The organism is Faecalispora sporosphaeroides DSM 1294 (genome assembly GCA_000383295.1).
GTDB classification, from domain to species: domain Bacteria; phylum Bacillota; class Clostridia; order Oscillospirales; family Acutalibacteraceae; genus Faecalispora; species Faecalispora sporosphaeroides.
On record KB911067.1, the window covers coordinates 346,028 to 402,799 of the forward strand.

Below are 56,772 nucleotides of genomic sequence, written 5' to 3' on the forward strand. Positions count from 1 at the left end.
GCAGCCCGGAAAGCGAACTCCTTCCGGGAATGATTTGTACCCTATCATAGTATAAAAACGCCGGTTCGTCAATCACCGTTACCGCATGGCCAAATAAATATACTGGCCGTACAGCTTGTTCAGATTCAGCATCACACCGCCCGCCTCAGGGGCGGTTTTGCTCTGCCTGAAGGACACTTTATTCCCGCTGATAGACACCCCCTGTGTGTTGCCCCACTGTGTGCCGATCCCGCTGTTCACCACGGTATAGCCGCCGGAAGCGCTGTAATCGACCAGCGGCTTTTCCTTTGAAAACACAAACACGAGCTTTGGTTCAAAATCGAGCGTAATAGAGGCCTCCTCGACTCCCGTGCCCGCGCGGCTGCCCGCCACCAGGCCGTCGCTGAGCTTCAGCCGGTCGGCCTCGGTCAAATGCAGCACCATATCGGCCACATGCCCGCTGATCACCGTATCCAGAATCGCATTGTCCTGTACAAAATCCTCCCGCCGGGGCTTATCGGTGTCTACCCAGCTATTTAGCCCCAGCCGGGGCGTTTTATTCGTGGACGGCATTTCCTTTCCCTCCCAGTTGTTCTCATCATTCCAGCTCCCGAATCTGCTCCCAGGTGTACCCGGGCTCTTCAAGCTGCTGAAATGTTTTTTCCGTTTCCCGCAGATAGGCCCACGTCACTTTTCCAAAATCAAAAATAATTTCCAGATGGGCGGGCAGAAAGCGCAGCGCGGCCTGCTTTAACCAGTACCGCGTCACCTTCTGATCCAGCACCTCATAGCAGATGACATACAGCTTCTGCTCGCGGGGCGCCTCCCAGAGTTCCGTGCGCAGCCCTATGGAAAGCAGCGCACGCTCCACGCTCCCCTTGGTGTTGTCGTTCACCGTCACCGCGCCGCGGTACAGGAGCATTTCGCGCCGCAGCTCCAGCGGCAGCTCCGCGCGCTCCGAGCCGAAGGTGAGCTCCCGCATCGAAAGGCCCCACCCCTCGGCTGTTTCAACAAACGCCTCCCGCGTCAGGCCTTCGAGCGCCTCATACACCAGGTCAAGCCCCTCGGCCGCGGCGGAAAGCTCCGCCTCCACCCGGCTTTCGCCGTCCATTCGGTACAGCCGGAGCGGCAGGAGCTTTTCCCGCATGGAATCCATCGCCCTCATGCTATACCACGCTCCCCATCTGCTGCACATACACCGGGTCGGGTACCGCCAGCTGTGAAATCTCCATCTTTTTATCCTTGGTCAGGGTTTCGTCAAAATGGTAATTGCGGATCAGCCCGGTGTCGATCAGCCGCCTGCCGAGCTGCGCCAGAATGACGGATTCCCCCACGGAAAGCTGATCGAAATACGACCGGATTACCTCGAGGGTCTCGTGGGTGGCCGCCGCAAGGGTGCACCCCGGCGCGGGATCAATATATATGGAGATCGGGAACCCTACCAGCTCCGGCGGGTGCACCGTCACCTCCACGTTCACCTCGCGCAGACGGTTCAGCTCCGACTGTATTTTCTCCAGCAAAGCCTGCGGCGGGGCCGCGCCCCGGCCCGCAGCGTAAATGGCGACGGTTCCGCTGCCGTCGGCTCGGGGCAGAACGCTTGCGGACTGAATTCCGTCGTACTGCACCGCATAGCTGCGGTAAAACTCGGCGTTGGTGCCGTTTGGCAGCACCTCATAGCTTTTCAGCAGGCGCTTGCGCAGCTCCTCGTCGGTCTCCTCGTCGGCGCCGCCGGTAAAGGCCTGCGGATTCGACACGGTCTCCACACCCGCCGGGGGCGTGAGCAAAAGCGTCACGGTTCCCGCCGCCGCGTTGGATTCTTTGCCCCCCTGCTGCGACACCGCCGGCCCCTGCGCCGTCTGCGCGCCGGCCGGGAGCGTGATGTCCTGCGTTGTTTCAAAACGTAGGCCAGCCGCGCCCGAAACGGCGCAGACCGTGCCCTTCGGGATCAGCACATCATACGGCAGGGTGCCGGTGCGCCCGAATACCAGCACTCCGGAGGAAAACACCGCGCTTTTGCGGGAAAGCCCGCGCTGCGCGGCGTGCATCCTCAGGTATTCTCCCTGCGCCGTCTGTGGGAACATCTGACTTTTCAGCCATTCCACCCCGTTCAGCAGGGAATAAACCTCCCCTGCCAGTACCTTGAGCCGGATTCCCAGATCCGACGCGTCGTCCGCAGAAAAGCCCGCCAGTTCCTGAAAGCTTTGCTGCATCCGCTCCAAAACAGAGCCGTAACTTTCCACCGCATTATCCCTCCTGTCCTGTCAGTTCCAGCGAAACAACGCCCGGGCCAAAGGAGGTGGAAAGCTCCGCCGCAAGGCGCGCGCGGCCCCCGCCGAGCGGCGTACAGGCAACCTGCTCCACCGAAACCCCCGGCATCGCCGCGAGCGCTTCCTCCACAAGCTCTCGCGCCCGCGCGCTCAAATCCGCGCCGGACAGCACCAGCGTGTGCAGCCTGCCGCCGAGCTCCGGGTCGTACGAAAAACTGCCGCGCGGCACCGTAAGGCGAATCAAAGCCCGCTGCAACAGCTCTTCCCTTCCGCCGACAGACCCCGGCAGGCCGTTTGCCCCAACCGCGAAGTCGCCCCCGTCAAGCCTGGTATCCATCACGATTCCCCCTCGGCGGCAAAGGTCTGGCCGTTGATGACCACCTCGCCGGAATTTTTCAGGCAGATGCGCGCCCCTCCGGCGGAAAAGAGCAGAAGCTCGCCGGGCTCAAGCCCTCCCGTCTCCACAATGGTACCGGCGCACACCGGGTTTTCCGCTCCGCCGAAAATCACCGCCCTTGCCCCCGCCGGGGGCAGATACGCGATTCCCCAGGGAGCTGCCAGCGCAAGGCGGCGGTATTCGGTTTCACCCTGCGCGGCGATGCGGGCGTCCCGCCCGCCCGTCACCTCACCGGAAGCCACCGTGCTCCCCGCAGCGCGAGAAGCGGCCATTTTCTCCGAAATCCACATCCTGTTTCCTCCTTTACTCCGCGGCCCGCCGCAGCGCGACGGTACAGAGCATCCCGCCGGCATCCAGTCCATACTCCACGCTCCACACCCTGAGTCCCGCCGCCCTGCCAAGCAATCTGTCACCGATCTCCGCGTTTCTTCCCGGCTGCACATCGGGCCAGCCGGGCAAGACCAGCGTATATTCCAGCGACTTCTGCCGCGCGTTTGCAAGAACCTGCCTCGCGCCGGCCGCCGGGGAAGCACTCAGGCAGCGCCTGCGGCGAATGCCGTCGCGCAGCGCCTGTTCGTCCGTGAGTGAAACGGTATAGCGCCCATCCCTGGCCGAGCGAGCCAGAAGCTCGCTGATTCTCTCATATTCCCTGCACGTTCTGGTCAGGGAAAGATACGTCAGCCCCCGCACGGAATCTCCAAACCAAAGTATTCCACTCTCTTCCGCTCCGCCGACCGTCAACTCGCCCCCAGTCTGCAAAGCGGGGGATGTACTCCACGCACGGCGGCAAAAGCTTTCGAGCACCTGCCATTCGCTCATGCCCTTTGTCACCGTAAACTCCCCGATTTTTTCCGCTCCGCCCGGCACCCGGTATCGCATAAATCCGTACGGCGCGGCATGGCGGGCAAACACGGCAGAAAAAGGCGGAGAGTAATACGTCTGCGGCAGCGCCTCATTGTCGAGCAGCAGCGCCGCAAGGCTCCGTCCCTCCACGCGCAAAAAGGCTCCTTTGGGTGAAATCTTCTCCTGCAGAACATCCACGGGGCCAAAAAACACAAGCCTATCCCCGTCCAACACCCGCAGACGGTACAGCGGGGGCAAAGCGCTCCATGGGAATTCCCCCACCAGCTCGTCCGCGGGAGCGCCCGCGCCCCGGCTGATGTGAACAGACAGCGGCACGCCGAGGGAATATACCGTTCCCTGCGCCGTGATTCCCTCAAACTTCACGGGATCATCACCTTTTCACCCTCACGCAGGTAGTTCGGCCAGCGGATTGCCGGATTTTTCTCCAGCAGCTGCTGCACGGTAACCGAATACAGCGCGGCGATCCGCCACAGATCGTCGCCCTCGCGGCATTCGTATACCTGCCCGGAGAGCAGGTTCCCGGCAGCTTCCGCCGCGCCGTCCTCCCAGAACACAAAACGGTAGCGTACAAGGTCCGGCTCGGGGCTGCCGATCAGCTCGAGCGTGACAAAGCGCGCGGGGAACGGCGGAACATTCGGCAGGGTCAGCACGGCCCGTTCCGTTTTTTCCAGCTCTCCATACAGCTTTTGGAACTGCCCGATGCAGTCCCCGCCGTAGAATTCGCCCTCGCCCTCCACCACGCGCTTCTGCACGCCGTAATCCTGCAAAATGCTCCCGGCAAACGGCGCCTGCAGCTCCCGCACCGCTCTGCGGCAGCTCACCGTCAAACGCTCAGGGTTATGCGGCCAGACGTAATTGCCGTATTTCATTGGCTGCAGCTTCATACCGGCTCCTCCTCCGCAATCGGGCGGGGATAGCGCCGGTAATCCCGCTCCAGCGCGCGGCTGATCCGTTCGGCCTGCTCTTTTTCCTGTACAGCGGAAATACTCCCGGCAACGCCTTCGATTTCGTTCATACCGGCTCCTCCTCTCTGCTTCTCTTCCGCGCGGTCATCACAGCATGCTCCGCCAAAAAGCCGTCTCCGGCGTCCGCCCGCTCCGTCAGCTCCTGCCACTCGCAGCCGCTGTATACGGTGCGTACGCCGTCCTGCACGGTGACAAGGCGAAAGTCGCTCATCTCCCAAAGGGACGAGCGGCCGATCTGCCCCGGCACACTCAGCTGAGAAAGCTCCAGGCGATACGAGGGGGAGCGCTCCAGCCAGGCCACCGCCTCCACCTCGCCAAACGCGCGGATTGCCCTGCGCTCTTTGACGCACACACATTTTACAGCGCTTGCGCAAGCAACCCTCTCGCCGTTCAGCTCAATGGATACGCTCTGACGCTTCGGCACCAAAAGCTCCATGTTATCCCCCGCTTTCCCGGCAGTATGCCGTCATGCCCACCTCGGCGCTCATCCGGAACGCTTCGGCGGCTTCGGAATACTCCACCTTCCCGCACGAGATGGTCTGCAGGCACAGCCCGTTTTCCCCGAACAGCAGCGCGTCACTGATGCGCGAAAAAGCGTCCACACACGCGGCGCCGCCCATCGCCCGCGGGGCGGAAATCCAGATGCCGACGGTCAGCTCCGCCCGGCGCAGCGATTCATCCAGCGAGGCCGGGACAAACCGCACCGGCAGGATTTTCAACACGGCGCTGACACCGTCCGACTTTCCCCGCCTGTTTTCCCACGCCGCCGAAAACCGGATATCCCGAAGGGATTCCTTTTCCTGCAGCTGGAGCAGCAGCTCCCGCTCCAGCAAATCAAATTCCGCCATCTGCTTCCTCCCCCGGCAGCTCCCGCAGAACCGCCCATACATATAAAGCCCGGTTGCCCGCCACAAAGTTTTGCGCGCGGATAACCTGGTATTCCCTTCCCGCGCAGCGCAGCACCGCGCCGCTCATCTGGTCCAGCCGACAGTCGGGCGGGCCGATATAAAAGAAATGGGAATTGTCAAAGTACCCCTCCGGCATCCACGCGTCGTCGGGGTAAACCTTGTTTTTATAGTTCATCGCCTGAATCATCGCCCGCACGGTCACGGGGCTTTCTCCCGGAACCGTCACTATTGTATCGCTGCCATACCGCTCCAGCATCCGCCGGAGGAACCCCGCCCGGGTCATGAGCGCACCTGCCTGAAATAAAATTCCTCGTCGCGCAGGTAAGGGGCGGCGGCGCGGCGCGCCTCCAGCCAAAACCGGCGGGCCGCTTCCATTCCGGCGGCGCTTTTCGTCACGCGAACATCCCCGGCGGCAAAATTGCTCTCCGGCGTGCTGGACTGCGCCGTGCAGAAGCGGTAAAAGGCCAGGGCGGCGGCAGCGGCGTTCAGCAGCGCCGTCCCGCCCTCCGCTCCGGTGAGCACACGGGCGCTCAATTCCTGCATGGCCTCCTCACACAGCCCCTGCCAGGGCTGCGCTTCCTCCGGGGAAAGCCCCGAAAGGCAAAGAAATCGTTCCAGAATCGCCTGCGGATTCATCGGCTTTCCCTCCCTTTCTTTTATTCTCCGGTATAGCTGACAGCGCGGCACGCGCCGGCAAAGATCTTCGCGAACCCGGCGATCACGCTGATGGAGGCGCGCTCGAGCTGGCGGTCGATCAGCTTGTCGGAATCGGTCAGCACATCGCCGGCCTGCACCATTTCCAGCGCGCAGTTCTTGTCGAGGCCGATCAGGCGGCTGCCGGAAAGCGACGGCACATGCAGCAGCTTTGCACCGAGCGGTGTGGCCAGCCTGCCGGTACCCTGAAAATCGAGCCCCGCCGCGGAATCCTGAAACTCCTTCAGGTTCAGAATATCCTCCACCGCCGGGGTAGAGGCCAGAATGGTGTTCAGCTCGTAGGGCTGCAGTGCGCTCCACAGGCTGACCATGTTTTGATACGAAAGTGCGCCGGTCACATCCGTTGCCGGGGCGGGGTTGTCGTTTCCGTCGCCGTCAAGCAGTACGTTCACCGCGTCGTCGAGCTGCGCGCGGGCGATATATGCACCGATCTGCCGCAGCGTAACGGTAAACAGGTCCAGCTTCTGAAAGCGCAGCGCTTCATACGACGCCACAAGCATGCGCCCGCGCTTGTGCAGGCGCACCAGATTTTCCTGTGTTTTGACCACCGTGCGGGGAATCTCCGCACCCTCCGCCACCGGCAGAAGCTCCTTGTCCTGCGGCAGGGGATCGGAGGTGATCGTGCGGTAATCCATCGAGTTGATTTTCGTCACCGTCGCCACAATGCCGGGCAGCAAATCGGCCCGCTCTATTCCCTGACGCACCGCGCGCGAAACATATTCGGGGAACAGTGCCGCGCTGTCGCTGGTCTGAAAGAATTTTTCCACCGGGTCGGAGCCGGTGCCGCCCACGCGGATGTCAAAGCGCTTGAGCTGGCGCTGGTAGGCGTCCAGCCCCGCCAGCGGAGTGCCCTCGTAATTCGCGGAGGGATCCAGCTCCTCCAGCGTCCGGGTAAAACCTTTTCCCGCCGTGTACATACCCTTTTCCAGTTTAAGCGTGTCATAAAAAGCCATGAGTTCTCCTCCTTCTTCGTTACAGAATCACGCCGCATACTGCGGCGGAAGCGTCCACGTCCACAACCAGAACCGATCTTCCGGCCGCGTCCGCCTTGATCTTGCCCGCGCCGTCGCCCGCCAGCGTCTGGTAGCCGACCACCGGGGTCGTGCCCGTGTAGGGCAGCCGCACATACCCGGCCAGCTGCACGGCGGCAAATCCGTCACGCACATTCACTGCGGCGCCGCAGAATGCCTTTCCCGCGGCGCAGGGCGCCACCGTTCCGTTCGCGCTCATCATCACCGGCATTCCGGCCAGAACGCCTTCCGCCGTCTCAAAGGTAACGAGCTTTTCCCCATACCCGCCAAATGCTACTTTCATGCTCTTTCCTCCCATTTTTATAGATTTCCTCTCTTCCATCAAACCGGGAATCGCTATCCCTAAATCCGGAACACGTCGTTCCCACTGTCCGCCGCCGGATGCTCCGGCATGAGCTGTGGGCGAAGCGGCAGGATGCCCTCCGCCTGCTGGTTGAGCGCTTTTTCCAGCGCGAGCAAATCCTCCAGCGGCATACTCTGCGCCGCGCGGCCCATCACCTCCGCCGGGATTCCCGCTTTGCCGAGCGCGCACAGCCGCACCACGTTTTTGCTCACGCTTTCGCGGTACTGCCTGCCGCTCTCCGCCAAGGCCTCCAGCCGCTCCAGCTGTTTTTCAAGCTCCTCAGCCTGTGCGGCGGTCAGCATTACCGGCTCCCCAGCGCGCAGCGACTTCCTGATTTCCACCATGGCTTCCTTTTCCTCCTTCTTGGGCCCAAAGGCCTTGATCACCCCGGCCGCCCGTTGGGCGGGCACCGCCACAAACGACCATTCGTAGGCGTCCGCCGGCTCGTCGAGCACGGTGCAGCAGATTTTCTTCTGCCCCGCGCCGCCATAGCCGCGCCCCTTCACATGCCCGCACGCCTGCTTTATTTTGTCCGCTCCGCAGACGGAGCAGGTGGACTTGCCCACCGCGCAGCCCACGCTGACCTCCTTTTTGATTCCCGATTCCAGTTCCAGAATCAAATCGGCGTTCTTCTCCGATTTCGGCAGATAGGCTCTTGCCACCAGCCGGGTGTACGGCTCGCCCGCCTGTGTCGTTTTCTGCGGATCGGTTTCCACATGGGTCGAAAAAATCCGGGCGGTCTGGTCGCCGCTTTTCATACTGTGGTCAAACAGCCCGGTTTTGCCGAGGAACAGCTCCCCCAGCCGGTGCAGCGCCGGGATTGTGAAACGCTCAAAATCGCGGTCGATCTCGTTGTCGCACAGCACCACCGAAAATACATACAGCTCTTCGGGTGAAAATTCCCGCCGGGTGTAGCGGCCGATCTGCCGAAGCTCCTCCGGTGAAGCCGCGCTCTGCGCGCTTTTGATCACATAGCCCTCTCTCATGCTCTCCCCTCCTTTTCCTTCTGAACCTCCCATTCCAGCTTGGCCGCCTGCGCGTTTTTGAGCCGGGCTCCCGACAAATCCACCGTATCCTGCAAACTGATGTCCTCCCAAACAATCTCCATCCGCTCGGAGTATCCGTTCAGCAAAAGCCATATTCTGCAGATTTTCTCAATCACCGGCTCCAGCATGCGGCGATAGCTTTCCAGCTCGCTGGTGAGCAGGTCGGCCTGCTGGGATGACATCCGCTCGGTCGACGACCACGAAAGCCCCAGCAAAAACGGCGGCACCCCCAGCTTCGCCACAATCTGCTCCAAAAGCTGGCGCACGGGGATATCACTGTCCAGAATCTGATTGTCCGCGCCGATCACCCGAATGCTCACGTCGCCCACGGCGACAAAATCGCTCACCCCGGCCCCCGACTGCATCGCGCGGCTCCACTGATCGGCAATCTGCCGGGCGCGCTCGGCGCCGTAGGCCCGATCCCCGTCGCCGGAGGGCTTGTAGGTCACCGCAAAACGGGTATTCCCCACACGGTCCCAGTTGACGCCGATCGTATGGTAAATTTTCATCAGAACCTCCCCTAAAAAGGGGAGCCCACGCAGAATCGATACGCCGCGCACCTCCCCCGGCTCGGGATTCAGCGCGGACAGCAGCACCAGATTGGGGTGTTTCACCGGCACGGCTTCTCCCGACGGCCCGCGCACGCACAGCTGCACCTCCAGCGGATTTTCTCCCCGGCGCAGTTCCAGGTGCTCCAGCCGGGCATTGTAAAGCCCCGCGATCCCGTCGGCGTCGGCGCTCAGGAGGATCTCCCCGACAGCGGTGCCGTACATCAGCAGCTGGTCGAGGTAGGTGCACAAAAAGCTCTGGATTCCCGCCTGCGCCGCCCCCACCGGCACACGCCTCAAAAATTCCGCCAAACCCCGCCGCGCGGCGGCGTCCGGGCATTCCACCTGAAAAGCGCCGATCAGCCGCACCGTCTTTTCCAGCGCGGCGGAAATGATCGGCACCGACTCCCGCAGCGCGCCGTACAGCCGTTGCTCTCCGCCCGCGAGCGGCGCGCTGCGGTTCCATTCCCAGCCCGCCTGCCACCCGGAGCGCGGGCCTGTCTGCATGGCGGAAACAGCAGGCGGGCCTTTCTTCGTTTTAAACCAACCCATCATACTCTCCTGTCCGGCGCGGCGCGGCCACCGCAAAGCAGCCACCCGCGTCCTGCTGTAATATGGTCGCGGTAAAATACCGGATGTCGTCCATCGCGTGGTCGTTTTCCTTGATCGGCGCGTCGCGTGCGGAATCGGAGCTCCACCGGTACAGCGCGAATTCCCGTATCGCGTCGTCGCAGGTGTCGCAGATGCGAAGCTGTCCGGCCTTAAGTGCTGCCGCCACCTGGCGGATTCCATCCAGCACATCGTTTTTGGCCGGGATCACCCGAAACTCCCCGTGGCGGCGGATCACCGCCATAAAGCTCGCGGCGGAGGGGTCGGCCACCACGCACTCAATTTTTCTGCCTCCCGCTAGCCGGCACAGCCCCGCGTAGTGTTCCTCGTCCGTGCGCTGCATTCCCTCCCGGCGAGAATCGTAGTAATATTCCGCAATCCGGTACCAGCAGCTGTTCTGCCTGCCCCACAGCCCGAAGGAGGAGGGGTTGACCGTGCCATAATCGCACGAAATCACATGGCGTTCCAGCGCTCCCTGCGGCACGGGGCAAAACTGCTCCCGCGTCATAAAGGGGTATACCAGCCCCTCGGCGGCCACCCACTCCCCCAGCACAAAGCGCCGGTAAAACACACCGGAATACAGCCCCCGGTAGCGCTCGAGCATCGCCTGAGACAGCGACGGATTGTCCTGCATTTGAAAATGCAGGTACAGCGCGTTCTTCTTCTCGGCGTTCTGAATCCACTCGCGGTAAAACCAGTGCTGGGGGTGCTCCGGGTTGCAGTCGAACCAAAAGGTCGAGCCCTCCACCGAGCAGCGGGCCAGCGCCTGCTCCACAAACGAGCGGGGCATCAGGGCCACCTCGTCGAACAGCACGCCTGCAAGCGTCATGCCCTGAATCAGCGCGGAGGAGGATTCATCCTTGCCGCCGAACAGGTAAAATCGGTTTTCGCGCCTGCCTGCCGAGATGGTCAGCAGATTTTCCGAAAGCTTCAGGGTACATTCAAAGCCGTTTTCCCGCAGCACCGGCAGCAAGGGAACCACCAGATTCCGCCGCAGGGAGCGAATGGTTTTTCCGCACAGCGCAAACGACTGGCCGTCAAACCGGTAAAACGCCCACGCAATAAAGGAAATGCCGAGGCAAAGCGTCTTGCCGCTGCGCACCGCGCCGTCGCAGATCACCGCGCTGTAATCCTCAAACGGGCTGCCCCTGCACCACCAGCTCAGCGCCTGAAGCTGCTTTTTTGAAAAAGGGTGAAATTCCAAGCTCAGTCCCCCTCCGGCGAATCCGGCTCAAAGCTGCGCACGCTCTGTTCAAGCGCACGGTAAAAGCCGCCCGGGCCCTCCCCGCGCTCCTCATTCATCTGCTCCAAGCATTGCAGCGCCTTAATGCGGTCAAAAAACTTGATTTCCATCCCGCCGCCCTTCGGGCGCTTGATTTCCGCCACGTTGAACAAATCCATCCCGCGAATCTCCAGCTGATCCGGGTTGTCGCAGAACATCAGCCGCACGGCGTCCGCAACCCCGCCAAACGCCAGCTTATCGTAGCCGCGCATGATTTTTCGCTTTGCCTTATTTGGGTCCGTCATACGCCCTCCTTCCCCAATTACAGTCCGATCGGTCTGCTTTGCAGCATCGTTTCCCACCGTTCTTCCCAGCCGGTCTCCTTTTCGCCGTTCTTTGCGGCGTCCAACAAATCCGTTTCGATTTTTGTCGGGATCAGCAGGTTCTGACTCTCCGGGACAAAAGAAAAAAACTTTCTCCCGAAAGAGAAAGCCCTTAAAAATATTTTCTGTTTTTCTGCAAAACAGGGAAAAAAGGGACGAAAAATGTAAAAATAAGTGCAATATATACTTTACGTATAACTCGGTTCGCTTTCCTAGAAAAAACACTTGACTTTTTCACACAATCGCGTCATACTGTGTATATAGTATATATACAGTATTCAGAAAGGAGAGCGCCGTGGATATTTTCATCAGCAACTCAGACAGCAGGCCAATCTACGAACAGATCACCCGCCAAATCAAGAATCAGATCATCAGCGGCAAGCTGAAAGAGGGCGACGCTCTGCCGTCGATGCGCGTGCTGGCCAGGGAACTGCAGATCAGCGTGATCACCACGAAGCGAGCCTACGAAGACCTGGAGCGCGACGGCTTCCTGATCACCCGGGCGGGCAAAGGCAGTTTTGTCGCGGCACGCAACGTTTCGGCAATTCAGGAGGAGCACCTGCGCCAAATCCGGGAGCTGATCTCGCAGGCTGTGCGGCTGGCACAGGCCGGCTCTATTCCCCTCGAGCAGCTTTCTGAACTTCTCACTCAACTTTATAAAGGAGAATCGATATGAAGAATTTACTGGAAGTACGCGGCCTGACGAAGCGTTTTCCCTCCTTTGCCTTACAGGATATCAGCTTTTCTGTTGCCGGCGGCAGCATCATGGGGCTGGTGGGCGAAAACGGCGCCGGCAAAACCACCACCATTAAACTGATCTTAAACGAGCTCAAGCCCGGCAGCGGCGAAATTTTCGTGTTTGGTCTGAACGCGCAGAAGGAGGAGCGCAAAGTCAAAGAACAAATCGGCGTGGTATTCGACGACTGCTATTTTCCCGGGGAGTTTCATTCTAGGCACATCAGCTCCCTGCTGAGCAGGTTCTTTCCAAACTGGGATGAGCCGCTGTATCAGCGCTATCTGGAGGAATTCAGTCTCCCGCGCGATCAGCTGATCAAGGATTTTTCCAAGGGAATGCGGATGAAGCTGTCGATTGCCGCCGCGCTGGCTCACCACCCCCGCCTTCTGATTCTGGACGAAGCCACCAGCGGGCTCGACCCTGTTATGCGCAGTGAGATTCTCGACCTGCTTCTGGAATTCATTCAGGATGAGGAACATGCCGTGCTCTTCTCGTCGCACATCACCGCCGATCTGGAACGCGTCGCGGATTATATCACCTTCATCCACGAGGGCAAGGTTTTGCTGAGCGGCTCAAAGGACGAAATTCTGGATTCTTACGGCGTGGTCAAATGCGGCGCGGAGGAATTTGCGCACCTGCCGGAGTGCGACTATCTGCGCAGCCGGAAGAATTCCTTTGGCTGCGAAGCGCTGGTCAAAGACCGGCCGGCATTCGCCAAGCGCCACCCCGGGCTGATGGTAGACCCGGCCGGAATCGACGACATTATGGTATTTTACGGAAGGGAGCAAAAACGATGAAAGGCTTATTGATGAAAGACCTCATGATCTCCAAACGAAGCCTGCTGGCTTTCAGCGCGATTCTTCTGCTGCTGTTTTTCATCTCATTGGCAACGCATTCTGATTATTCCCTCCTCGGCAATGGGACGCTGTCCTTCCTGTCCATTTATTTCACAGTATTTCTGTCTATCAGTCTGTTCGCATATGACGAAGCCTGCAAATGGAATCTCTACGCACTTTCCTTACCAGTCAGCAAACGGCTGTTGGTGCTCGGCAGATACGTTTACTTATTGTTGGCAATCCTTGCAGCCACTTGCATTTCTTTCGCATTCTCGGCTGCTGCGGGCAATTTGTTCCATGCGGAAATCATTCTTCAAATTTCAAGTTCCATTGGGATGTCGCTCGTTCTAATCGGCATTCTGGTTCCGCTGATGTACCGCTTTGGCACCCAAACCGCGCGGATCTTGCTGATGGGCGTTTTTTTGCTTGTCTTTCTGCTGATCTATCTTCTGCAAAAATTCCCCTTCACTGTCTCCGGGCCGGGTGATCTGTCTATTGTTTTTCTGGTAACGGCAGCCTGGGGGGCCTCTCTCCTCCTGCTCTTTTTGTCCTATCTCATCTCCTGTAAGATCATGGAGAAAAAAGATATCCAGTAATCTCTCCTGCAAACTCATCGAGACAAGTGACGTCATTTAATCCAAAAATCTTCCTTTTCAGAAACAAATTTTTTCTGTAAAAAAAATCAATTTGCTGATAACCGGCCCGGATCAAAAGCGATTCGGGCCGATTTTTTGTTACATTGCACCTCACTTTTATCCATTGTTGTAAGCCCTTCCAAAAATAAGGGCATTTTTTTGTCGGCCACTTTTCCCGTTCCAGATTGACAGAATTCGGCAAGTCTTATATAATTATTCCAGTCATATTTTGGAAAATAAGAACAATAAATTTCGTTTTTTTGAGACTAATGCCGAATTGATTTGCGGCTGAGATAAAAATTGTTGTTTTGGAGGGCTTCCCATGAAAAATCTATCCATTCCCAAAAAACTGACGGTTAGCTTTGCCTTTGTAGTTGTATTGTTTAGTGTGATGGTGGCCTGTATCATCATGCTCGGCATGAAATCGATTGCAAATTCTCTGAACAGCTTCTATCAGGGACCGTATCAAACCGTGACCGCTGCGGAAGATCTGAATAAAACCCTCAACACGCAGCAGAAATATTTGCTGATGTATTTGACAACCGAGGATAAGAACTCCACTGTCGGGTATCAGTCCGAACTGAGAAGACTGGATCTTGCCATGCAGTCCGACATTGCCATCTTGAGAAACAATCTTACCTTACAGGAGAATCAGGATAAGCTGAATCTGCTGACCGCCAACTCAACCACCCTGAAAAAGCTGAGTGATCAGCTGCAGAACATGTACGCCCGGGGAGAAGTGGAATCCGCAAAAAAGCTGTACTACTCCGATTTTATTACGATTGCCAACGCATCCCAAACTCTCTCTTCCACACTCAGCTCCTCCTCCAAATCCGCAGCGAACCAATTTTATATCAGCGCTTCCAAAACAGAAAAGCAAACCTACCAGATCGTCGCTGTTTTCAGCACAGCCATACTTATTTTTGTCATTCTGATCTGCGTCTATATTGTCCGCATCATTACCAAACCGATCAAACAGATCGAGGCCGCCATGCTCCGCTTCGCTCAGGGCGAGCTGGATATCGACGTTCCCTACACCTCAAAGGATGAGCTGGGAGTTCTGGCGGAGGGGATGCGCACCGTATCCGCAAATCTCAAGGCCTACGTTGACAATATCTCATATGTGCTTGGCGCCATTTCCAAGGGCGACGTGACCGTGACTGTCGATGTCGATTACCAAAACGACTTTGCGCCGATCAAAGAGGCTCTGGTCTCTATTCTGGATTCCCTGAACAGCACCCTTTCGCAGATTCAGGTTGCCGCCGGCCAGGTTTCTACCGGAGCCGAGCAGGTATCCATAGGGGCGCAGACTTTGTCGCAGGGGGCAACGGAGCAGGCCAGCTCAATTGAAGAGCTCGCCGCCACCCTCAGCGAGATCTCCGATAAGGTGAAGGCCAACTCCTCAAACGCGCAGGCCGCCAACACCAATGCGGAGGAAACGACCCGCGTCATTCAGGACGGCGACGCGCTGATGCAGCAGCTGGTGGGGGCGATGTCCGAAATGGAAAAAACTTCTGCCGAAATCAATAAGATCATTAAAACGATTAACGATATTGCCTTCCAGACAAATATTCTGGCCCTGAACGCGGCGGTGGAGGCTGCCCGGGCCGGCTCCGCGGGGAGAGGCTTCTCCGTGGTGGCGGAGGAAGTGCGGAATCTGGCGGGCAAAAGCGCCCAGGCCGCCGACAGCACCACCTCTCTGGTCGAAAACACCCTTTCCGCCATTCAAAACAGTACCAAGCTGGTAGACAAGGTTCGCAAGTCCCTTGACGAGATTGCAAAAAAATCCTCCGACGTCACCGTTCTGATTCAGGATATCGCGGTCTCTTCCCAGGAGCAGACCAGCGCCATCGATCAGGTGAACGAAGGCGTCAACCTGATTTCCGGCGTTGTGCAGACCAACTCCGCCACCGCGGAAGAAAGCGCGGCCGCCAGTGAGGAACTCTCCGGTCAGGCAGAAATCATGCTTGGTCTGGTCAACGTGTTCCGGCTCAGGGGAGGCGCCGCCGGCGAACCCGTGCAGATCTCCGACCTTCCAAAGGCTCCCGGTGGCACCGATTTTCCACTGTTCTCCCATGAACCTGAGCTTTTCCCGGAGGAAGAATCTGCGGAGCTTGCGCCGATGCTGTAAAGCAAAAAGACAAACCGCTCCCATGCATCCTCCTGATGATAACTCATAAAAAGGGAGCGCGCCGGATCGAAACAGTTCGATCCGGCGCGCTCCCTTTTCGGGCTTTTAATACCGGTTTTATTTTACGCTCTGCTGCGTTTCGCCGTTGTCGGCCAGCAGCGTGGCGGTCACTTCAAAGGTCTTGCCCGGCTGGCCGATCGCACCCGGCCGGTAAAGCGTCATTTTCATTTTATCCCCCGGTTTGTGCAGGCCCAGCTTTTGGTACAGCTCCGTCATGGTCGAAATCGGCGTACCGTCCACCTTCGTAATAATGTCGTTCACTTTCGCCTCTGTCCCCTGGAACGCACTCTCGGAATCGATGGAGGCGATGATCACGCCCTGCGGCCAGCCCATCTGCTGCTGTAAGCTGGAGACCTGATTCGCGCCGATGCCCAAACGGGCCCGCCCGGACACATACCCGCTCCGGATCAAATCGTCCACAATGCTTTTGGCGCGAGCAATCGGGATGGAAAAGCCCATTCCCTCGTAGCCCTCCGCCACCAGCTTCGAGGTATTCACACCAACCACCTGTCCATACAGGTTCAGCAGCGCACCGCCGGAAGCCCCGGGGCTGATCGCCGTGTCGGTCTGAATGTACGTCATGTTCGCCTTGTCGCTGTACCCCACCGAACGGTTCAGGCCAGAAACAACGCCGCGGGTCAGCGAACTGGCAAAGGTCATGCCGCCCGGGTTGCCGATCGCCAGCACCCAGTCGCCTACCGCCAGCGAATCCGAGTTCCCAAAAGCGGCCACAGGCAGATTTTTCGCGTCGATTTTCAGTACCGCCAGATCGGTCGTCTTATCAAAGCCGACCACCGCCGCGTTGTACTGGCTGTTGTCGTGCAGAATCACGCGCAGCATCGAATGGCTTTTGGAGTCGTTGATCACATGGGAGTTCGTGATGATATAGCCGTCCGAACGGCAGATGATCCCCGAGCCGGAGCTGGTACCGCTCTGCGTTTCGCAGACCACGCCAATAATGGAGGGCGATACCCGCGCGTAAATCGCCTTCGCGGTGCTCTCCCCGCCCGAGGGCACGGACACAATCGCCAGCCCCGCAAATTTGGAATCGGCCAGCTTACCGGCGGGCGCAGGCTCTGCGTTTTCCGCCCCCTGCGAAGGCTCCGCGGATTCCGGCGGCACCTCGGAAGGCCCTTGCGGCGGCTGCGACGAAGAAGAACCGTTTCTCTCCGGCGAAAGCGCCGTATAGACGCTGAAGCTGAAAAATCCAAGCACAAAGACAGCGGTCAACGTCACGATTGCGCCGAAAAACAGGCGGTAGCCCCTGCTCTTCGGCGGTTTCGGGGTATATTCCGGCTGATAAAACGGCCCGCCGCCCTGCCCGTAAGGCGCATACACCCGTGGTGGCTGATAGCCAAACGGCGTCTGCCGCCCCTGCTGCGAACCGGACGGATTCCCATACGGCGGGTAGGCCGGGTAGCCCGGGTACTGCTGCCACCCGTTTTGCGGATATCCGTACGGCCCCTGCGGCGGCTGGCCCGGCGCGGGGTTCTGCCGCTCTCCGCTCTGCGGGGGGCCATAGGGGTCATACGGCTGTCCCGCCCGCCGCGCGGCGGGATTCTCCTGTTCCTGCGCGGGGTATTCCTGCGGCTGATCCTGAGCTTTGGCTTCGGCGCCCGCAGTCTCCTCCCGCGCATCTTCCGGCGCTCTTTCTGCGGAGGAACTCCCGTTCTCCGGCTGTTCCTGGGGTGGTTTCTCCGCGTTTCGCTCCGGCGTATCCGAACCGGAACCTGCATCCGGCTCTCCGGCAGAACTATCGCCGGGCCCCGGCGAATCTGTCCGCTGCAATTCCGGCATGCCGCCCGGCGGGGGAGCCTTTTGCTCTTCGGCCGCACCTTCGGAGTGCGTCTCCTTTTGCAGGAAGAATTCCTCCAACGTATCCGGCCAGGGCTTTTGGGTTTTCTCCGCCTCGTCGGCTTCTCCCTGCCCATCGGGTCTTTTCCACTGAAAATCGTCCATGCTCATCCCCCCGTAAAATGGGTTACCCCTTCGGCTCCTTTTTCTCTTTTGAAAGCTCCTTAAACGGCGCATCCTCAGCCTCGGCCTTGATCTGCTTTTCCTTGTTTTTCGGCAGCCAGAACTGGAATTCACAGTATTCGTTCTCCACGCTCGAAACCGTGATCTCGCCGCCGTGCAGCCCGATGATGGTGCGCACGATATACAGGCCAAGCCCCATCCCGTTTTTATCGTAGCTTCTCGACTTATCCGTTTTGTAGAAACGCTCGAAAATCATGTCGACCTCATCGGGCGGAATTCCCGCGCCGCTGTTCTTCACGCGCACGACGTCGCGGTCAGCCTTATCCTCCACATGAATCTCGATGTACCCGCCCTCGTTGGTAAACTTTACGGCATTCTCAATCAAATTATACATCACCTGATGAATCATATCCGGGTCGCCGTCCACAAACAGGCTTTCCGCGTCCTCCAGCCCGCGCACCTCCAGGTGCTTGTCCTCGATCGCCTTTTCAAACGAAAGCAGGGCCGAAAGAATGGTATTCGTCAAATCAAAGCGCCCGGGCCGCAGCTTCAGCTCACCGTTGTCAATGCGCGAAAGGTCGAGCATGGTGCGCACCAGCCGCGAAAGGCGTTTGACCTCGGTGGAAACAATCTTCAGGTATTTTTCCTGCTGCTCCGGCGGAATCGTCCCATCCAATATGCCGTCGATGAACCCGGCAATGGTCGTCATCGGCGTTTTCAGCTCGTGCGATACGTTGGCGATAAAATTGCGGCGCACCGTTTCACCGGAGGCCAGCGAAGCCGCCATGTTGTTGAACGCCAGCGCCAGTTGGCCGATTTCGTCGTTGCTCGTCACCGGAACGCGCACCGAAAAATTTCCTTCGCCAAAGCTGTGCGCCGCCAGCGACATTTCATGCAGAGGCCGCACCAGCCGGTACGAAAACAGCCACACCATAATAAACGACAGCATAAACACCGCCGCCGCCGCGATCAGGAACATCCGCAGCGCTTCGGTGCGGTACACCTGCAGGGAATAGATGCTGGAGGCGGTGAACACCGCTCCAATCGTCACGGTGGCGCCGTTGTCGCTCAGCACCTGAATGGGCACACCCACAATGTAGTGGGGCTGCTGGTAAATGCCCTTGAGGGTGCCGGTGCCCATATAGCCGCCGCCGATCACCTGTTTCATGATGTCTGCGCTCACGGCGCCGGCGCCCACCTCTCCGCTGCCGGTATAAGCCGAAAGAAGCCGCGCTCCGTTTTTATCTGTTACAAAAATGTCCGCGTCAATATTCACCGAAAACGCGGAGATAAACGCCTGCATGCGTTTGCCGTCCACCATGTATTGGTCGTTCTGAATCATGATCACGCTTTCCGACGCCACGGCGGCAACGCCCTGGGCATTTTTGCTGAGCAGCTCCCGCTTTTCGTCCTGCCAGTAGCGCGAAATGAAGGTGATCATCACCACCCCCAGAAAGATAAAGCTGACAAAAATAATCATCAGTGTGATGCGCAGATACTTTTTAAACAGAGTTTTTTTCACTCCGCGAGACGCCCCTTCTCCATTTCAATCCATCTTCCCGCACGGGGAGCAAAAGATAGTCTTGCCGCCGGGAAATCCGGTGCCGCTTATTCCTTGACCTCGAATTTATACCCCACGCCCCAAACGGTTTTCAGGGCCCATTTTTCCGAAACACCCTCCAGCTTTTCGCGCAGGCGCTTTACGTGCACGTCTACCGTGCGGGAATCGCCGTAATAGTCGAAGCCCCACACCTCGTCAAGCAGCTGGTCGCGGGTAAACACACGGTTCGGGTTGCTGGCCAGGTGATAAATCAGTTCCATCTCCTTGGGGGGCGTGTCCACCTGAACGCCGTTCACGCGCAGCTCGTAGTTCGTCAGGTTGATCGAAAGCTTATCGAACTTCACTTCCTTAATCAGCTCGTCGCCGTTCTTGCCCACGCGGCGCAGCACCGCCTTAATGCGGGCCACAACCTCCTTGGCCTCAAAGGGCTTTACCACATAGTCGTCCGCCCCCAGCTCCAAGCCGAGCACCTTGTCGAACACCTCACCCTTCGCCGTGAGCATAATGATCGGGCACTGCGATTTCTTGCGGATCTCACGGCAAACCTGCCACCCGTCGAGCTCCGGCAGCATAATGTCCAGAAGGATCAGATCCGGGTTCTCCGCGTCGAACAGATCCACCGCTCTTTTGCCGTCATTGGCGATCGCCACATGAAAGCCTTCCTTTTCCAGATACAGCCGCAGCAGCTCGCAGATGTTCTGGTCATCGTCGACTACCATAATTTTTCCTGCCGCCATAGTATTCTACTCCTTCCGTCCTGTTTGTATGAGCCTTCAAAATCATTACCGCGGCATTTTCATGGCCGTGGGGGGTGCAAAGCGCCGCCGAAAAGCAGCCTCAAAATCGCCGCGCCGCATACCGCGGCTTCATCTCGATTCGCCGCGCATGATCGCCGCAAACACTTTTGCAGTTATTATACCAGATTATTATACTAAAATGGGCGATAAAAAGGATGAATATTTTTTAAAGCTTTCGCCCGGCGGCATGCGCCCTGCGGGCCTTTGCAGCCCTTTTCCGCCCGGGCGCCGCAATTGCCCGCTTTCTTTTCCGTTTCTGCCATGTTACAAATTCATTGATAACTGAAATGGGCAGGGAACCGCCCCTCTTCCCGCCCGCCTTCGTTAAAACGGAAGAACGCCGGCTATTTTCAGGCGGTATATATTATATCAGGAAATATACTTGCAGGATACGCTGTACAATGGTACACTGTAATGTATGGCTCGCAGGAGGGATTCCCAAAATGAATAAACTCACAAAACTGTGGAGATTTCTCACATCGCCGGAGATGCTTTCCTACCTGGTGTTCGGCGTTCTCACAACGCTGATCAACATTTTGCTGGCCGGCCTTTTGTACGACGTTCTGCACTGGAACCTGTACGTGGCCAATACGCTGGCCTGGGTCGCTTCCGTCGCGTTTGCCTTTTTCACCAATAAGCTGTTCGTGTTCCAAAGCAAAAGCATGGCCCCCGCGGTACTGCTGCGGGAAGCAATGTCTTTTCTGGGGGCACGCCTGTTTTCACTGGGGGTAGATACCCTCGGCATGGGGCTTTTGGTGGATTTACTTCACTGGAACTTCTGGGTGGCCAAAATCCTGATGAACGTGATTGTGGTCATTCTGAATTACATTTTCAGCAAGCTGCTGATCTTCAACCAGAAAAAATAAAGGGGCGCAGCCAGCGTCCCGAAATTGGAGGATGAAACATGCTTAAGAACAGCGAAAAAACGATGGACAAAATTGTCAGTCTGTGTAAAAACCGGGGATTTGTCTATTCCGGCTCCGAGATTTACGGCGGACTCTCCAACACCTGGGACTACGGCCCGCTGGGAGTGGAATTTAAAAATAATGTAAAAGCGGCATGGCGGAAAAAGTTCGTGCAGGAGAGCCCCTACAATGTAGGGCTCGATTCCGCGATTCTGATGAACCCGCAGGTATGGGTTGCCTCCGGCCACGTAGGCGGCTTCTCCGACCCGCTGATGGACTGCCGCGACTGCCACACCCGCCACCGCGCGGACAAGCTGATTGAAGAGGCCGGCGGCGACGCAAACGGCATGACCTTCGAGCAGATGGCCGACTATATTCAGGAGCACGGCATCGCCTGCCCCGACTGCGGCTCGAAGAATTTTACCGACATCCGCAAGTTCAACCTGATGTTTAAAACCTTTCAGGGAGTCACCGAGGACGCGAAGAACGAAATCTTCCTGCGCCCCGAAACCGCTCAGGGTATTTTCGTCAACTTTGTGAATATCCAGCGCACCACCCGCCGCAAGATTCCGTTCGGCGTGGCGCAGATCGGCAAATCCTTCCGCAACGAAATCACCCCCGGCAACTTTACGTTCCGCACCCGTGAGTTCGAGCAGATGGAGCTGGAGTTCTTCTGCAAGCCCGACACCGACCTCGACTGGTTCTATTACTGGAAAGACTACTGCAAGAACTGGCTCCTGAACCTTGGCCTGAACGAAGAGAACCTGCGCCTGCGCGACCACGAGAAGGAGGAGCTTTCCTTCTACTCCAAGGCCACAACAGACATCGAGTTCCTGTTCCCGTTCGGCTGGGGCGAGCTGTGGGGAATCGCAGACCGCACCGACTACGATTTAAAGCAGCACCAGAACCATTCCGGCAAGGCACTGGATTACTTTGACCCCGAAAGCAACGAGCGCTATATCCCCTACGTCATTGAGCCGTCCCTCGGCGCGGACCGCGTTGCGCTGGCCTTTTTGTGCGACGCGTACGACGAGGAGGAGCTCGGCGAGAACGACAGCCGCATCGTCATGCACCTGCATCCGGCGCTTGCGCCGTACAAGGCGGCCATCCTGCCCCTCTCCAAAAAACTGAACGAAAAGGCGCAGGAGGTTTACGCAAAGCTCGCCAAACACTTTATGGTCGATTACGACGACGCCGGCTCCATCGGCAAGCGCTACCGCCGTCAAGACGAAATCGGCACCCCGTTCTGCCTGACCTACGATTTCGAGAGCGAAACCGACGGCTGCGTCACCATCCGCGACCGCGACACCATGCAGCAGGAGCGCGTCTCCATCGACAAGCTGATCGAGTATCTCGAAGCAAAGATCGAATTCTGATTTTATTTTTGATCCATTGCAAATAAAACGCTAAAAACAGGCTCCGGCAAGTTCGTTGAGAACAAACCGGAGCCTGTTTTTTCTATCGATCGCCGCTTCAGAGCAGCCCCTTCACATATTCCACCAGGGGAGCAATCGACGCCTCGTCGATAAAGTTCACGGATTTCCCATACGTTTCCAGCATCAGCCGGTCCTCGTCCGTTCGATCTTCCGGTGCTTTTGAATCGACCGACATTTTCTTCATCATGGCCATCATGCCCCGGTGAATCGGCCCCAGCCTGCCGTAATCCATCGCGCCGCGCAGATGGAACACCTTGAGCGTTTCTCTTTGCTCCGGGGAGAAATTCCGGTTCAGAATGTCCGAATAATCCGTGACCTCCGGGTTTGCCAGCCCCACCGTAAATATCACCAGCGCGGGGCAGGGGTGCTTTGCCACCAAGTCCACGCCGGCGATGCCGCCGGCATACAGCCCCCCGCCATACACAACCACATCGTATTTTCGCAGATCTGCCGGCGAAACGGCAGAACGCTCCAGAAGCTCCGCTCCCAGATCCCGGGCAATCCACTGCGCGTACTGCCTGGTCGAACCGTATTTTGACTGATAGATCACCGCAATGCGCTTCACATTTGCTCCTCCATTCTCTGTTATCCAATCACCATGCCGCCGTTCACGCCGAGCACCTGACCGGTGATAAAGTCCGACCGGCTGTCCGCCAGAAAGAGCACGGCCTCCGCAATATCACGGCAGGTGCCGAGCATGCCGAGCGGCGTTTCTTCACAGAGCTGCTCGAGCGTTTCCTCCGAAAGCGCGCCGTTCATCTCGGTGTCGATCACCCCGGGGGCCACGCAGTTCACCTGAATCCCCGACGGCCCGACCTCTTTCGCCAGAGCGCGCGTCATGCCGATCACCGCGGCCTTGGCGGCGGAGTAGTGCACCTCGCACGAGCCGCCGATCTGCCCCCACATGGAAGAAACGTTGATGATCTTCCCGCTGTGGCGGCGGATCATCCCCTGCAGCGCTCGGCGGCTGCAATAGAACGCGCCGTCCACATGCACCGCGAACATCCTGCGCCAGTCCTCGTCCGTCAGGTCGGTAAACAGCTTCTGCTGCGCGATTCCGGCATTGTTCACCAGCACGTCGATTCCGCCGAAGCGAGCTTCTGCCTCGTCGAACATCCGCTCCACCTGCCGCCGGTCGGCAACATCGGCGCGAACAGGCAGAATCCGCTCCCCCGCAGCGATGCCGAGCTGCCGTTCCAGCAATTCCGCCAGCTCCCGCGCCCGCCGTTCACTGGTGTTGTAATTCAGCGCCACCTGGTACCCCGCAAGGGCAAAGCGGCGCGCAATCTCGCTGCCAATGCCCCGCGAAGCCCCGGTGATCAAAACTGTTTTGCGCTGTTCCAAGCTCATTCCTCCCAAACCGCGTCCTGTTCCATATTCCCGGTCAGCAGCATCAGCGCCGAAAGCGCCGCCACCGGGGCTGTTTCCGTGCGAAAAATCCGCGGGCCCAGCGTGGCCACCTGCGCGCCGTTTTCCCGAGCCAGTTCCACCTCATCCTGCGCAAAGCCGCCCTCCGGCCCAATGAACAGAGAAATCCGCTTCTCGTTTTCCAGCCCCAGGCTGCGCAGGCTCTGCCCGCCGCCCTCGTAAAAGAGCAGCAGCCTGCCGCCCTCCGCCGCGGCATACTCCACCGCTTTCGCATACGGCGCAATCTCCGCAACCTCCGGCACGATTCCCCGGCCGGACTGCTTGGCCGCCTCCAGAGCGATCTTCTGCCAGCGCTCCGTCTTTTTCCGCGCCGCTTTTTCGTCCGGGCGGGACACACACCGCGCGCTGAGCACCGGCACCACACGGCAGGCGCCGCACTCTGCCGCCTTCTGCACCACAGAATCCATCTTGTCCGCCTTCGGCAAAGACTGATACACCGTCACAAAAGCAGAGGGCTCGCTGATGCTTTTCGCCTGCTCCAGCACGCGCACCTGCGCGCGGTTTGAATCCGTTTGCAGCAGCACGCAGCGGTAGTCCGTGCCGTGCCCGTCGCACAGGGTCAGCGTCTCTCCCTCCCGCATCCGCAGGGATTTGACGATGTGCGCCCCGTTTTCCCTATCCACCCAGGGCTCATCCCCCGGCGCGCAGGGAAAATCGATAAAAAATCTCGGCATGCAATCTCACTCTTTCCGGCCGGCGGCCTGTTCTCATCATTCGCTTTATTATATTCCAGACAAAAAGGGAAAGTCAATCCTGAGACGGATTGAAAAGCATTCTTCTCTTTTGCGTAGGAAAATGACTCGTTTTAGATTCTAAAAATGAAAAAAGCAGCTTCTTTCCATATCATCAAAACTTGCTCTCTATTTTCCTGCAATCCTTAAGCTTTCTTATCGTTTTACCCCAAAAAGGAATCCCCCGCCGGGCCCGGCGGGGGATTCTGCTTGCACCGCAGGCATAAGCCACGGCAGTTCTTTTATTCTGTTCAACGAAAACGAGATTATTCCTTCGCTCTCGCTTCCAAATCTTCGTAAGCCTTCTTCGCGTCATCCTCGGCTTTCTCGAACAGCTTCTCCGCACGATCGGGGAACGCACGGGTCAGCGAGCTGTAACGAACCTCGCCCAGAATAAAGTCACGGTAGCTGTCTGTGGGAGCCTTGCTGTCCAGCTGGAAGGGATTCTTGCCCTCGTCTGCACGGCGGGGGTCGAAACGGTAGTTGTGCCAGTAACCGGAGGCAACCGCTTTCTTCTCTTCCGCCTGCGCAACGGTCATGCCGCCCTTAATTCCGTGGTTGATGCAGGGAGAATATGCGATGATGAGGGACGGGCCGTTGTAGCTCTCCGCCTCGTGGAAGGCCTTCAGGCACTGGTTGTAATCCGCGCCCATTGCGACATGAGCAACGTATACATAACCGTAGGTCATGGCGATTCCGGCCAGATCCTTCTTCTTGATTGCCTTGCCGGTCGCCGCAAACTGCGCCACAGAGCCGGTAGGAGTCGATTTGGACGCCTGTCCGCCGGTGTTGGAGTACACCTCGGTATCGAACACCAGAATGTTCACGTTCTCGCCGGAAGCGATTACATGATCCAGTCCGCCAAAGCCGATGTCGTACGCCCAGCCGTCGCCGCCGAAGATCCACATGGATTTCTTCGCGAGGTAGTCTCTGTCGTCCAGAATCAGGCCTGCCAGTCTTGCGAGCTCGCCGCCCTGCTGCTGGGCCTTCTCCAGCTCTGCCAGCAGAGCATCCGAAGCCTTCTTGTTTTCACCGCTGCTCGACAGGGTATCGATATATTTCCGGCAAGCTTCCTTCAGCTCTGCAGAAGCCTCATTCAGCGCCAGAATATTCTCAACATAATCGATCAGGCGGTTGCGAACGGCCTTCTGGCCCAGGGCCATGCCAAAGCCGAACTCGGCGTTGTCCTCAAACAGGGAGTTCGCCCATGCGGGGCCGCGGCCATTGCGGTTCACGGTATAGGGAGTCGCAGGTGCGGAACCACCCCAGATGGAGGAGCAGCCGGTTGCATTCGCGATAAACATTCTGTCGCCGAACAGCTGGGTCGCCAGCTTGGCATAAGGAGTTTCGCCGCAACCCGCGCAGGCGCCGGAGAATTCCAGCAGCGGCTGGCGGAACTGGCTGCCCTTTACGGTGGTTTCCTTAAATTTCTCAAGCACTTCCGGCTTTTCGGGGAGGGTTCTGCCGTATTCAAATACTTCCTCGCCGGCCAGTTGTGTGTCAATGGGCTTGAGAACCAGCGCCTTGTTGCCCTTCATGCCCGGGCAAACCTGCGCGCAGGAGCCGCAGCCGGTGCAGTCGAGGGTGGAAACGGCGATGGTGAACTTCAGGCCCGGCAGGCCGTTCAGGTCTTTGGACTTGGTCTGCGCGGGAGCGTTCGCGAGCTCTTCGGGAGTCATAACGATCGGACGAATGACCGCGTGCGGACATACATAGGAGCAGAAGTTGCACTGAATGCAGTTTTCGGGCTGCCACTCGGGAACATCCACGGCGATGCCGCGCTTCTCATAGGCAGAGCTGCCCTGCGGCACGGTGCCGTCCGCATAATCCTTAAAGGTAGAAACCGTCAGCTTGCTGCCGCGGAACGAGTTGACCGGGTCAAGAACATTCTTCACATAGTTGACCAGCTCAGGGCGATCGCCCTTGATTACCTTCTCGGTCTCGGTATCGGGAGCGTTCTTCCAGCTCTCGGGAACCTGAACCTCAACAAAACCGTCCACACCGCGGTCAATCGCCGCATGGTTCATCGCGACAACCTTGTCGCCCTTTTTGCTGTAAGACTTGGTGGCGGCGGCCTTCATAAATTCCACAGCCTGCTCAATCGGAATGATGTTTGCGATCTTGAAGAACGCGGCCTGCAAAATGGTGTTGATGCGTCCGCCAAGGCCCAGCTCTTTGCCGATCTTGATACCGTCAATGGTGTAGAAATGGATGTCGTTCTGCGCGATGTATCTCTTCATCTTGCCGGGCAGACGGCGCTCGAGCTCTTCCAGATCCCACGGGCAGTTCAGCAGGAAGCTGCCGCCTTTTTTCAGATCCTCCACGATGTCGTACTTGTCAATATAGGAGGGGTTGTGGCAGGCGACAAAATCGGCCTGAGAAATATAGTAGGTGGATTTGATCGGCTTGTCGCCAAAACGCAGGTGAGATACGGTCAGGCCGCCGGATTTTTTGGAATCGTAGTCAAAATAGCCCTGCGCGAACATGTCGGTGTGGTCACCGATGATTTTGATGGAGTTCTTGTTTGCGCCAACGGTGCCGTCCGCGCCAAGACCCCAGAATTTGCAGGAGTGAGTTCCCTTGGGAACCGTGTTCACGCGCTCCGTAACGGGCAGGGACAGGTGTGTCAGGTCATCCACAATGCCGATGGTGAAGCGCTTCTTCGGAGCTTCCGCCTGCATGTTGCGGTATACGGCAATCACGTCATCGGGGGTGGTGTCCTTGGAGCCGAGTCCATAGCGGCCGGTGTATACGGGCACATCCGAGAAATCGCTGTCGGCCAGAGCGGCCAGAACATCCAGGAACAAGGGCTCGCCGATGGAGCCGGGCTCCTTGGTTCTGTCGAGAACGGAAATCTTCTTCACGGTCTTCGGCAGCACGTCGAGCAGGTACTTCGCAACAAAGGGGCGGTACAGGTGAACCTTCACCAAACCAACCTTCTCGCCGGCGGCGTTCAGGTAATCGATGACCTCTTCGGTGCAGTCGCAAACGGAGCCCATGGCCACGATCACACGGTCGGCCTCGGGGTGTCCGTAGTAGTTAAAGGGCTTATAGTCTGTACCGATCTTCGCGTTGACCTGATTCATGTAGTCAATCACGATCCCGGGTATGGCGTCATAATAAGGGTTGCTGGCTTCTCTCGCCTGGAAGAAGATATCGCCGTTCTGGGCGCTGCCGCGCAGTACGGGATGCTCCGGGTTCAGCGCGCGGCGGCGGAACGAGGCCACGGCGTCTTTATCGAGCATATCGTCCAGATCCTTGTAATCCCACACAGAAACCTTCTGAACCTCGTGAGAAGTGCGGAAGCCGTCGAAGAAATGGAGGAACGGAACTCTGCCGCGGATGGCGGCCAGATGCGCAACCGCGCCCAAATCCATAACCTCCTGCGGGTTATTGGAACACAACATGGCGAAACCGGTCTGGCGACAGGCATAAATGTCGGAATGATCGCCAAAGATAGAAAGTGCATGAGTTGCAAGAGCACGCGCAGAAACATGAATTACCGCGGGCAGCAGCTCGCCGGCCATCTTGTACATGTTCGGAATCATCAGAAGCAGGCCCTGAGAAGCGGTATAGGTAGTCGTCAGCGCGCCTGCCGCCAAAGAGCCGTGCACCGCACCGGCCGCACCAGCCTCAGACTGCATCTCCGTAACCTGAACCTCTCTGCCGAACAGATTTTTCAGTCCATTTGCGGCATACTTGTCCGTTTCATCCGCCATCACAGAGGAAGGCGTGATCGGATAGATGGCAGCTACGTCTGTAAACGCATAAGATACATGCGCCGCAGCGGTATTGCCGTCTATGGTTTTTGTTTTTCTTGCCATGTAATAATTTCCTCCTTTAAGGATACAGAATTAGGAAGCGAGCGTATCAGTTTGCACAGCCCTATACCTTTCTGTGCCTTTGTTTATTCTAACATTTTTTCAATATAGTGTAAAGGCTGAGGGGTTCAAATTTTGGCTTTTCAGTGTATTTTTCGAAAAAGCAATTAAAGCAACTTTTTGGCTCAAAAAATGCCGGTGCTGCCGGGCCGGAGGCTATTTTACCCCATTTTCGCGGCAATCGAGGCAAAATAGTCGGGCATTGGATTCTATATCGCGCTTGCAAGGGCTCAACTGCGCGCGCCCTGCGCTGCACGGGCGCAGGCGGTTTGACACAGCCCTTCCCAATACGATACAATAGAGATCAACGAATCTGATCGGGCTCTTCGGAATGTCACCGACTTATTTTACAATTTGAAAGGGGAAAAATACATGCCTCCCGAACCTGCGGGCATATTATCCGACGCACCCATGCTGCTCAGCGTGCAAAACGCCGAAACCGTCAATCCAGGCTTTAATCCGTTTGTTTCACTGCTGATTCTGTTTCTTCTGATTCTGGTCAACGCATTTTTTGCGGCCTCCGAGATCGCCATCATCACGCTCAACGACAATAAGATTCGTAAAATGGCGGAGGACGGCGATAAAAAAGCGGAAAAAATTCTGAAGCTGACGGAAAACTCCAGCCGGTTTCTTTCTACCATCCAAATTGGCGTCACGCTTTCCGGATTCCTGACCTCCGCATCGGCTTCTCAAAGCTTTGCGGCGATTCTGGCGGAAAAATTGAGCTTTCTGCCGATTTCCACCTCCCTGCTGCACGGCGTCTCTACCGTACTTATCACCATCATCCTGTCTTACTTCTCGCTTGTTCTGGGTGAACTGGTGCCGAAAAAGATCGCCATGCAAAAGGCCGAAGCGCTCAGCTTTCGCTTTATCGGCATTTTAAGCGCCACGGCTTCGATCTTCAGCGTTTTTATCTCGTTTCTTACCGTTTCCACCAACTTTGTTCTAAAGCTTCTGGGTCTTGACCCGAACACCACGGAAGACACCGTCACGGAGGAAGAGATTCTCATGATGGTCGACGTCGGCGAGGAAAAGGGCCTGATTGTCGGCAGCGCCAAAGACATGATCGAAAACATCTTTGATTTTGCCGATACCACCGTCGAAGAAATCATGACGCACCGCACCGACGTGGGCGCGGTAGAGGACACCAGCGCCATCGGCGACGTCGTGGCTCTGGCCATAGAAGAGGGGTACTCCCGCATTCCGGTATTTCACGAGGACCTGGACACGATCCTTGGCATTATTTATGTGAAGGATTTGCTGAAATATGTGGGCAGCGAGATCAACAGCAATGTAAAAATTACCGATCTGATGCGCCCGGCGTATTTTGTGCCTGAAACAAAGCGCTGTACACAGCTGTTTACCGAAATGACCGAGAAAAAAGTGCAGATCGCCGTGATCGTGGACGAATACGGCGGCACCTCAGGCATCATCACGATGGAAGACCTGCTGGAGGCAATCGTTGGCAATATTCAGGATGAATTCGACGATGAGGAAGAAGAGATCCGCCGCGTCAGCGACAACAGCTACACGGTGGAGGGCAGCACCTCAATCGATGAAATATCCGACCTGGTGGGCGTCGACCTGCCGGAGGGCGATTACGATACCATTGCGGGCCTGGTGGTCGAAAATCTGGGCCGCATTCCAAAGCCCGGCGAGCACCCTACGGTTCGCGTGCAGAATCTGGCGCTGACCGTGCAGGAGGTGGAGGAAAATCGCATTTCCCGCCTGCTGATCGTCAAAGACCTCACACCGCCTCCCCCGGAGCAGGAAAACGGGGGCAAAAACACTTCATCAGTTAAAACAGACTCCTCGAAGGAGCACCACCACCATCACCATCTTTCCTCGTTTATCGACACGGAATCGTAATTCAATCCCAACTGTCAGCCCCGCGCCACACATTCGGCGCGGGGCTTTTTGCGCTTTTATTTCAGATTTCGACGCACCAGTCAACGCCATCGCGTAACGTGCAAAACCAAGCAAATATCTCCGCTTGACACTTCACCTATTATGCATTACAATATAGCCAGTATATTGCATTGCAACATAGCAGCAGGCAGGAGGAAGCACCGCATGATACCGTCACAAATGCTCAAGGGTACGCTGGAGGGCTGCATACTGAAAATCATCAGCAGGCAGAAGACCTACGGCTACGAAATATCGCAGCAGCTGCAGCAGTACGGATTTGCCGACATCTCGGAGGGAACGATCTATCCCCTGCTGCTGCGGCTCGAAAAAAGCGGACTGATTACCGCCGAGTACCGGGAATCGTCGCTGGGGCCCCGGCGAAAATACTTTTCTCTTTCCCCTGAGGGCGAAGCGGAGTTAAGCGAATTTTACGCGAATTGGAAAGAATTGGAGCAGGCGATTAATAACCTGTTTGTTTATGGAGGGAATCACAATGAATCGAAACGCTAAGCTGCTCAACCGCAGCAACAATCAGCTTGATGAGCGCCTGACCGCCGAAAACGGCCGGGTGATGACAGATATGGTCTGCTATCTGCGCGGGTCCGGCCTGTCCGAATACCATCAGGAGCTGGTTCGGCAGGATCTGCTGGAAATGGTGCTCTCCGCACAGGAGCGCGGCGATTCCATCGATACGGTAATCGGCGGCGATTACCAAAGCTTTTGCGACGAAATTATCGCCAGCCTGCCGCCGAAAAGCGCTTTCCAGAAGATATGCGGCATTCTCAGCACTCTTTTTCTGTGCGCCGCGATTCTGTGTGCCATCGGCGTCGTGTTTTCAAACGATACCTTTGAGCTGATCCGTTCGGCCATCGCCGGCCGGCCCCTGAATTTTCACATTTCCGTGCCAGTCAGCAGTCTCGTGTTCTTTTCCCTCATAATTGCTTTTTCCGTTTTTATCGTGCAGTACATCTGCAAAACGGCCTTTCTCACAGGACGGCAGAAGCCAGGTCTTGGGAAAAACGTTCTGATCGGCATGGGGATCATGGCATTCTTTCTGGTAATCGCATGGTTTGGGCGCGCCGTGGCCTTTACCGTCTCCCTTTGGGCCGCCTGCATCGCGATCGTCGTCATGCTCGCATTATACAAGGTTCTGGAACAGTATGAAGGCTGATTCTCCTTCTCTGCCGGGCGGCGATTGGCGATTCGTACTCCGCAATCCTAAGAAAGCTTTCCCGCTTTTCACAGCAGGAGGGCTTTTTTCATCTTGGTCTGAAAGAGTAGCTTTCAGCGGGTGCCCCGCATGGGATTCCGCTTACAGGGGCCGTTCCTCCAACGGATTCCCAAGGTGCCCTTAGGCGAATCTTTGCTTCCTTTCTTTTCGTCAAGAAAGGAAGGGCCCGCCCCGGCCTGAGGTGCAAACAAACGAGAAAAGAATTTTCCCTGCGGTGAAGCCGCACCGGAAAGCTCTCCCTTCAACAAATAAAGAAAAGGAAAGCCTGCCCCTGCCTAATGGGCAAACTGTCAAAAAAATTTTATTTCCAGCAACAAAAAGCCTCATAAAACAGCTTTCCTTTCAGGAAACAAAGAAGCTCTGAACCCTCCTTACAAAAAAAGCACCGGATTTCTAAAAAATCCAGCGCAATTCATTCCCATGTGACAATTTTTCTCATATGCGTATTTTATCTTGCAAAAAGCCCCAAATAATGGTAAGATTGACCTCGTAAGGCACGATTAAAGTGCAAAGCAGGGACGGAGTGTGGCAACACTCCGCCCCCTGCCCACGGAGAAACAGCCTCCATAAGCAACGGCAAAGCCGCACCATGCAGACACAGTATAACTCATTTTTCCCCTTTTGTATAGGGGGGATTGTGGCAAAAATGGGTACCCCACAAAGCGGGAGTTGTGTATTGCACTTGTGATGATACAGGCGCTGTGTTTATGGAAGTATCCCTGTTCGGGGGGATTCCGTAACACGCGCTTTTTTGTTGCCTTACAGGCAAGCTTCGGTACGGGCCGGAGGTCAATTCATGAACATTCCCCCGAATTTCATGCGAAAGCGATGGTGCAGTTCATCGCAGCCCCGGCTCTTCCGCTCTTGTCTGTAAGTGAAACCCTCCCGCACACGCCGCCACGTGCGGGTACCCGGCCCTTCCGGCCGAAAGCGCCGTTCCCCAAAAGGGAACGGCGCTGTTTTTTTATGCGGGCCGAGCCTGCGAACCTATTGGCTCAGCTCGTAAAATAGCTCAGATTGCGGGCGGCTACGCCGTGCGGCTTCGCCCCGGCCGTTACCATCACCCGAATGGAGGAATGCACGCCCCGCACCGTAGAGCTCACGGTGGTCGGGTCGGCGCTGGCCCTCAGGGCAGTGATGCGGTAATACACATCCACCAGCCCGTCGCTTCTGGTCACACGGCGCAGCTCCTTCACAGACGCGATATGCGCACGGCTCGAAACCGTCTGCACCTCATTCGCGGAAGCGCCGGAGAGCGTCACCTTATAGTCATAAATATTGCCCGGTGCAAACTCATAGCTCAGGGTATCGATCATCACCCATCCGCTCCTGTTCGTCGGTGCAGCGCCCGACGTTACCGTGAGCGTATAGCTGGTGGTGGTTCCGTTCGAGGATTTCACCGTAAACACAGACGTTCCCGCGGAAAGGCCCTGCACCTGGTATTGGGTGCCGCCGTTCACCGCGGTTGCTGTCCCCACTACCTGCGCCACATACGGATTCCCGGACGTAACCGTAAACGTACCCGAGGTGGGCCGCTGAATGAAAATAGAGGTCGTTCCGCCCACCGCTACCGTGCCGGAGTAGCTGCTCAGCTGCACGGAATCCGTGGTGCCGGAGCTGGTGCTGCCGCCGGAATTGGGAAAGCGAAGATTTGTCGGGCTCAGCACATAGGAGCCGCCCTTGGAAACCGGAATTTCAAATTCGTAATCGTCGTCATCCAGATGGTACTTGGAATTGGTCTCAAAAGAAAGCTTCGAGCCGGACAGCTTGTACAAATAAAAGTCGTTGTCCAGGGCGTAATCCAAATCCCCATAAAAAATCGGGTAAAGATCCTTTCCATCAGGGTCCTTGTCCACCGGAATGATCAGCTTGGTATCCTTCGGCAGCTCGCCGCTGTACTTCATCTGGATCACCACACTGTTAACGGTAATCGGGTCAGAAATCGAAACGGCAGAAACCGAGGTGGCTTTCAGCGCCAGATTAATGTCCTGGGGTTTATCCATCTTTCCGTTGGAAAATTCCCACGCATATTCCTTTCCCTCTTTGGAATAAATTTCAAAGGTAGCCTTGCGCCCGCTCTTTTCAATCGCCTGTAAGGTGGATTTGGGCATCGTAATCGTTCCCATATCCTGCACGGCCTTGGAGGTCGCCGAATCAAAATTAATCTGCACCCGCACATCGTCGCGGTCGTTCATTAACGAATATTCAATTCTTGCCAAATCCGCTGTTTCAAATTTAAAGCTGGAGGTACTTTTCGGATAGATGTCAAAGTCCTCCACATCTCTTGCCGCCTGGACTGTCTGAAAAGGCGCTGCAGACCACATCAGCCCCAGCGACAGTACCGCCGCAATCCATTTTTTCGACGCTTTTCTCATGGCTTTGCTTCCTCCCTGCATTCATGCCCACTCGCCGCAGGCGGTTCTTATGCTGCCGATCAGATCATGTATCACAATTTTCCTGTTTTTCCCTCTCATTATATATAAAATCTAACTCTGCGTCAAGGCAGAGGAACAATCCGCTCCGGTTCCTGCGGCCCGTAATATGGGGGAGACACGTTGACTTCGCCCGGCAAATCGAATTTATTTGCTGCGTTTTTTCAGCACATCCTCCACTGCTTCAAAAGCTTTCTTCAAAAAGTTGATCTTTCTGTCGAAAATCACCGTTCCGTTTTCCCGAACAGAGATTTCCGCAAGGATTCTGTCATTGTTTTCCGTTTTCTCCGTGCCGCCTCCCAGTGTAGTCCATTGAACCGTCACATCCTCGGGGGTCGGCGAACCTGTTGTTTCAACAAGAAACTGCGCGCCGTCAAAAAATTCCGCCTCCGATTTCGCGTTGATCACCAGCCGCCCCTTTTGCCGGTATACTTCAACCGAATTGAAGTCTTCCTTCGATTCATACAGCAATTCATCCCTTGCCACCCCAACGGGAAAAGGATTCTGCGATGGCGGCGCGGCGGAAGTGCAGGCGCTCAACACGACACCAAAGGCAAGCGCCAAACACAGAATAGCGATTCTTTTTCTCCTCATGATTCTCTCCGCCTCTCCTCTCTTGCTCCATGCAGCCTCAAAACCGTCCCGGCACGGCACGAACAATCCTGTCCTTCCTCGCAGCGAAATACCGCTGAGACCACCTGAAAAGCAGGCTGCCCTCAGTAAACCGATCTGTATCTGCTCTCAAAGCACAAAAAGAGTGCAGCAGCGTCGCACTCTTTTTGATCGATTTTCCGTCAGCGCATCCTTTCGGCGGCCGGCGTTTTTTCCAACGCCGATCAATCCGCAAAATTGGGCATGTCGCCCTCCTCGTGGCCGGCTCCTTCAAAATAGACCTGGTACCACAGCAGGAACACAAATACCGTCCAGATGCGGCGGCTGTAATCGCGTCGGCCCTTAAAGTGGTCGTCCAGATACCGCAGAAGCTCCTCCGTGTGGAAAAACTGCTTTGCCAGATCGGACGAAAACGCGTCCTTCACGATTTGGTAGTACCGCTCGTCGCGCAGCCACACGCGGGTTGGCACCGGGAAGCCCAGCTTCTCCTTCTCCGCGGTGCGCGCGGGCAGGTGCCGCAGCGCCGCCTGACGCATGGCGTATTTGGTGGTTTTGTTCTTCAGCCGCAGGCTCTTCGGGATCGCCGACGCCACACGGAACACCTCTTTATCCAGGAACGGCACGCGCAGCTCCAAGGAGTTTGCCATGCTCATCCGGTCGGCCTTCAGCAGAATATCGCCCACCATCCACAGGTTGATGTCCAGGTACTGCATGCGGGTCACGTCGTCCAAATCCTTCACGCGGTCGTAATACGGCTTTGTCAGCGTCTGCGGGCGTGTTGCGATGGACGGGTCCTTGAGCAGGCGCAGCTTATCCTCGTAGCCGAACATTTTGGCGTTGCCGATAAAGCTCTCGTTCGTGGGGAGCTCACCGCGCGTGAGAAAGCCCTGCCCCACAAAGTGCCACGGCACCTTCTGCACCACGCGGCGCAGGAACGTGCGCAGCCACTGGGGCAGCTTATGGTAATTGCGGAATACATCCGGCTCGTTGTAAACGGTGTAGCCGCCAAACAGCTCGTCGGCGCCCTCGCCGGACAAAACCACCTTTACATACTCGCTCGCCAGCTTTGAAACAAAGAACAGCGCAATGCACGACGGGTCGGCCAGCGGCTGATCCATATGGTACTGCACCTTTTTGATGTTGCCCCAGAATTCCTCCGAGGTAATCAGCTTTTTGTGGTGCTCCACGCCGATCTCCTTCGAGAGGCTTTCGGCCCAGTCGATTTCGTTGTACTTTTCGCCGAAATCAAAGCCGACGGTAAAAGTTTTCTGCCCCGGAAAATACGTGGCCACATAGCTCGAATCCACACCGCTCGACAGAAAGCAGCCCACCTCCACGTCGCTGATCTTGTGGCACTCAACCGACTCCTCGAACACCTTTTCAATCCGGTCGATCGCTTCCTCCTCCGAAAGAGACTCGTCCGGGTCAAAGCGCGGCTCCCAGTAACGGGTGGTGGTCACTTTGCCGTCTCGCAGCCACAGGTAGTGGGCGGGCAGCAGGCAGAAAACGCCCTCAAAAAATGTCTTGGGCGGAACGGCGTACTGAAAAGACAGGTAGTTGTTCAGCGTATCGTAATCCAGGCGCTTCTCAAAGCCAGGGAACTCCAGAATGCTCTTGATCTCGGAGCCGTACACAAAGTGGCCGTTGACCGTGGTGTAGTGCAGCGGCTTAATGCCGAAGAAATCCCGCGCGATAAACAGGGATTTGTCCTGCGTGTTCCAGATTGCGAACGTGAACATGCCGCGCAGGCGGTTCAGCAGGTCCTCGTGCCATTCCTCAAAGCCGTGGAGCAGCACCTCCGAATCCGTTTGCGTCGTGAACACGTGGCCCTTCTCTATCAGCTCCGCGCGCAGCTTCTGGTAATTGTAGATCTCACCGTTGAAGGTGAGCACCAGCGTTTTATCCTCGTTGAAAATCGGCTGGTCGCCCGTAGACGACACGTCGATGATGCTCAGGCGGCGGAATCCCATCGAGATATCGTCCGTCTGAAAGGCGCCGCTGCTGTCCGGCCCGCGGTGCGTGATCTTATCGGTCATGCTTTTCAGCACGGCCTCCCTGTCAATGATTTCGCCTGTAAATCCGCATATTCCACACATAATCTGATTTGTTCCCCTTCTCCGGTCAAAAGTGTTTCCGCGAGAGGGATACCGTTGCGCTTTTTCCCCGCTTTCGGCCGGAAAAAGACACGGATCTCCTTCTTGCGGCGCACCCGTTTCTGCTTATTGCTCCAGCAGCGTTCTGGCCAGCGCCGAATCGACCAGCTGAAAGCCCGATTCCTGAAAATCAACACGCTCCGCGGCGCGAAGCGATTTTTCATATACCTCCAGCCGCACTCCCTGGTACACCGGCTTTTCCTCTCCTCGCAGGAACATGGAAAAGCCGAGGTAGTCCAGCTCTTCGCTCTGTGTTAAAAAGAATGCTTTTTCCACTTTCATCTGCTGCTTGCGCTCGGTCAGCTCCTGCAGCGCCAGCTTGACCATCTCCAGCGCCACGTCGTTCAGGCCGCTTTCAAAGATCATCACTTTTTCTTTCAGCTCGGCGGGTGTGAGCACCAGCCGCTTTTTCAGCCCGGCAAGCGCCGGGTGCCGCTGCTCCGCCTCAATCACCTGCTGGGTACGCCCCGCCGGGGAAAGACAGACCAAAAACCCGCGCTCTTTGTCGTGATACAGGCAGGGGTACACCATCTGCGCACGGTAACCGCAGTCCGGGCATTCCCAGCAAAACAGGGTCTCGTTTAGAATCTGCTCCCGCTGCTCCGGGTCGGCCGAAGCGTCGATTTCGACCCACATGCGGCTTTTGTTCACCGCCCCGCAGCCGGGGCAGCTGAGCTCTTTGGTGATGCAGGCTGACACAATAACACCCCCGTCGCTTCTTATAAAATCGTTCCGCCGCCCACCACCAGATCATCCTGGTAGAACACAACGGCTTGTCCCGGCGTAACGGCGCGCTGCGGCTCGTCGAACAGCACGCGCACCTTTTCTTCCCCATCGGGCAGCACCCGCGCGGCCGCGGGCCTTGCCTGGTAGCGAACCTTGGCCTGCACATGCAGCTCGGCCGGCGGCTCGTCAAAGGCAATCCAGTTCAGATCGCCGGCGGCCAGCTCCGAAGCGTACTGGCTGCCCTCCGGCCCCAGAACGATCCGGTTGTGCCCGGCGTCGATCGCATTCACATACATCGGCTGCGGAAAGCTGACTCCAAGGCCCTTGCGCTGGCCCACGGTATAATGGGTAATCCCCTTGTGGCGGCCGAGCACACGGCCCCCGGCGTCCACAAAATCGCCTGCGGGCGGCTCTTTGCCCGTATACCGGCGGATAAAGCCCGCGTAATCCTTGTTTTCCACAAAGCAGATTTCCTGACTGTCCGGCTTTTTTGCCACGGGCAGCCCGGCCTCCTGCGCCATGCGGCGCACCTCGGGCTTTTCCAGCTCCCCCAGCGGGAACAGCGTGTGCGCCAGCTGGCGCTGCGTCATGGAGTACAGCACGTAGCTCTGGTCCTTCCCGGCGGGGGAACGGTACAGCAGCCAGCGGCCGTTTTGATTCTGCCGCACAATCGCGTAATGCCCGGTAGCGACGGCGTCAAAGCCGAGCTGCTGCGCCCGGCGCAGCATTTCTTCAAACTTTAAATACCGGTTGCAGTTGATGCAGGGGTTCGGCGTGCGCCCGGCCTGGTAATCCTTTGCAAAGGGCTCGATCACATCGCGCTCGAATTCCTCGGTGAAATTCATCACCAGATGCTCGATTCCCAGCCGGTAGCAAACGCGGCGCGCGTCATCTATGTCATCCAAAGAGCAGCAGCCGCCGCTCTGGCTTGTGCACATGTACTCGTCCGGGCGCAGACGCATTGTCACCCCGGTTACCTCATACCCTTGCCTTTGCAGCAAAAGAGCAGCGACAGAGCTATCCACCCCGCCGCTCATTCCCAGCAGTATTTTTTTGCTCATGCTTTCGTATCCCCGTCCTGTTCGCGCAGCTCCAGCTTTCCGTCATCCGTCAGGCGGAACGCTTTTCGTTCCGCCTTCACATCGTAAATCAGCTCCCGTGTCGCCTGCAAATCCAATATGTGGGGGCAAACCGCTCCGGCCTGCTCCAGCTCCTGGCGCATTAGATTCACGGCCTCGCCGGCGCCGCCGGCGTGAGTGATGAATCCGTATACCGTTTTCCCGCGCAGATCGTATTCCCGAATAAAGTCGTTCACCGCCGGCGTGATGTTCCCGGCCCAAACCGGCGACGCCACGATCAGCGTTTCATATTCGGCAATATCGGAATCCACGGGAAGAATATCGCCGCTCTTGCGGCGGATCGCGTCGTACACGCCCAGCGTATACGCGCCGACCAGGCCCCGGCGGGCAATTTCTTTCAGCTCCACAAAATCGGCGTCCAGCGATTTTGCCATGCAGCCGCACAGCTTTTTTGTTTTCCCTGTCTGGGAAAAACAGACGATCAATGGTTTCATGCCGGCGCTCCCTTATTCTTCCGCGGGAGGAATCACACTGCCGTCTGTCTCGTCGGCCGCTTCGCCGGAGGTATTTGTTTCGGAGGTGCTGAACTCCTCATCATACTCTGCGGTGCCGTGAGAATGGGTTCTCCCCACTCCGTCAACCCGGCGCAAATCACGCTCATCCTCGTACATATCGTCGTCGTAGCTGTCGAATTCGGCGTCGTGTGTCTGGCCGGTATAACAGTCCTCATAGTCCTCGTATTCGTTGTAATCGTCCTCTTCCTCGTCGGTGAGCTCCTCCAGACGGCTCAAAGCGCGGTCCAAACGGCGGCGGGAATTTTCCAGCGCCAGGCAATGGCGCTCCGTCTCCTCCAGGTTTTTGTCGCGCAGATTATTGAAATAGTATTTTCCCAAAGCAATATACGCGCGGTCGATGTTCTTTTCCTCACAACGTACCACGGCCTTGATCCGGTTAATCAGCGCGTTCTTTCGGTTGGCTTCCACTACAAAATCAATCGCTTTTGTCACATTGGATGCGACGGAAGATAAAATTTTCATAGCTTCTCCTTTATCCGCTGCACCGTTCCGCTTGATTTACCGGGTGGCCCGGCCGGAACGGCAAATTTTTTCAATTGCTGCCCTTATTATATCGCAAAAGGCCTTGGAATAACAGAAAATTTTTGTGAATTTTTTAGAACCTCTTTTTCAGCAAACCGGGGCGGCACCGTCTCCCACGCAGAGGTTCACCACCCGCGCCGGCAGGCCGGAAAGCTGCGCCACACGCTCCACCGTCAGCGGGCTGTACCACTCGCACCAGTCCGGCAGCCTGTCCTGTAGCAGGAGGCAGGCCGCGAAATAATCCGCCTGATTCTCCAGCCGCGGCATACACAAGTTTGTCGTTTCCGCAAGCTCAATCGCGTTCGTTTTCCCGTGCAGCAGAACGTGCCCCAGCTCATGCGCGCACACATACGCGCGCAGCTCCGGCGGGACGCCGAGATTCAGCACAACGGTAAAACGCTGCTGAAAACAAAGGCAAAAACCGTTCACCGACCCGGGCAGATCCTGCCATAGCACGGGGATGCCCAAATGGTCGCACAGCTCAAAAACATCGCCGCCGCCAAGCCGCAGCCTGAGCGATCGAACCAGCCGGTCAATCCTTTGATTCGTCATTTTCTCCCTCCTCCGGAATAGCGATCGCCGCCGCCACCCGGATTGCATTCACGATTTTTTCACGGTCCGCTTCGGAAAGAGGCGCGCCGTTAAACATCAGCCCCTGCTGATTTTTCAGAATGTTCGTAAAGCGGTCAATGACGGTATTGACCTCCTGTTGGGGCTGCGGTTCCTCTCGGATGCCGAGCAGCGTGTCCGTGCTCACATGGAACAGGCGCGCCAGCCGAGCCAATAGCTCGCTGTCCGGCTCACGCCTGCCCTGCTCATACATCCCCACTGCCGAGGCGGAAATGCCCAGGCGCCTCGCCAGCTCCGCCTGGGTCAGGCCGTATTCTGTCCGTAGTTTTTTCAGTTCCGCCGAAAACATAACGCTCACCCATTCCGAAATTTCACCGTACGGCCGGGGCGCACCCGCGCCTGCCGAGCGGCACGCCGCCCGCGCAAACGGCGTTGCCGTTCGCACCCGGGGGCTTTGATGGGGCCATTTTATCACACATTTCGTGTTTTTTCAAGAGCAAATTCTGAAAATGATAGTGCCTTGCCCGCCACTGTCCCATTTATCTCCCTGTGCTTATTTTATCGAACATTTGTTTTATATTTCTATTGCAGTTCGGGTATTGCTATGATATGATGAAGTTCGACAAGCCCCGGTAATTCCATTCCACTCTGCCGCGCTTTGTCATTCAGTCTACACGTTTTGTGTATAAGAAGGAGAAATGACATGGATTATACGAGTTGGGGAGAAGAATACCTGAACGAGGCGCAGGCGCTCAAAGCCAGAATTGACAGTTTGCGCAGACAGCTGAAAACCGCCGCTCCCAATGAGGCCAAGCAGCTGAACGAACGCGTCGCGCTGATGTATTCGATGTACCTGGACTGCCGCGAAACCGGGCGGCTGCTGCAAAGCTTTGCAAAAGGAAGGGGGACGCGCCGTGAAAAGGAAACGCCTGTCGCTTGACCAGTTCACAGAGGGCCTTGCCGGGGTGCAGGAGTACCTTCGACAGGGGGAATCAACAGATGCGGAATACCGCCGCATGCTGCATACGCTGCGCCGCGCCATGGAGGGCGAGCTCACCGACCGCCAGCGCCAGTGCGTGCAGCTCTGCTTTTTTGAGGGCTGTACTGCACGGCAGGCGGCAAAAGAGCTCTGCATTCACGAATCGACCGTCAGCCGGCACCTGAAAAAGGCGCGCTTGCGGCTGGGGCGTGTGCTCCGCTATTCGTTCGACCGGCTGGAATAATGTTGACAAACGCTCTGTCCTGCTGTAAAATGAAACAGCTAATTTCCCGCAGGATAGAGCGGGCAGTTTCTTATTTGTCTCCGTAGCTCAGCTGGATAGAGCGTTCGCCTCCTAAGCGAAAGGCCGCGCGTTCAAATCGCGCCGGGGACGCCAGAAGATTCGGCCGAAATAGATGCAGGGCTGAAAAATCCAGTATCTATGCGGCTTTGTGAGGGTTTTGAATGAATCATTCAAGGCCCTCATTTTTCATAGATACAGCTTGTCTGCATCTTATGCACCCTGCTGCACCCTGCTTTTTAACAGGAATGAAAGGGGTATCGAATGAAACTGCGTTTTTTGTGGCAGCAGACCCAGCAAATAGCCGGTCTTATCTATGCGACCATTCGATACAATGACAAACTTCCAGACAAAGATACGTATGTCGGTTCTGTTGAATATTCTCCTCCTTTCTCCGGCAAGTGGGTTGTCGCAAATGGAGGTGTAGACGTAGAAACCTCACATTCATGGGATATTTATCCGCAGCGGTATGCCTAAGATTTTGTGATTCTGGATGACGAGGCAAGCAGTTATTCCGGATCAGGCAACACAAGTGAGCCGCACCTCCATTTTCAAGTACAGAACACAAAGAATTTTTATTTTTCCATAGGATTGCCGATACGGTTTACATCCATAAGAAAATCTCCAATACCGAATCACGAACGGTCAGACCCACGTCAGGCACCAAATGATGAGGATCTTGATGATTGTTATATTGCCCGCGGATTGGCGGTGCAGAATCAAACCAAATCATAAAACAGAAAGCATCGTTTTATTGCACTCACAAACCAATATCAAATAACACTTGACTTCCCCCTTGGGGGCTGGCTTAAGATAATCTTGAGAGCAATGAGAATAGTGTCAGGAGGAAAGATGATGCAGATAAAAGAAGTTTGTGAGAAATGCAAGCTAACCAAAAAAGCGATAGAATATTACGAATCTAAAAACCTGATACATCCGCAAATTCTCGAAAACGGATACAGGGAGTACAGCGATGCAGATATCGCTGTACTGAAAGAGATCTCTGTGCTTAGAAAATGCGGCATCAGCGTTGCCGATATTGCAGAGATACTAACCAGCTCAAATAAACCGGCTGCTTTGGCCAAGTGCAAATATATCACAGAATTACGGATGCAGCGTTTGAATGATATACAAAAGCGTATGGACAGTCTGATTGCTAATTACGATATAAATCGTGAATTTGATTATCTGCAAACGCACGATGAGGATTTATATACCATAAAAGAGAAATTAGTCTTTGCTTTCCCCGGAAACTATGGCCTTTATGTATCGATGCATTTTGGCCGCTTCCTGAACGGGACAATTGAAACCGAGGAACAACGAAAAGCTTATGATGCGATCGTGCAATACCTTGATCGTGTGGATTTGTATTTGCCTGCGGAGCTTTCTGAATTTCTGGAAGCACTTTTCAATGCAAGTGAAAAAATCGATGCGCTAAAGATCGAAGAAGAAACAAATGGCAGGATGCATGAAATGCTTGCCGATACAGACGGTTACTTAGAACGCAACCGGGAAGAGATTGAACAGTATATTGAATTTAAAAGCTCTGATGAGTATCAAAATTCCGAAGCAGGCAAATTCCAAAGGTATCTGTTGGATTTTCAAAAAGAAAGCGGCTATCAGGAAGTTTTAATAGCCAACATGAAAATACTCAGCCCTGCTTATGCTGAATATTTGAAAAAGGTTGAAGCGGCAAACGACATTATGCTGAAAAAGTATCCAAAAGCAAAGGATATGTATAAATCAAACTAATATTAAGATTATGATTGTTTTTTAGGGCAATCATAAATGCGGATGCTCTTTTGGTCCAAAGCAGTAGTCATATCATTGGATACCTGCGAAAAATCCGATTTATTTTGAGAACTTGGCGCTCCCTCTGGTAAAAGATAAGAAAGCTTTTTTTCACGGTGTCTACAGCAAACAAAGCCTGCACGCACGACGCTCTCCTCACCTCGGTGGGGAGCGTTTTGTTCTGTCCGCAATTCATTCCATCCCTTTCATTCCCCTGCCCCGCCGCAGAAAAAGTGCCGGAAGAAATTTCTTCCGGCACTTTTTCTGTTGTCTTTTTATAACAGGCTCTTTCTGACTGCGAGATTCGGGCAAAACGACAAGAATCGTGTGTCAGTCCTCCTCTTCGCCGTCCTCCGCTTCCTCACAGCCGGAATCGCTCTGAACATTCTTCCTTGCCAGCTCGGCGTAATACTGCATGTTCGCCTTCCCCCACTCGAACATCTCATCCACAATGGGAACCAGCGTTCTTCCAAGCTCCGTCAGGTGGTATTCCACCTTGGGGGGAACCTCATCAAATACATTCCGGTAAATTATTCCATCCTGCTCCAGCTCGCGCAGCTGTTTGGTCAGAATCCGGTTGCTGATATTCTTAAACAGTCGAAACAACTCACCGTACCGGAGCGGGCCCTCGTGCCCAAGGTGCCACAAAATCACAATTTTCCACTTGCCGCTCATCAATGAGAGCGTAAGCTCTTTTTCGCAGTTATACTCTCCGTTTAAAAGTCGCTTTTGAAGACTCTGCCTTAGCGTCAGTACCAAAACAATGGCCCCCTTTTTTTCAGAAGATGTATCGTATCCGTCCTTTTTCAAACCCTTTATTACCAGTATAAGGCAATTTTTTAAAAAAGTAAATAAAAATAAGGCAGATTTCTTCAATATTTTAAAGCAGGAATGCCAAACAGAACCCATTACGGTTTGTAATGAGCTCCATTTGGCATTTGTTCAATCTATGCTATCCAATCAGGAGGATTATGCGAGTAAAATGTTTTTGAGAATATAGGATTTTTCCTGCGTCATTTCCTCCAGCGTAACGCTGATTCCCTCCCGGCCGATCCCGCTCATTTTCCACCCGCCGAAGGGCTGGTCGGTATGGCGGTAATTGCCCGAGCCGTTGATTACCACGCCGCCGCACTCCAGCTGCGACGCAACGCGCATCACCCTCCTCATGTCGCGGCTCATCACGCCGGCCTGCAGACCGAAACTGGTTTGATTCGCAATGCGGATTGCTTCCTCCTCCGTGTCGAACCCGATGATCGGGAGCACCGGCCCGAAAATTTCCATGTCGCGGGCTACCTCCATTTCGGGCGTCACATGGTCGAGCACAGTCGGCTCAAAGTACGATTCCTCGTAAAGGCGGCCGCCGTGCAAAAGACTTGCTCCCTGCTCCACCGTGTACTCAACCTGCCTCTTTACCTCCTGCGCCGCCCTGGGGCTGATCAGCGAGCCGAGCTCGGTTGCCTCGTCGAGCGGGCTCCCCAGCTTCAGATTTTCTAATCTTTCAATCACCCGGCGAATAAATTCCTCCTTCACGGAGTTCTGCACCAAAAAGCGCTTCGGCGCGCAGCAGGTCTGGCCCGCGTTCTGCACACGCCCCTGCACCGCGTCGGCCACAGCGAGCTCCATGTCGGCGTCCTCAAACACGAGAAAAGGATCGTTGCCGCCCAGCTCCAAAAAGACACGCTTGAGGGTCTCCGCTCCGGCTTTGGCAATGCCTCTGCCCACCGCCGTGCTGCCGGTCAGGCTGACCGCGTTGATCCCGCCGCTGTTGACGAGCAAATCGCCCACCACGGCTCCGCCGCCGGTGACCAGCTGCAGCACGTTGCCGGGAACACCGCACGCAAGGCAAAGCTCCACAATCTTCATAATTGTCAGAGGATTGTCTGTTGCCGGTTTAATGATCACCGCGTTCCCCGCCGCCAGAGCCGCGGCCGCCTTCTGCGAGCAGAGCTCCACCGGGTAATTGAACGGGGAGATGCAGGCCACCACGCCGAGCGGCTCCCGCCGGGTAAAGATGATGTCGTTTTCCGTGCCGATCTGATACTCCGTCATGGTTTTTCCGTAGTGGTGGTTTGCGGCCTCCGCAAAGCCGCGGAAAATCTGCGCGCAGACGCGGATCTCACCACGCGCCTCGCGGATGATTTTGCCCATTTCGGTAGAAAGGCTCACGGCGAGCTCTTCCCTGCGGGCATCAATTGCATCCGCACATTTTGTCAGAATCCTCGAACGCTCGTGAACGGGAGTCGCCGCCCAAACCCGCTTGCCGATCTGCGCCGCGTCGACCGCGCGCTGAACGTCCTGCGCAGTCGCCACCGGAATCGTGTCGAGGAATTCCTGCGTTGCGGAATTCAGAACATCGGCGGTGGCCGCATCCCCCGCGTCGACGCGTTCTCCATTGATGAACATTTTCAATGTAAGGCACCTCACCTGTCTGTTAAATTTTGCGCGGAATCAGAAGGAAGCGTTCGGGTCGTAATACTTATCCACATTCTTCTTGCTCACGCTGACCGGGTCCAGATAAATCGTTCTGGAAATGCTCTCGCCGCCGTACCATTTCAGCACGGTTTCAAGTGTCAGCGTTGCACATTCCTTGGGGTCATTTCTGCCGGTAGCCAAAATCTGGCCGCCCTCTTTGATCAGGCGGTACATTTCCTTCTGGCCGTCCGCGCCAACAATCACGATATCGCTTCTCTTTGCCGCCTGAACCGCTTTGAGAGCGCCCAGCGCCATGTCGTCGTTTTCGGCAACGATGCAGTTAATGGAAGGAGCCGCCATCAACATATCCTCCGCCGCGGAAAGGCCGCCCTCCTGGTTCCAGTTGCCCCAGCCCTGCGTCAAAACCTGCACGCTGGTTTTGTTGGATTTGCCAAGCTGTGTTTCAAGAATGCCCTTCATTACGCCCATTCTTCTGTCAACGCCCAGCGCATTGCCTTGATTGCCGCTGAGCAGACCAATTTTGATTTCCTTGTCGCCGAAGTGCTCCGCCACGTCGATGCCGACCTTGGTGCCCAGCTCGTAGTTGTTCGACTGAATCATCGCAATGTAATCCGCAGTGGGGTCCGCCGTATTATCCATAATAAATACCGCGATCCCGGCCTTGGTCGCTTCCTGTGTTGCGGGAATCACGCCCTTGGGGTCCTTGGGATTGATCACAATCACATCGCAGCCCTTTGCAATCAGGTCCTCAATATCGGCCTGCTGCTTTGTCATGTCTCCGTCGGCGTTCGCCGTATAGCAGGTGATCCCCTGCTTGGCGCAGGCTTCCTTAAAGGAACTTTCCTGCGTGGCAAAATACGCGCCGCCCAGCGTTTGCATCGAAAGGCCGATCTTCAGCTCCTTCACGTCCTTTTTCGGCTCCGCCGAAGAGGAGGTTCCGCCCGACGGAGTCTCCGCCGGCTTGTCTCCCGTAGAAACCGCGCCCGCACAGCCGAATAGGGATGTTCCCATCATGCAGGCCGCAAGCAGTACGCCCGCCACTTTTTTCCTGTTTTTCATTGCTACAATCCTCCCTGTCAAATGATTCAACCTGTTATATCTGCTGCAAAATCCCCGCTCCGGGGAAAACGCCTTGGTAGTGCGCGGGGCGTTTTCATCCCTTTGCAGGGGTACCCAGGTATCTGAACGGCGGCACTACTCGCCGAACCCCTGCCAAAGCCGCGCTAATTCTTTCTGCGGTTGCCCTGCAGCCATACCGCGACAATGATGATGATTCCCTTAATGACCTGCTGCGGGTAGCCCGCCACATTCATCAGGTTCATAATGTTGCCGATCAGCCCGAGGATCAGAACACCCACCAGCGTGTTGATCGCCGTGCCGCGCCCGCCGGAAAGGCTTGCGCCGCCGATCACGCAGGCCGCGATCGCGTCCATTTCCATTCCGCTGCCGATGGTGGGCGAGCCCACGCCTGTGCGCCCGTCGCTGATGATGCCTGCAAGCGCGCACAGAAAGCCCGAAACGGTGTAGACCATCCACTTATAATAGTTCACCCGAATGCCGGAGAGGCGCACCGCCGTTTCGTTGCTGCCAATCGCCTGCACAAACCGCCCAAAGCTGGTGTACCGGAGCAAAAACGCGATCACCACAAACACCAGCAGCGCCGTGATCACCGGGAACGGGATCGAATACAGAGAGCCCTGGCCAAAAATAGAAACCGCCCGGCTCTGAATCGGGATCGGCGTGCCCCTCGAAACGATATAGGCGATGCCGCGCGCGGCGGACATCATCGCCAGCGTTACCACAAACGGCGCCATGTTTTGGAACGACGAAAAATAGCCGGAAACCATGCCGCACAGCGCCGCGAAAAAGAAAGTGAGCAGCAGCGCAACCGGCAGGCTGGTAAAGGTTGCAAAATAGGCGAACAGAACACCACTGAGCGCAACGACCGAACCGACCGAAAGATCGATGCCCCCGGTCAGAATCACCAGCAGCATTCCCATGCTGACAATGGTGGTTCCCGAAAGCTGCCGCAGCAGGTTTGAAAGGTTTTTCTGCGTAAAAAACGCGTCCGATATCGTACTTGAAATCAGGATCAGCAGCAAAAGCACCACAAGGGCTATGTACTTTTTAAAGAGCGCGGAGGCGCGGTCCTTTCCCATGAAAGCTCCCCGCAGCTTCAAATCTTCACTTGCAGAATGGTTCATTTCGCATTCCCTCCAACCGCCAGTTTCATAATGTTCAGCTCAGAAAGCTCTTCCTTTTTCAATTCTCCCTTTTTTTCGCCGTTGTCGATCACAATCGTTCGGTCGCACATGCCGATGATCTCGTTCAGCTCGGATGAAATGATAATCACGCCCAAATTGCGTTTGGCAAACTCGTTGATCAGATTGTAGATTTCGATTTTGGCCCCGACATCCACCCCGCGCGTCGGCTCGTCGAAAATAATCACTTGGGAATCGGTGTTGAACCACTTGGCCAGCACCACCTTCTGCTGGTTGCCTCCGCTGAGCTGGTGCACCGCCGTGTCGATACTGTCTGTTTTCACCGTCAGCTTTTCCACAAGCGACTGCGCAAGACGATTCTCCTGCTTCTGCCGGATGACGCCGAGCGCTCCCCGTACGCTGCGAATATTCGGCATGGTGATGTTGTGCTTGACGGCAAATTCCAGCACCAGCCCCTGCTCCTTGCGGTTTTCGGGAATCAGGCCGATTCCGAGCCTCACGGCGTCCTTCGGGGAACGGATCGTAACCTCTTTTCCGTTCAAATACACCTTTCCGGATTTTTTCCTGTCCGCACCGAAAATCGCGCGCACAATCTCGCTTCTGCCACTGCCCACCAGGCCCGAAATGCCCAGCACCTCGCCACGGCGCACCGAAAAGCTGATCCGGCGAAAGGCCTCGCCCTCCAGCTCCTCCACCCGCAGAATTTCTTCGCCGATTTCAACTGTGCGCGGCGGGAACATCGTAGAAAGCTTGCGGCCGATCATCAGCTCGATTACCTGATTCATCTCCATCTGGTCGCACCGGCCCGTGCCGGTCACCTCGCCGTCGCGCATGATCGTAATGGAATCGGCGATCTGAAAAATTTCTTCCATCCGGTGAGAGATATAGATGATGCTGACCCCTTCTCCACGCAGCTTGTTCAGCGTTTCAAACAGCGCCGCGGTCTCCTTCGGGCTCAGCACGGCGGTCGGCTCATCCAGAATCAGAATTTTCGCGTTCTGCGAAAGCACCTTTGCAATTTCCACCACCTGCTGGTACGCCACGCTCAAATCCTGCACGCGGCTCTTCACGTTAATATCGAAGTTCAAACTATGTAACACGGCCTCGGCCTTTTCATAAAGGCGCTTCCAGTCGATCAGCCCGCCGCTGCTCAGGCGGTTCAGAAAAATATTTTCGGCCACCGACAAATCGCCGGCCAGCTCGAATTCCTGGTAGATAATCCCAACACCCAATTCTTTCCCTCTTCGCGGGGAACCGATTTCTACCGGTACGCCATCAATCTCAATGCTTCCTTCGTCCTTTTGATAGGCGCCGGACAGAATTTTCATCAGCGTAGATTTCCCGGCCCCGTTTTCGCCCACCAGCGCGTGAATTTCGCCGGGCTTTACCGCAAGGTTTACGCCGTTCAGCGCTTTCACTCCCCCAAAACTTTTCCTGATCCCTTCCATCCGGACACGATACCTGTCCTCCAAGATGCTGCCTCCTTCCCCCAAAACACAAGCATGCACGCATTTTGTTATATTCACTAAAAAAATTACATTTGCGATTTAATATTATTATAGTCAGCCCGAGATAATTGTAAAGTACGCACATTTTTGTTAGTATGACAGTTACAAAAATGTGCGTACTTTACAATTGAAAAAAATAAGGTATACTGAAATCAGAATAATTTACATAAAATACCAAAAATGGAATTATTTTATATTTATTGCGGGTAAAAAGGGGGTGATACCCATGTGCTAGCATCTTGTAAACTCAAGGACGCCTAGTTGAATGAAGCTAAAAGAAAGGAAGCGTGAAAAATCATGAAATCGTGGCTCAAAAAACTGTCTGTTTTCGCAGTGGCCCTGGCGATGGTGTTTTCCACCACCAGTGTGGCTCTCGCTGCTGACGCCAAAGAAAGCTCTACTCTGACGCTGTATGATTCCACCACCACTTTCCGCCATTTCGACTTTACATTGAACGCTGACAACTCCTTTCAGTCAGGAAATCCTTCCAGCATAGTCAACCAGGTTTTGAACACCAAAGTCATTGAAAACTCCTATATTAAGGCCACCTTCCTGCCGGATTACGGCGCGCGGCTGATTTCCCTGATCTACAAGCCGACCGGCAAAGAGCTTTTATATCAGAATCCCGTCGGAACGCCTTATGGGATCAACGAATACAATTTCTACTACAACTGGCTGATGGTTTACGGCGGAATCATGCCGACCTTTTCTGAGCCAGAGCACGGAAAATACTGGCTGACTCCCTGGAGCTACGAGGTTGTCGCGCAGGATTCCGAAAAAATCTCGATTCAGATGACAAAGACCGACAACGTCAACTTTGCGGCCACTCCCGGCAAATTCAATAACGGAGCAACCGGCATTACCTGCAAAGTGACCTATACGGTGTACGCGGACAAGCCCACCGTGGAAATGAAGGTCAATCTGAAGAACAACAAAAATCAGGCCGTCAACTACGAATACTGGACCTGCAATACGCTGGCGCCCGGCTCCACCCCCGGCAACACCGTCGGCTCCTCCTCCATGGAGATTGTCGCGCCGATGACCGAGGTCAAGAGCAAAGATGACTGGTGGCCCTGGATGGCAACTGTGGACGATGCGGTAGACGCACCGAATCACATCTTTCAGTTTGACAACCTTGCCCATTTCTCGAATTGGGACGACATGGGCATCGCCTATGCAAACGATCTTTCCGACAACTGGTGGGGCGTGATCAATCACGACAACGAGCAGGGTATTCTGCGCATCGCCGACAACGCCAACGCCACACCCGGCATGAAACTCTGGACCTGGGGACATGACCAGAGCTACGCCGTTGACCCGGAATCCTCTTACGGCAATTCCGCGCGTCCTTACATTGAGCTGTGGGGCGGCAACTCCTTTGAGTTCTTTGCCGACGCGACCCTGCAGCCCTTTGAGGAAAAGGAGTGGACAGAATATTATACTCCTACCGTAGGGCTCAGCCAGGTTACCAGAGCGAATCAGAACGCCGCGGCTTACCTGACCAAGAGCACCACGGGCACGCAGGCCACCTTCGACGCGAAGGTCAACACCACCCTGCCGGGGAAAACGATCCGCGCGACCATGAAGCTGATCGGCAGCACCAATTACACCCTTCTGGACACCACCTTTACCGCTCAGGCAAACAACGCCCAGACACTGACCGCAAACGCCGATCTGAACAACATCGAACCCGGCAGCTACACCTACCAGCTGGAGCTGAAGGATTCCTCCAATCAGGTTCTGCTCGTCGCCTCCATTCCGTTCACCAAATCCGGCGGCGGCACCTCGCCCGACCTGCCCAGCGCGACCTGGTATCTGTACAACCAGAACGTCAGCGGCACCTCGCCCGGCGGCCAGAACCTGCAGGCCACCAACAGCGGACTCACCGGCTGGCAGCCGATCCGTGAAATCACCTCTGCTCCCGCTTATTGGTACAGCCCCGAGTTAAACGGCACCTATGCCGCCGGGAACTGGGACTTCACTCTTTGGACTTCTGCGCCTGCGGGCGCCTCCAATGTAACCGTGGAGCTGTATCGGACAGATCTTGACGGCGGGAACGCCGTGCGGATCGGTTCGCAGACCAAGGACGTCTCCCTGACGGGCACCGGGAATCATCCGTCTCAGTACACCTTCAGCAACGTCGGCAAAACGACCTTCTCCGGCCAGCGCCTGATGGTGAAAATCACAAAGAGCTCCGGCGCGTCCGTCACCATGGCCTACAACACCAACGACTTCCCAACCCGGCTCGTCACCCCGTAACGCGGGAACGGCGATGCGCAAAGCCGCATCTTCCGCCGAACCGCGGCACTGAATTCTTCGTATGCCGGCCGGTCTCATCTTAAATGGGACCGGCCGGCATTTTTTGCAAATTGCTGCGCGCGTACTCCCTCCATCCTCCTTTCCCATACCCCGGTTTCTGCCAACACCCTTAAAATGCGAAGATTTTCTTTCCCGAAAAGGACGTGCATAGGGCTCTGTTTGTAATAAATACATAAAATTTTTAGAAATCCCATCTGCAAAAACAGCTTTTTCCTGAAATGAATCTTGACAAAAAATATCCAGTTTGCTAGAATACAATATAGAAAGCGGAGGTGGCACCTTGCTCATCACAAAAGAGACCGACTATGCACTGCGAATTCTGCGCGCATTGGCAGGCGGCGATCGTCTGACTGCCTCAGAGCTGGCCGCAAATGAGCAGATTCCACAACAGTTTGCCTATAAAATTCTCAAAAAGCTCCATAAAGCAGGCTTCGTTCAAATCGCGCGCGGGGCCGACGGCGGCTGTACTCTGGCCGCCAACCTCAGCGGCGTCACGCTGTTCCAGCTCATCCGCGCAATGGAACGGGACGCCGCCGTGAGCGCCTGCACTGCTCCCGGCTACGAGTGCCAGTGGCGGCGCGCGCACGGGGGCGAGGTCTGCAAGGCGCACATCCATCTTGCGCAGATTCAGCTGGCAATCAACCGCGAGCTGGATTCCCACACCCTGCAGGATATTTTATTTGGCAGCTGAACCTTCCCTCTCTTACCGTGGGCCAAACTCTAACGATACACAGTCGCAAAAGGAGGAAGCAATATGTTATTCAAGACCACACAGCAGCACGAGGAACTCCGGGCGAAGGTCCGCAACTTTGCGGAGGAAAAAGTCAAACCCCTGGCCTTCCTGCTGGACAAGGAAAACGAATTCCCGGAGGAAGCGGTCGCCGAGCTGGGAAAAATGGGACTGATGGGCATCCCTTACCCCAAGGAATGGGGCGGTCTGGGACTGGATATCATCAGCTACGCCATCGCCGTGGAAGAGCTCTCCCGCATCGACGGCGGAACCGGGGTCATTCTTTCGGCACATACCTCTTTAGGCACATGGCCTATTTTCGCCTTTGGCAACGAGGCACAAAAGAAAAAGTACTTAATCCCGTTATGTAAAGGCGAAAAGCTGGGCGCCTTCGGCCTGACGGAGACAAACGCAGGCTCGGATGCCGGAGGAACGGAAACCACCGCCGTAGATAAGGGCGATTACTACCTGCTCAACGGCGGCAAAATTTTCATCACAAACGCTCCCAAGGCAGATACTTACGTGGTCTTTGCCGTGACCACACCGGACATCGGCACACACGGCATTTCAGCCTTCATTGTGGAAAAGGGCTGGAAGGGCTTTGAGTTTGGTGACCATTACGACAAGCTGGGCATCCGCTCCTCCTCCACGGCAGAGCTGATCTTCAACGACGTAAAGGTTCCCAAAGAGAACCTGCTCGGCAAAGAGGGCGAGGGCTTTAAAATCGCGATGGCCACGCTCGACGGCGGCCGCATCGGCATCGCCGCTCAGGCGCTCGGCATCGCGCAGGGTGCGTTTGAGCAGGCGGTGGATTACGCCAAGGAGCGCGTCCAGTTCGGCAAGCCCATCGGCTTCCAGCAGGCCATCTCCTTTAAAATTGCAGATATGGCGACCAAGCTGCGCACCGCGCGCCTGCTGGTCTACTCCGCCGCCGAGCTGAAAGAGGCCCACGAGCCCTACGGCTTGGAGTCGGCCATGGCCAAGCAATACGCCTCCGACATTGCGCTCGAAGTCACAAACGACGCGCTTCAGATTTTCGGCGGCACCGGTTACCTCAAGGGCATGGAGGTGGAGCGGATGTACCGCGACGCCAAGATCACCACCATTTACGAGGGCACCAACGAGATTCAGCGCATCGTCATCGCTTCCCACATTCTGGGCAAGCCGCCCAAAAAGGCGGGCGGAGCCGACCGACGCATGCAGAAGCCCGCTCCGATCACGGGGGTTCGCAAGAAGGTGATGTTTCGTGATGGAGGCGCTAAAGACCAGGTTCAGGCATTGGTGGAAGCCCTCAAAAAAGACGGCTTCGACTTTACGGTCGGCATCCCGATCGACACCCCCATCGCCAAAGCCGAGCGCGTTGTATCCGCCGGCAAAGGCATTGGAGAAAAGAAAAACATGAAGCTGGTCGAAACCCTGGCAAAAGCGGTGGGAGCCGCTCTCGGTTCTTCCCGGCCGGTTGCCGAAACCCTCAAATATATTCCGCTTAACCGCTACGTTGGCATGTCCGGACAAAAGTTCACGGGCAACCTGTACATCGCCTGCGGCATCTCCGGCGCCAACCAGCACCTGAAGGGGATTAAAGACGCCTCGATCATTGTGGCGATCAATAAAAACGCAAACGCCCCTATCTTCAAAAACTGCGACTACGGAATTGTCGGCGATGTCAACGAGATCCTGCCTCTGCTGGCCGAGACCCTCGGCACCGGCGAAAAGCAGCCGGCCCCGCCCATGATAAAGATGAAGCGTCCGCAGATGCCAAGACCTGAGCCCATCGGTTCCCGCTACGTCTGCAGCGGCTGCGGCTACGAGTATGTGCCGGAGCTGGGCGATGAGGAAAGCGAAATCGCACCCGGCACCCTGTTCCAGAACCTGCCGGAGGATTGGGTCTGCCCCGAGTGCGCCGAGCCGAAGGATCAGTTTATTGAGGCATAATGTCAGAGGGAGGAAAAATTTATGTATTGCGTTAGAAATGTAACCGAAGATTTATACTGGGTCGGGGCCAACGATCACCGGCTCGCCCTGTTTGAAAATGCATATCCCATTCCCAGAGGCGTTACCTACAATTCGTACCTTCTGCTGGATGAAAAAACCGTACTGTTCGACACGGTGGATTGGTCCGCCTGCCGCCAGCTGGTAGAAAACGCGCAGCATGTGCTGAACGGCCGCCCGCTGGATTACCTCGTCATCAACCATCTGGAGCCGGACCACGCCGCTTCCATCGATGAAATCCTGCTCCGCTGGCCGGAAGTAACGCTGATCAGCAACGAAAAGGCGTTCATGCTGATGCGTCAGTTCGGGTTCCACGTGGATTCCCACAAAATCATCGAGGTAAACGAAGGCGACACCTTCAGCTTCGGCAAGCACACCGTCACCTTTGTATTCGCCCCCATGGTGCACTGGCCCGAGGTCATGGTCACGTTCGATACCACCAACGGCGTTCTGTTTTCCGCCGACGCGTTCGGCACCTTCGGCGCTCTGGACGGAAAGCTCTTTGCGGACGAGGTCAACTTTGACCGCGACTGGCTGGACGATGCCCGCCGGTACCTGACGAACATCGTCGGCAAATACGGCCCGCACATTCAGCTGCTGCTGAAAAAGGCTGGCGGAATTCTCGACCAGATCAAATACATCTGCCCGCTGCACGGCCCCGTGTGGCGTGAGGATCTGATGTATTTCATTCAGAAATACGACACCTGGAGCCGCTACGCGCCGGAAGAGCAGGGCGTTCTGATCGTTTACGCGTCCATGTACGGCAACACCGAGTCCGCCGCGCAGGCACTGGCCGCAAGGCTCTGCGACAAGGGCATGACAAAGGTCGCGCTGTACGACGTTTCCTCCACCAACGTGTCTCAGCTGATTTCCGAAACCTTCAAATACAGCCACCTGGTGCTGGCCTCCGTCACCTATAATCTGGGCATTTACCCCGCCATGCACAACTACCTGCTGGATATGAAGGCACTGAACGTGCAGAAGCGCACCGTCGCCATTGTTGAAAACGGCTCCTGGGCCTGCAAGTCCGGCGACCTGATGCAGAAATTCCTTACGGAAGAGATGAAGGATATGACCGTGCTCAACGAGCGCATCAGCATGGCTTCTTCCCTTGGGGAGGACAAAGAGGTGGAGCTCGATATCCTGACAGACGCGATTCTGGATTCCCTCAACGGGAAGAAATAACCGATTACCCTGCGGCACGTCAGTTGTCACTCCCCTTGTTTTAACCGCCGCGCGGCGAAGCTGGATGCCGGCGCGTGCAGACTGACCCCGCAGCCGGACCGCCGAACCCCTTGCCGGACCCCTACTCGGCAAGGAGATTCGGCGGTCTTTTTGTATTTCTGCCGGCGGCTGGCACAGCGTCCCTCGCGTTCCGCTTATGGCAGGCCGGGCCGGTCCGCCCACTGCGCGTTTCACAAATGTTTTGGAAGTATCGGTATTCTACAAAGGAAAAACCAGAGTCCGAACGCGCACCACGCATTTTAAAAGCGGGACACATCGCATCCTTCTCTGTCAGCACGCAAAAGCCCACCTGCCGCACTTGGAGTTGCGGCAGGTGGGCTTTTTTATTGAATGGAAGCGAAACCCCCGCAAAGCAAATGGCGTGGCGGCATTCCGGCAAACAAAAACGCGCTTTGAAACGACAGAGCCGGATCAAAGCGCATATTCCTGTTTGTCAGCGGGTGCATGCTGCGGCAGCCCGCATGCTTTCTTTTTCCGTTACGAGGGGGAGGCCGTGGCTTCCTCCTGTTTTCCTTCCGGGGCGGCCGGAGCTGCTTCGCCGGCCTGCGCCGAATCTGTGCCGAGGAAGTTCGGCAGGGTCATCCCCGCCTGCTGGAACAGCTCGTTCATCGGCGGAATGGATTTGAGCATACCGGAGAGAAAATTCGCCGTGGTGGGGGAACCGCCTTCTCCTCCCATGCTGTCCCATACGGTGACCTTGTCGATCTTGATATTCTTGATTGCGTCCACCTGAAGCTGCACCAGCTGCTCCAGCTTGTCGGCAATGATGAACTTGACCGCCGCATCCGGATCCCCGCCGGCCGCGTTGACCAGCTGCCGCATACCGGTTGCCTGCTTGGTAAGAATTTCCTCAACGCCTCTGGCCTGCGCCTCCATCCTTGCATAAATGGCGTCCGCCTCGCCTCTGGCCTTGCGGCGGGTGACCTCCGCCTCCGCTTCGGCCGCGATCTCCTTCTGCTGTTTGTCGATTTCAGCCTTCACGACAATATCTGCCTGCTGAGAGGCCCGAACCAGCGCGGCGCGCTCCTGCTCCGCGCGCTGCTGCGCGCCGTAA

General features: G+C 56.2%; 58 protein-coding genes and 1 tRNA gene (1 of these 59 running past the window's edge). 19 read left to right on the forward strand and 40 right to left on the reverse strand.

The genetic code is table 11. The features are described 5' to 3' along the window. Positions 1-78 precede the first annotated feature (78 nt). The 18 genes from G340_RS0105230 to G340_RS0105315 are packed head-to-tail and all read right to left on the reverse strand — an operon-like array spanning position 79 to position 11,198. Positions 79-552: a hypothetical protein gene (locus G340_RS0105230; RefSeq protein ID WP_020072607.1), complete on the reverse strand. Its 474-nt coding sequence runs from the start codon at positions 550-552 to the stop codon at positions 79-81. Between the two features lie 25 nt (positions 553-577). Then, positions 578-1,144, reverse strand: coding sequence for a hypothetical protein (locus G340_RS0105235; protein ID WP_020072608.1), 567 nt, complete (start codon positions 1,142-1,144; stop codon positions 578-580). Between the two features lies 1 nt (position 1,145). Next, positions 1,146-2,219, reverse strand: coding sequence for a baseplate J/gp47 family protein (locus G340_RS0105240; protein ID WP_020072609.1), 1,074 nt, complete (start codon positions 2,217-2,219; stop codon positions 1,146-1,148). Between the two features lie 4 nt (positions 2,220-2,223). Continuing rightward, a complete protein-coding gene (locus tag G340_RS0105245) occupies positions 2,224-2,583 on the reverse strand; it encodes a hypothetical protein (RefSeq protein ID WP_020072610.1) in 360 nt (119 codons plus the stop codon). Continuing rightward, positions 2,583-2,933, reverse strand: a complete 351-nt coding sequence (locus G340_RS0105250; RefSeq protein WP_020072611.1) for a hypothetical protein — start codon at positions 2,931-2,933, stop codon at positions 2,583-2,585. The genes G340_RS0105245 and G340_RS0105250 overlap by 1 nt, the downstream gene beginning before the upstream one ends. 13 nt (positions 2,934-2,946) lie before the next feature. Next, on the reverse strand, positions 2,947-3,870 hold the full coding sequence (locus tag G340_RS0105255; protein WP_020072612.1) for a hypothetical protein: 924 nt from the start codon (positions 3,868-3,870) through the stop codon (positions 2,947-2,949). Beyond that, complete coding sequence (locus tag G340_RS0105260; protein WP_020072613.1) at positions 3,867-4,391, reverse strand: LysM peptidoglycan-binding domain-containing protein; 525 nt, start codon at positions 4,389-4,391, stop codon at positions 3,867-3,869. Before G340_RS0105260 ends, G340_RS0105255 begins: the two co-directional genes overlap by 4 nt. Further along, positions 4,388-4,522 (reverse strand): hypothetical protein, encoded by a 135-nt coding sequence (locus G340_RS18405; protein WP_020072614.1) that lies wholly within the window; start codon positions 4,520-4,522, stop codon positions 4,388-4,390. Before G340_RS18405 ends, G340_RS0105260 begins: the two co-directional genes overlap by 4 nt. Next, positions 4,519-4,908: a hypothetical protein gene (locus G340_RS0105270; protein ID WP_020072615.1), complete on the reverse strand. Its 390-nt coding sequence runs from the start codon at positions 4,906-4,908 to the stop codon at positions 4,519-4,521. The genes G340_RS18405 and G340_RS0105270 overlap by 4 nt, the downstream gene beginning before the upstream one ends. Position 4,909: 1 nt before the next feature. After that, the gene (locus tag G340_RS0105275) at positions 4,910-5,320 is read right to left on the reverse strand and encodes a hypothetical protein (protein WP_020072616.1); all 411 of its coding nucleotides are present in this window, start codon (positions 5,318-5,320) and stop codon (positions 4,910-4,912) included. After that, positions 5,307-5,663, reverse strand: coding sequence for a hypothetical protein (locus G340_RS0105280; protein ID WP_020072617.1), 357 nt, complete (start codon positions 5,661-5,663; stop codon positions 5,307-5,309). The genes G340_RS0105275 and G340_RS0105280 overlap by 14 nt, the downstream gene beginning before the upstream one ends. Then, positions 5,660-6,016, reverse strand: coding sequence for a hypothetical protein (locus G340_RS0105285; protein WP_020072618.1), 357 nt, complete (start codon positions 6,014-6,016; stop codon positions 5,660-5,662). Before G340_RS0105285 ends, G340_RS0105280 begins: the two co-directional genes overlap by 4 nt. Positions 6,017-6,036: 20 nt before the next feature. Further along, complete coding sequence (locus G340_RS0105290) at positions 6,037-7,047, reverse strand: phage major capsid protein (protein ID WP_020072619.1); 1,011 nt, start codon at positions 7,045-7,047, stop codon at positions 6,037-6,039. A gap of 19 nt (positions 7,048-7,066) precedes the next feature. Continuing rightward, the gene (locus G340_RS0105295; protein ID WP_020072620.1) at positions 7,067-7,408 is read right to left on the reverse strand and encodes a hypothetical protein; all 342 of its coding nucleotides are present in this window, start codon (positions 7,406-7,408) and stop codon (positions 7,067-7,069) included. A 59-nt stretch (positions 7,409-7,467) separates the two neighbouring features. Continuing rightward, positions 7,468-8,454, reverse strand: coding sequence for a hypothetical protein (locus G340_RS0105300; protein WP_020072621.1), 987 nt, complete (start codon positions 8,452-8,454; stop codon positions 7,468-7,470). Then, positions 8,451-9,614, reverse strand: coding sequence for a hypothetical protein (locus G340_RS0105305; protein ID WP_020072622.1), 1,164 nt, complete (start codon positions 9,612-9,614; stop codon positions 8,451-8,453). The genes G340_RS0105300 and G340_RS0105305 overlap by 4 nt, the downstream gene beginning before the upstream one ends. After that, a complete protein-coding gene (locus G340_RS0105310) occupies positions 9,601-10,875 on the reverse strand; it encodes a PBSX family phage terminase large subunit (protein ID WP_020072623.1) in 1,275 nt (424 codons plus the stop codon). Before G340_RS0105310 ends, G340_RS0105305 begins: the two co-directional genes overlap by 14 nt. Positions 10,876-10,877: 2 nt before the next feature. After that, complete coding sequence (locus G340_RS0105315; protein ID WP_020072624.1) at positions 10,878-11,198, reverse strand: hypothetical protein; 321 nt, start codon at positions 11,196-11,198, stop codon at positions 10,878-10,880. 373 nt (positions 11,199-11,571) lie between these two features. Here G340_RS0105315 and G340_RS0105320 point away from each other — a divergent pair, with 373 nt between their 5' ends. The 4 genes from G340_RS0105320 (at position 11,572) to G340_RS0105335 (ending at position 15,614) form a co-directional block, all read left to right on the forward strand. Continuing rightward, positions 11,572-11,952 (forward strand): GntR family transcriptional regulator, encoded by a 381-nt coding sequence (locus tag G340_RS0105320; protein ID WP_020072625.1) that lies wholly within the window; start codon positions 11,572-11,574, stop codon positions 11,950-11,952. Continuing rightward, a complete protein-coding gene (locus tag G340_RS0105325; protein WP_020072626.1) occupies positions 11,949-12,809 on the forward strand; it encodes an ABC transporter ATP-binding protein in 861 nt (286 codons plus the stop codon). Before G340_RS0105320 ends, G340_RS0105325 begins: the two co-directional genes overlap by 4 nt. Next, positions 12,806-13,444: an ABC-2 transporter permease gene (locus tag G340_RS0105330; RefSeq protein ID WP_020072627.1), complete on the forward strand. Its 639-nt coding sequence runs from the start codon at positions 12,806-12,808 to the stop codon at positions 13,442-13,444. Before G340_RS0105325 ends, G340_RS0105330 begins: the two co-directional genes overlap by 4 nt. Before the next feature lie 361 nt (positions 13,445-13,805). Continuing rightward, positions 13,806-15,614 (forward strand): methyl-accepting chemotaxis protein, encoded by a 1,809-nt coding sequence (locus G340_RS0105335; RefSeq protein ID WP_020072628.1) that lies wholly within the window; start codon positions 13,806-13,808, stop codon positions 15,612-15,614. Positions 15,615-15,731: 117 nt separating this feature from the next. On the opposite strand, the gene G340_RS0105340 is transcribed toward G340_RS0105335, so the two are convergent. The 3 genes from G340_RS0105340 to G340_RS0105350 form a co-directional block, all read right to left on the reverse strand. Then, positions 15,732-17,633 carry a trypsin-like peptidase domain-containing protein gene (locus tag G340_RS0105340; RefSeq protein ID WP_020072629.1) on the reverse strand — a complete coding sequence of 634 codons (1,902 nt, stop codon included), beginning with the start codon at positions 17,631-17,633 and terminating at the stop codon, positions 15,732-15,734. Between the two features lie 22 nt (positions 17,634-17,655). Further along, complete coding sequence (locus G340_RS0105345; RefSeq protein ID WP_020072630.1) at positions 17,656-19,173, reverse strand: HAMP domain-containing sensor histidine kinase; 1,518 nt, start codon at positions 19,171-19,173, stop codon at positions 17,656-17,658. A gap of 86 nt (positions 19,174-19,259) precedes the next feature. After that, positions 19,260-19,949 (reverse strand): response regulator transcription factor, encoded by a 690-nt coding sequence (locus G340_RS0105350; protein WP_009063327.1) that lies wholly within the window; start codon positions 19,947-19,949, stop codon positions 19,260-19,262. A gap of 503 nt (positions 19,950-20,452) precedes the next feature. On the opposite strand from G340_RS0105350, the gene G340_RS0105360 reads away from it, so the two are divergent. Together G340_RS0105360 and G340_RS0105365 are read left to right on the forward strand one after the other, a co-directional pair. After that, positions 20,453-20,875, forward strand: coding sequence for a GtrA family protein (locus G340_RS0105360; protein WP_020072632.1), 423 nt, complete (start codon positions 20,453-20,455; stop codon positions 20,873-20,875). 38 nt (positions 20,876-20,913) lie between these two features. Continuing rightward, positions 20,914-22,290 carry a glycine--tRNA ligase gene (locus G340_RS0105365; protein ID WP_020072633.1) on the forward strand — a complete coding sequence of 459 codons (1,377 nt, stop codon included), beginning with the start codon at positions 20,914-20,916 and terminating at the stop codon, positions 22,288-22,290. Between the two features lie 97 nt (positions 22,291-22,387). On the opposite strand, the gene G340_RS0105370 is transcribed toward G340_RS0105365, so the two are convergent. The 4 genes from G340_RS0105370 to nifJ form a co-directional block, all read right to left on the reverse strand. Then, positions 22,388-22,915 carry a flavodoxin domain-containing protein gene (locus G340_RS0105370; protein ID WP_020072634.1) on the reverse strand — a complete coding sequence of 176 codons (528 nt, stop codon included), beginning with the start codon at positions 22,913-22,915 and terminating at the stop codon, positions 22,388-22,390. 20 nt (positions 22,916-22,935) lie between these two features. Next, the gene (gene ymfI / locus G340_RS0105375) at positions 22,936-23,694 is read right to left on the reverse strand and encodes an elongation factor P 5-aminopentanone reductase (RefSeq protein ID WP_020072635.1); all 759 of its coding nucleotides are present in this window, start codon (positions 23,692-23,694) and stop codon (positions 22,936-22,938) included. Between the two features lie 2 nt (positions 23,695-23,696). Further along, entirely contained in the window at positions 23,697-24,452 is a 756-nt protein-coding gene (locus tag G340_RS0105380) for a 16S rRNA (uracil(1498)-N(3))-methyltransferase (protein WP_020072636.1), read from the reverse strand. A 323-nt stretch (positions 24,453-24,775) separates the two neighbouring features. Continuing rightward, positions 24,776-28,333: a pyruvate:ferredoxin (flavodoxin) oxidoreductase gene (nifJ, locus tag G340_RS0105385; RefSeq protein WP_020072637.1), complete on the reverse strand. Its 3,558-nt coding sequence runs from the start codon at positions 28,331-28,333 to the stop codon at positions 24,776-24,778. Between the two features lie 429 nt (positions 28,334-28,762). On the opposite strand from nifJ, the gene G340_RS0105390 reads away from it, so the two are divergent. From G340_RS0105390 to G340_RS0105405, 4 genes are all read left to right on the forward strand, one after another. Continuing rightward, a complete protein-coding gene (locus G340_RS0105390) occupies positions 28,763-30,259 on the forward strand; it encodes a hemolysin family protein (RefSeq protein WP_020072638.1) in 1,497 nt (498 codons plus the stop codon). 204 nt (positions 30,260-30,463) lie between these two features. Continuing rightward, entirely contained in the window at positions 30,464-30,808 is a 345-nt protein-coding gene (locus G340_RS0105395; protein WP_027103876.1) for a PadR family transcriptional regulator, read from the forward strand. Further along, the gene (locus tag G340_RS0105400) at positions 30,792-31,469 is read left to right on the forward strand and encodes a DUF1129 domain-containing protein (RefSeq protein ID WP_020072640.1); all 678 of its coding nucleotides are present in this window, start codon (positions 30,792-30,794) and stop codon (positions 31,467-31,469) included. The genes G340_RS0105395 and G340_RS0105400 overlap by 17 nt, the downstream gene beginning before the upstream one ends. A 241-nt stretch (positions 31,470-31,710) precedes the next feature. Next, positions 31,711-31,893 (forward strand): hypothetical protein, encoded by a 183-nt coding sequence (locus G340_RS0105405; RefSeq protein WP_020072641.1) that lies wholly within the window; start codon positions 31,711-31,713, stop codon positions 31,891-31,893. Positions 31,894-32,524: 631 nt separating this feature from the next. On the opposite strand, the gene G340_RS0105410 is transcribed toward G340_RS0105405, so the two are convergent. The 9 genes from G340_RS0105410 to G340_RS0105455 all read right to left on the reverse strand — a co-directional run bounded on the left by G340_RS0105410 (position 32,525) and on the right by G340_RS0105455 (position 40,673). Next, positions 32,525-33,904 (reverse strand): hypothetical protein, encoded by a 1,380-nt coding sequence (locus tag G340_RS0105410; protein ID WP_020072642.1) that lies wholly within the window; start codon positions 33,902-33,904, stop codon positions 32,525-32,527. A 204-nt stretch (positions 33,905-34,108) separates the two neighbouring features. Then, a complete protein-coding gene (locus G340_RS0105415; RefSeq protein ID WP_154653104.1) occupies positions 34,109-34,555 on the reverse strand; it encodes a hypothetical protein in 447 nt (148 codons plus the stop codon). Between the two features lie 242 nt (positions 34,556-34,797). Next, complete coding sequence (asnB, locus tag G340_RS0105425) at positions 34,798-36,669, reverse strand: asparagine synthase (glutamine-hydrolyzing) (protein WP_020072645.1); 1,872 nt, start codon at positions 36,667-36,669, stop codon at positions 34,798-34,800. A 123-nt stretch (positions 36,670-36,792) separates the two neighbouring features. Beyond that, entirely contained in the window at positions 36,793-37,425 is a 633-nt protein-coding gene (locus tag G340_RS0105430) for a CpXC domain-containing protein (protein WP_020072646.1), read from the reverse strand. 20 nt (positions 37,426-37,445) lie between these two features. Continuing rightward, on the reverse strand, positions 37,446-38,513 hold the full coding sequence (mnmA, locus tag G340_RS0105435) for a tRNA 2-thiouridine(34) synthase MnmA (protein ID WP_020072647.1): 1,068 nt from the start codon (positions 38,511-38,513) through the stop codon (positions 37,446-37,448). Then, positions 38,510-39,025, reverse strand: a complete 516-nt coding sequence (locus G340_RS0105440; protein WP_020072648.1) for a flavodoxin family protein — start codon at positions 39,023-39,025, stop codon at positions 38,510-38,512. Before G340_RS0105440 ends, mnmA begins: the two co-directional genes overlap by 4 nt. Before the next feature lie 12 nt (positions 39,026-39,037). After that, positions 39,038-39,568 (reverse strand): hypothetical protein, encoded by a 531-nt coding sequence (locus tag G340_RS0105445; RefSeq protein WP_020072649.1) that lies wholly within the window; start codon positions 39,566-39,568, stop codon positions 39,038-39,040. A gap of 147 nt (positions 39,569-39,715) precedes the next feature. Next, positions 39,716-40,180 (reverse strand): ImmA/IrrE family metallo-endopeptidase, encoded by a 465-nt coding sequence (locus G340_RS0105450; protein WP_020072650.1) that lies wholly within the window; start codon positions 40,178-40,180, stop codon positions 39,716-39,718. Next, the gene (locus G340_RS0105455) at positions 40,161-40,673 is read right to left on the reverse strand and encodes a helix-turn-helix domain-containing protein (RefSeq protein ID WP_326522326.1); all 513 of its coding nucleotides are present in this window, start codon (positions 40,671-40,673) and stop codon (positions 40,161-40,163) included. The genes G340_RS0105450 and G340_RS0105455 overlap by 20 nt, the downstream gene beginning before the upstream one ends. A 228-nt stretch (positions 40,674-40,901) precedes the next feature. Here G340_RS0105455 and G340_RS0105460 point away from each other — a divergent pair, with 228 nt between their 5' ends. The 5 genes from G340_RS0105460 to G340_RS0105475 all read left to right on the forward strand — a co-directional run bounded on the left by G340_RS0105460 (position 40,902) and on the right by G340_RS0105475 (position 43,230). Further along, positions 40,902-41,138, forward strand: coding sequence for a hypothetical protein (locus G340_RS0105460; RefSeq protein ID WP_020072652.1), 237 nt, complete (start codon positions 40,902-40,904; stop codon positions 41,136-41,138). Then, positions 41,113-41,421 carry a sigma-70 family RNA polymerase sigma factor gene (locus G340_RS0105465; RefSeq protein WP_020072653.1) on the forward strand — a complete coding sequence of 103 codons (309 nt, stop codon included), beginning with the start codon at positions 41,113-41,115 and terminating at the stop codon, positions 41,419-41,421. The genes G340_RS0105460 and G340_RS0105465 overlap by 26 nt, the downstream gene beginning before the upstream one ends. Before the next feature lie 76 nt (positions 41,422-41,497). Beyond that, positions 41,498-41,574: transfer RNA gene (locus G340_RS0105470), tRNA-Arg, on the forward strand. A gap of 168 nt (positions 41,575-41,742) precedes the next feature. Further along, on the forward strand, positions 41,743-41,955 hold the full coding sequence (locus G340_RS17825) for a hypothetical protein (protein ID WP_154653105.1): 213 nt from the start codon (positions 41,743-41,745) through the stop codon (positions 41,953-41,955). A 378-nt stretch (positions 41,956-42,333) separates the two neighbouring features. Beyond that, positions 42,334-43,230 carry a MerR family transcriptional regulator gene (locus G340_RS0105475; protein WP_020072654.1) on the forward strand — a complete coding sequence of 299 codons (897 nt, stop codon included), beginning with the start codon at positions 42,334-42,336 and terminating at the stop codon, positions 43,228-43,230. Positions 43,231-43,599: 369 nt separating this feature from the next. On the opposite strand, the gene G340_RS16435 is transcribed toward G340_RS0105475, so the two are convergent. The 5 genes from G340_RS16435 to G340_RS0105505 form a co-directional block, all read right to left on the reverse strand. Continuing rightward, positions 43,600-44,028, reverse strand: coding sequence for a winged helix-turn-helix transcriptional regulator (locus G340_RS16435; RefSeq protein ID WP_033402196.1), 429 nt, complete (start codon positions 44,026-44,028; stop codon positions 43,600-43,602). A 210-nt stretch (positions 44,029-44,238) separates the two neighbouring features. Further along, the gene (locus tag G340_RS0105490; protein WP_326522327.1) at positions 44,239-45,672 is read right to left on the reverse strand and encodes an aldehyde dehydrogenase family protein; all 1,434 of its coding nucleotides are present in this window, start codon (positions 45,670-45,672) and stop codon (positions 44,239-44,241) included. Positions 45,673-45,717: 45 nt separating this feature from the next. Further along, entirely contained in the window at positions 45,718-46,761 is a 1,044-nt protein-coding gene (locus tag G340_RS0105495; protein ID WP_020072658.1) for a substrate-binding domain-containing protein, read from the reverse strand. A 164-nt stretch (positions 46,762-46,925) separates the two neighbouring features. Continuing rightward, positions 46,926-47,906, reverse strand: a complete 981-nt coding sequence (locus G340_RS0105500; RefSeq protein ID WP_020072659.1) for an ABC transporter permease — start codon at positions 47,904-47,906, stop codon at positions 46,926-46,928. After that, complete coding sequence (locus G340_RS0105505; protein WP_020072660.1) at positions 47,903-49,396, reverse strand: sugar ABC transporter ATP-binding protein; 1,494 nt, start codon at positions 49,394-49,396, stop codon at positions 47,903-47,905. Before G340_RS0105505 ends, G340_RS0105500 begins: the two co-directional genes overlap by 4 nt. A 333-nt stretch (positions 49,397-49,729) precedes the next feature. Here G340_RS0105505 and G340_RS0105510 point away from each other — a divergent pair, with 333 nt between their 5' ends. The 4 genes from G340_RS0105510 (at position 49,730) to G340_RS0105530 (ending at position 55,658) form a co-directional block, all read left to right on the forward strand. Next, positions 49,730-51,691: a DUF5107 domain-containing protein gene (locus tag G340_RS0105510; protein WP_020665329.1), complete on the forward strand. Its 1,962-nt coding sequence runs from the start codon at positions 49,730-49,732 to the stop codon at positions 51,689-51,691. A gap of 340 nt (positions 51,692-52,031) precedes the next feature. Beyond that, positions 52,032-52,442, forward strand: a complete 411-nt coding sequence (locus G340_RS0105520; protein ID WP_020072662.1) for an RrF2 family transcriptional regulator — start codon at positions 52,032-52,034, stop codon at positions 52,440-52,442. Between the two features lie 63 nt (positions 52,443-52,505). Then, positions 52,506-54,416, forward strand: coding sequence for an acyl-CoA dehydrogenase family protein (locus tag G340_RS17435; RefSeq protein WP_020072663.1), 1,911 nt, complete (start codon positions 52,506-52,508; stop codon positions 54,414-54,416). Positions 54,417-54,437: 21 nt separating this feature from the next. Beyond that, complete coding sequence (locus tag G340_RS0105530; RefSeq protein ID WP_020072664.1) at positions 54,438-55,658, forward strand: FprA family A-type flavoprotein; 1,221 nt, start codon at positions 54,438-54,440, stop codon at positions 55,656-55,658. Positions 55,659-56,195: 537 nt separating this feature from the next. On the opposite strand, the gene G340_RS0105535 is transcribed toward G340_RS0105530, so the two are convergent. Further along, on the reverse strand, positions 56,196-56,772 hold the final stretch of the coding sequence (locus tag G340_RS0105535; protein ID WP_020072665.1) for a flotillin family protein. 851 nt of this gene lie beyond the right edge of the window; only the last 577 of its 1,428 coding nucleotides appear in the window; its start codon lies beyond the right edge, outside the window; it ends in the stop codon at positions 56,196-56,198.

Coding starts and splice junctions, on each gene's coding strand:
- G340_RS0105230 (WP_020072607.1), bottom strand. CDS start 552: ATGCCGTCCACGAATAAAACGCCCCGGCTGGGGCTAAATAGCTGGGTA.
- G340_RS0105235 (WP_020072608.1), bottom strand. CDS start 1,144: ATGAGGGCGATGGATTCCATGCGGGAAAAGCTCCTGCCGCTCCGGCTG.
- G340_RS0105245 (WP_020072610.1), bottom strand. CDS start 2,583: ATGGATACCAGGCTTGACGGGGGCGACTTCGCGGTTGGGGCAAACGGC.
- G340_RS0105250 (WP_020072611.1), bottom strand. CDS start 2,933: ATGTGGATTTCGGAGAAAATGGCCGCTTCTCGCGCTGCGGGGAGCACG.
- G340_RS0105260 (WP_020072613.1), bottom strand. CDS start 4,391: ATGAAGCTGCAGCCAATGAAATACGGCAATTACGTCTGGCCGCATAAC.
- G340_RS18405 (WP_020072614.1), bottom strand. CDS start 4,522: ATGAACGAAATCGAAGGCGTTGCCGGGAGTATTTCCGCTGTACAGGAA.
- G340_RS0105270 (WP_020072615.1), bottom strand. CDS start 4,908: ATGGAGCTTTTGGTGCCGAAGCGTCAGAGCGTATCCATTGAGCTGAAC.
- G340_RS0105275 (WP_020072616.1), bottom strand. CDS start 5,320: ATGGCGGAATTTGATTTGCTGGAGCGGGAGCTGCTGCTCCAGCTGCAG.
- G340_RS0105280 (WP_020072617.1), bottom strand. CDS start 5,663: ATGACCCGGGCGGGGTTCCTCCGGCGGATGCTGGAGCGGTATGGCAGC.
- G340_RS0105285 (WP_020072618.1), bottom strand. CDS start 6,016: ATGAATCCGCAGGCGATTCTGGAACGATTTCTTTGCCTTTCGGGGCTT.
- G340_RS0105290 (WP_020072619.1), bottom strand. CDS start 7,047: ATGGCTTTTTATGACACGCTTAAACTGGAAAAGGGTATGTACACGGCG.
- G340_RS0105295 (WP_020072620.1), bottom strand. CDS start 7,408: ATGAAAGTAGCATTTGGCGGGTATGGGGAAAAGCTCGTTACCTTTGAG.
- G340_RS0105300 (WP_020072621.1), bottom strand. CDS start 8,454: ATGAGAGAGGGCTATGTGATCAAAAGCGCGCAGAGCGCGGCTTCACCG.
- G340_RS0105305 (WP_020072622.1), bottom strand. CDS start 9,614: ATGGGTTGGTTTAAAACGAAGAAAGGCCCGCCTGCTGTTTCCGCCATG.
- G340_RS0105315 (WP_020072624.1), bottom strand. CDS start 11,198: ATGACGGACCCAAATAAGGCAAAGCGAAAAATCATGCGCGGCTACGAT.
- G340_RS0105325 (WP_020072626.1), top strand. CDS start 11,949: ATGAAGAATTTACTGGAAGTACGCGGCCTGACGAAGCGTTTTCCCTCC.
- G340_RS0105330 (WP_020072627.1), top strand. CDS start 12,806: ATGAAAGGCTTATTGATGAAAGACCTCATGATCTCCAAACGAAGCCTG.
- G340_RS0105335 (WP_020072628.1), top strand. CDS start 13,806: ATGAAAAATCTATCCATTCCCAAAAAACTGACGGTTAGCTTTGCCTTT.
- G340_RS0105340 (WP_020072629.1), bottom strand. CDS start 17,633: ATGGACGATTTTCAGTGGAAAAGACCCGATGGGCAGGGAGAAGCCGAC.
- G340_RS0105350 (WP_009063327.1), bottom strand. CDS start 19,949: ATGGCGGCAGGAAAAATTATGGTAGTCGACGATGACCAGAACATCTGC.
- G340_RS0105360 (WP_020072632.1), top strand. CDS start 20,453: ATGAATAAACTCACAAAACTGTGGAGATTTCTCACATCGCCGGAGATG.
- G340_RS0105365 (WP_020072633.1), top strand. CDS start 20,914: ATGCTTAAGAACAGCGAAAAAACGATGGACAAAATTGTCAGTCTGTGT.
- G340_RS0105380 (WP_020072636.1), bottom strand. CDS start 24,452: ATGCCGAGATTTTTTATCGATTTTCCCTGCGCGCCGGGGGATGAGCCC.
- nifJ (WP_020072637.1), bottom strand. CDS start 28,333: ATGGCAAGAAAAACAAAAACCATAGACGGCAATACCGCTGCGGCGCAT.
- G340_RS0105390 (WP_020072638.1), top strand. CDS start 28,763: ATGCCTCCCGAACCTGCGGGCATATTATCCGACGCACCCATGCTGCTC.
- G340_RS0105395 (WP_027103876.1), top strand. CDS start 30,464: ATGATACCGTCACAAATGCTCAAGGGTACGCTGGAGGGCTGCATACTG.
- G340_RS0105400 (WP_020072640.1), top strand. CDS start 30,792: ATGAATCGAAACGCTAAGCTGCTCAACCGCAGCAACAATCAGCTTGAT.
- G340_RS0105410 (WP_020072642.1), bottom strand. CDS start 33,904: ATGAGAAAAGCGTCGAAAAAATGGATTGCGGCGGTACTGTCGCTGGGG.
- G340_RS0105415 (WP_154653104.1), bottom strand. CDS start 34,555: ATGAGGAGAAAAAGAATCGCTATTCTGTGTTTGGCGCTTGCCTTTGGT.
- asnB (WP_020072645.1), bottom strand. CDS start 36,669: ATGTGTGGAATATGCGGATTTACAGGCGAAATCATTGACAGGGAGGCC.
- mnmA (WP_020072647.1), bottom strand. CDS start 38,513: ATGAGCAAAAAAATACTGCTGGGAATGAGCGGCGGGGTGGATAGCTCT.
- G340_RS0105440 (WP_020072648.1), bottom strand. CDS start 39,025: ATGAAACCATTGATCGTCTGTTTTTCCCAGACAGGGAAAACAAAAAAG.
- G340_RS0105445 (WP_020072649.1), bottom strand. CDS start 39,568: ATGAAAATTTTATCTTCCGTCGCATCCAATGTGACAAAAGCGATTGAT.
- G340_RS0105450 (WP_020072650.1), bottom strand. CDS start 40,180: ATGACGAATCAAAGGATTGACCGGCTGGTTCGATCGCTCAGGCTGCGG.
- G340_RS0105460 (WP_020072652.1), top strand. CDS start 40,902: ATGGATTATACGAGTTGGGGAGAAGAATACCTGAACGAGGCGCAGGCG.
- G340_RS17825 (WP_154653105.1), top strand. CDS start 41,743: ATGAAACTGCGTTTTTTGTGGCAGCAGACCCAGCAAATAGCCGGTCTT.
- G340_RS0105475 (WP_020072654.1), top strand. CDS start 42,334: ATGCAGATAAAAGAAGTTTGTGAGAAATGCAAGCTAACCAAAAAAGCG.
- G340_RS0105490 (WP_326522327.1), bottom strand. CDS start 45,672: ATGTTCATCAATGGAGAACGCGTCGACGCGGGGGATGCGGCCACCGCC.
- G340_RS0105495 (WP_020072658.1), bottom strand. CDS start 46,761: ATGAAAAACAGGAAAAAAGTGGCGGGCGTACTGCTTGCGGCCTGCATG.
- G340_RS0105500 (WP_020072659.1), bottom strand. CDS start 47,906: ATGAACCATTCTGCAAGTGAAGATTTGAAGCTGCGGGGAGCTTTCATG.
- G340_RS0105510 (WP_020665329.1), top strand. CDS start 49,730: ATGAAATCGTGGCTCAAAAAACTGTCTGTTTTCGCAGTGGCCCTGGCG.
- G340_RS17435 (WP_020072663.1), top strand. CDS start 52,506: ATGTTATTCAAGACCACACAGCAGCACGAGGAACTCCGGGCGAAGGTC.
- G340_RS0105530 (WP_020072664.1), top strand. CDS start 54,438: ATGTATTGCGTTAGAAATGTAACCGAAGATTTATACTGGGTCGGGGCC.